The organism is Profundibacterium mesophilum KAUST100406-0324 (assembly GCF_009835145.1).
In the GTDB taxonomy this organism is placed as follows: domain Bacteria; phylum Pseudomonadota; class Alphaproteobacteria; order Rhodobacterales; family Rhodobacteraceae; genus Profundibacterium; species Profundibacterium mesophilum.
In genome coordinates, this window is the sequence record NZ_APKE01000019.1 from 1 (window position 1) to 57,220 (window position 57,220).

A 57,220-nucleotide genomic window follows, 5' to 3' on the forward strand; every position below is an offset into this window, starting at 1 on the left:
CGCCTCAGCGCCGCCGGTGAAGGGGTGTCTAAGACTACCCAACAAAACCCGCAAGCAGATTCTAACAGAAAACGAGAAGTTTTCTCCGGCGACATTTTAGGCGTCCCGCCGGCCCCATCTGGGCAATTCCATTGCCGTCCGGAAGGTGATCGGGACCGAAACTGACCTCTCACTCGAAAACCGGTTTGCGAGGCCGCTCTATCGCTCGATTCTCAATGAGAACGGCCCTGTTTTCACCGCCAGGGAGGCCAGTCCGCGACTCGCTCCGGCCGGCGCATAGGTGGCATGAAGCGTAAAGGACGAGATCCGCAGGGGTGAAAGATGCCCCGGCCCCGCCTCCACGCGGTAGGCGTAGCTGCATGTCACCGCCTCGCCTTCGGTCATGCGCTTCTCCGGTGTGATCCCGATCACCCTCCGGCCGTCGTAGAATCTCAGGGCCGCCGGACATTCGCTTGTGGAGGCGAAGGCGGCGAAAGCCTCCACCGGATCGAGAACCCCCTTCGGCACCGCCTCAGGATCGGACATGGCGGTGCGCTCGTCATGCGGGGCGATCCGCGTCTCGATGATCCGTCCGCCGCTGGCGATTGTCGTGATGTCCCGCGACTTGCGAGTCGATCGGCTGATCCCCGTGTAGACATGCGGCGCCTGCGCGTCCGAAGAGGTTGCGACGAAGCTGCCGTCGAACACGCCGAAGGGCGTGTTGTTCAGGTTCGCCTGCAACCGCTGCTGACTTCCCGCGTCGCGAAGCGCGATCTGACCGAGTGTGCGCCCCCCGAGGACGACATCATAAGATTGCGCGCCCGACGGCGTCGCCATGGCCGCGGCGCAAATAGACAGAAGGGCGAGGGGGTTGGGTCGGGGCATTGTGCTTGGTCTTTCCATTGTGACTCTGTTGAACTTCGTGGCGGCGCGTTCTCGTGGCCGCCTTTCTCATCACGCCGCACCGGCGGCTTCGGCGACCCGGCGCAACGGATGGCGCAGCTCGCCGCGGTATGACGGATCCGCCCGTAGCGCGTCGGAGTATCCCCACCGCGACACGGCGCGGGCCATCTCCGCCTCCATCGGCTTGGCCGCGGAGGCATAGTCGAGGTTTCCGTCCCGTATATCCTCCTCCATGACCGCGCCGGATGCGGGAAGATCGAGAAATGCGTGGAGCCGCGCCGCGCATCCCGCGGGATCGGCTGCGAGGTCCTCGTAGCGCATGACCATTACCGCATGCAGATGCGGCAAGTCCGACAGAAGGCGATCATGCGCCTCGATCCAATGTGCGACGAGTTCGTGCACGGGCCGGCCCGTCCACTTGGCCATGGCCGCCGCCACCGCCTGGGGATGGCGCAGGACGACGACGAATTGCGAGAGCGGGAAGAGCTGCTGGTAAAGACGCATCCGCGTCAGGTTCACCGGTGATTTCTCCACCCGCCAAGGGGCATCGGGTTCGAACCATGGCGCCCAGTCCGCCTCGAGACGGATGCGCGTCTCAAGCCGGTCATGCACGCATCCCTCGATCAGGTGCTGCGCCGGGTCGGTCGCGAAATGACAAGGTATCCCGTGGCGCGCCGTGTGGGGAATGGCGCCTTGCAGATAGACACCCTCGTTCTCGGGGACCGGAGCGCCCTCGATCCCGCTGATCGAAGGATGACGCGCCAGAAGCCGCGCGGTCAGCGACGTGCCGGAGCGGTGCAAGCCGCCGACGAAGACGTATCTGTGTCTCGGTTCCATGTCGCTCTCCCCGCATGGGCACCCCGCCCGATCGCAGCCCGGCAAGCCGGCAAACGCGCCGGTTCAAGGCAGCTGCTTCGATACGGTCATCTGTCAAGTCCGGACCTGCGGACGGGGCGGCCTCGGCCTGCCATACCGACGAGGGGGGAACTCGATTTACCAAGCGACGTTACACCCGCAATCCAGACGAGGTTGTCATGTATGCCATGCATATTGCTCTGGGGGGCTGTCTGAAAGCCCCCCCGGTGTCCTATGGGCTCACCGAAGATACGGGCGGTCATATCGCCTACGTCCTTGGCGCGGCCATGGCGCAGGTCGATCTCGATCCATCGAACCACGTCGATATCGTGACACGGGCCTTCGATGCGCCCGAGCTTGGCGCGGTCCATGCGCAGGCCGAGGAAGCCGTGGCCGACCGCTGCCGCATCCTGCGCCTGCGGACCGAACGGAGCGACTACCTGAGCAAATCCGCCCTCGAGGCGGAGCTTCCCGCCCTTCGACGGGCGTTCTGCGACATGCTCGCCGCGATGCCGCGCCGCCCGGACGTGCTTCATGCTCATTTCGCCGATGCCGCCGACCTCGCCCGCCATGCGGGGACGCGCTTCGGCATTCCCGTCGTCTACACGCCGCATTCCCTTGGCATCGACAAGGGCGCTTGCGGGCACCGCGATGACGCGCTCGAGGCCCGGATCGCCGCCGAGGCGCAAACCCTGCGCGCAAGCGACGCCATCATCGTCTCCTCGCGCGACGAGGCCGAGCGCCAGGTTGAATCCTACGGCATCCGTTGCGGCGGACGGGTCCATTGCATCGCGCCGGGCTCGATGCTGACCGAAACCGACGCTGCCGGCACCTCGGGCGCGGAGGCACGGATCGCCCCTTTCCTGCGCGATCTGCGAAAGCCCATGATCCTGGCCATCGCCCGCCCCGTGCACAAGAAGAACCTTGTCGCCCTGGTTCAGGCCTACGCATCGAACCCGGCCCTGCGCGATCGGGCAAACCTGGTGATCTGCGCCGGCTTGCGCGACGGGATCGAGAGCGGAAACGCCGAGCAGCGCGAGGTCATCACCGGCCTGCTTGCGGCCATGGACCGGCACGATCTTTACGGGCACATGGCCCTGCCCCGCCGTCACAGCCCCTCCGATGTGGTTCAGCTTTACCGGCTGGCTGCGCAGGGCGGCGGCGTCTTCGTCAATCCCGCCTTGCACGAGCCGTTCGGCCTCACCCTCATCGAGGCGGCACGCTTCGGCCTTCCGGTCGTGGCCACGGATCGCGGCGGGCCCGCCGACATCGTCGAGCGCATCGGCCATGGCGTCACCGTCGATCCGCAGGATCACGCGGCCATCGGCGCGGCGATCGAGAGGCTGATCGGCGACCGCGCCGCGTGGAGCAAGGCCGCACGCGCGGGCAAGGAGCGTGCCGGGCTTTACGACTGGACACGCTATGCGGCGCGCTCCGTCGCCCTTTATGCGCGGCTGTGTGGCAAGTCCGCGCCGCGTCCGCGCCTGGTGCCCCGATCGATCCTGGCCAGCGACATCGACGCGACCCTGACCGGCTCCGCTTCGGGTGCGGCACGGTTCAGCGCTTGGGCGCGGGAGCGGTCCTGCGGCTATGTGGTCGCGACCGGTCGCTCGATCGGGGAGGCGCAGCGGGTGCTCGCCGAATGGGACCTGCCCCGTCCCGACACGTTCATCACGTCGGTCGGCACCGAGATCTGGTCCGAGGATCCCAAGGGGCGCCTGACCCTCGACATGTCCTATGCAGAAAAGCTCGACGCAGCCTGGCCGCGCGCCGAACTGCTTCGTGCCATCGCCGATCTGAGCGAGGATTTCGCGATCACGCCGCAGGCTCCGCTCGAGCAGCGCGAATGGAAGCTGAGCTATTTCGGCAGTGCCGCGTCGGCGCTTCTGCTGGACAGGACGCTGGAGATGTTGCGGTTCGATGTTCGTGTGATCGCCTCGCACGGGCGCTTCATCGACGTGATGCCCCGCGCGGCCGGCAAGGCCAACGCGGTCGCCCATGTCGCCGCGCGGCTCGGCCTCGATCTGTCCCACTGCATCGCCGCCGGCGACAGTGGTAACGACCGTGACATGCTCATGGCCTGTGGCCATGCGATCGTGCCGGCCAATGCCCTCCCCGAGCTTGACGACCTGCCATCCGGACCCAGGCTGCTGCGCACGGCCGAACGGCATGCCGACGGCGTTCTTGAAGGTCTGGCACGGATCGGCAGGATGCCCAGACCCATGCCCCGCTTCGCGCATGGCGATTCCGGCACGCTGGCGGTCCCCTCGTGACGTCCCTGCCCGCAAACGGATCGCAGGCGCGGCCGATCGGCTATTTCGTCCACCACCAAGGGCGCGGCCATGCCGAGCGGTGCGCCGCCCTGGTCAACGCCCTCCCCGATGCGCGCCCGGTCACCATCTTCTGTGCCCGCGACGACATCTTTCCTCCCCTGCGCGAGGGGGTCGAGATCCGCCGCATTCCCTCGCTTTTCGAGCCGACGGGCGACGAGGAGACGGGCGGCGACTGGGTTCCGACGCCCGATACACTGCATTGCGCGCCCCTCGGCTGGCCGGGGATCCGCGAGGCGATGGCGGCGATTACCGGCTGGTTCGCCGAGGCGCGACCGTTGGTGATGGTCTGCGACGTTTCGGCCGAAATCGCACAGCTGTGCCGGATCTGCTCGGTGCCCCATGTGAAGGTGCTGCAGCACGGCGATCGGAGCGATCCGGGCCACCGGGCCGCCTATGATGGCGCCGCCGGTCTGCTCGCGCCCTTCGATGCCCGGCTGGCGCAGCACGACTGGTCCGCCTCGATGCTGGCGCGCTGCCATTTCGCACCCGGTCTGGGCGTGCCCGTGGCCCTGCCCGGCAAGACGCAGGCGCGCGCCGCGCTTGGCATCGCCGACGATGAGGAATTGATCCTCGCCGTCTCGGGGGGCGGCGGGAGCGGCATGGCGCAGGCCCCGCTCGGTGTGGGCGCGCGCGCCATGCCCGCCGCCCGCTGGGTCACGATCGGACAGGTGCAGCGCGACTGGCACGCAACCGAGCCGGCCAATCTCGACCATATGGGCTGGGTCGAGAATGCCGGGACCTGGATCGCGGCTGCCGATCTCGTCATCGCCTCGACTGGCAATACGACCTGCCAGCAGATCCTCGCCGCGTCAAAGCCGTGGATCGCCGTGCCGGAATGGCGCTACTTCGACGAGCAGGTCGCCAAGGCGGAGGCGCTCGCACGGGCCGGCGCCGCAATTCACCTGCCGCATCTGCCCGGATCGGCCCATGCCTGGCGGGCCGCCGTCTCGGCCGCCCGAGGCGCGCATGATCCGCGGCTGCAGGCCTCGATGATCGCGAAGGCGCCCGCGCAGGACGCGGCGCGCTGGCTCGAGGCACTCGGCGCGCGGCTCGTTTCCGGCGGCACCGCCAAGACCGATACCGTCGATGCGGCCGTGCCGTCACCATCCAACCCCAACCCCCCATTGATCGCCGTCGCAGGAGAGTAAAGATGCCATCACGACCCTCGAAAATGCTTCATGGCACGCCCCCACGCTCCGTTTCGGTGCTTACCATCGCATCCGGCAGGGCTGCGCATCTGGCCAATGTGATCCGCGGGCTCGACAAACAGATGCAACCGCCGCTCGAACTCGTGATCGGCGTCATGCAGGAGGAGCTTTACGAGGGGCTTCCCGAAACGGGCTTCCCGATCCGGCAGGTGCGCGTGCCCGGCGCATCGCGCGGCCGCGATCTGCCCCTCGCTGCCGCGCGCAATGCGGCCGCCGCCGCGGCGCGCGGCGAAGTGCTCGCCTTCCTCGATATCGATTGCATTCCCGCGCCCAGCCTCGTTGCCGATTACGCCCGCCATGCCGCGCCCGGCGCGGGCCTGATGATGGGCGAGGTCATGTATCTTCCGGGCGGTGCGCTCGATGACGGCATCGACTACGCCGCGTTCGACGCGATCTGCCAGCGTCATTCGGACCGGCGCGCGGCCCCCGCCGAGGGCACCGAGCCCTGCAACGACTATCGCTGCTTCTGGTCGCTGAACTTCGCGCTCCATGCCGAGGATTACGCGGCATCGGGCGGCTTCGACGAGCGGTTCCGCGGCTATGGCGGCGAGGATACCGATTTCGGCAAGACCTTGTCGATGCGTGGGATCGCGATCAACTGGATGGCCCGCGGGCGCGTCTACCACCAGTATCATCCCCATCACATGCCGCCGGTGCACCATCTCCATTCCGTCCTGCGCAACGCCGAGCTCTTTGCCGAGAAATGGGGATACCGGACCATGGAGCACTGGCTCCACGCCTTCCGCATGATGGGCCTGATCGAGAACGGCCCCGATGGCCTGCGTGTCCTGCGCGAGCCCGGGGAGGCCGAGTTCGAGCTGTCGGGCCAGCAGAGCCATCAGCCCTATGCCAACACGCGCAGGGTTCTCAAGCTGCTGGAGGCGCGCGCAGGCGGCACCCCCATCGACGAGCACGAAAGCTGGACGCGGATGCAGAAGGCGCAGAACGCGCTGCTGGCGCGGCCGGCGACCGCGGCCGAGTGATGGAGCGCGGGTTCTCGGCCGCCTCGACCCCGCAGGCCGGCGATCCGGCAGGCGGCCCCCTGCGCATCGCCGTTCTTGCCCATATCCGGCATCCGATCGCCCCGCCCTTCCAGGGCGGGATGGAGGCGCATTCCTGGCATCTGGTCCGGGCGCTGGAGGCGCGCGGGCACGCGGTGACGCTCTTTGCCTCCGGCGACAGCGATCCGTCGCTGCCGCTTCGCGGCGTGGTGCCGGTGCATTACGACCGGGCCTTTCCATGGCATGCCTTCCATGGAACGGACATCCTGAACCTGCATGTCGACACGGCCTTCGCGGCGGCCATGGATGCGCTGCCTCGCGGCGGGTTCGACGTGGTGCACAACAATACGCTGCACCGCTATCCCCCGCGCCTCGCGCGGCGCGACCGGATCGCCATGGTCACCTCGCTGCATGTTCCGCCCTTCACCATCCTGCACCGCGCCGTGCAGGAAAGCGCGGCGCCCTGGTCGCATTTCACCGTCACCTCCGAGCGGCAGCGCGGCGCCTGGTGGCCCGAGGGCGCGCCGAACGAGGCGCATGTCGTCCATAATGGCATCGATCCCGAGCTCTGGCCCTATCGCGGCAACGCGGCGCGCGGCGGCGCGATCTGGTCCGGGCGCATCACGCCAAACAAGGGCACGCATCTGGCGGTGCAGGCCGCCATGATCGCGAAGGTCCCGCTCGATATCTACGGCACGATCGAGCACCGGGACTATTACGACGCCGAGGTCGCGCCCCACCTAGGCGAAGACATCAGGTATATGGGCCATGCAGAAGCGCGGACCCTCGCCGACGCCCTTGGCCGCGCGGCGGTCATGCTCTTCACGCCGCGTTGGGACGAACCCTTCGGCCTTGCCGCGATCGAGGCGCTGGCCTGCGGCACGCCGGTCGCGGCGGTCGAGATGGGCGCCGTGCGCGAGGTGATCGGGCCGGCGGGATGCTATGCGGCGCCCGACGATCCCCATTCCCTCGCGGCCGCTTTGCGCGAGGCCATACGCATCCCCCGCGCGCAGGCCCGGGCGCGCGCGGTGTCGTGCTTCTCGATCGATCGGATGATCGACGGCTACGAGCGCCTCTACCGCGCGGCGATCGCCGGGGCCGCCCATGGACCCGCCATGCCGGACCCGCAATTCGCGCCGCGCCAGCTTGGCGTCGGATCGCCAGCGGAGCCCGCACCGCCGGAGGCCCCCGCGATCAGCGTGGCGCCATCCGAAGCGCACCGTCGAGGCGTATCGTCTCGCCATTGAGCATCTGGTTGCGCAGGATGGCACAGACGAGATCCGCGAATTCCGCCGGCCGGCCGAGCCGGGAGGGAAAGGGCACCGAGGCGCCAAGGCTGTCCTGCGCGGCTTCCGGCAATCCCTTGAGCATCGCCGTCTCGAAGATGCCGGGTGCAATGGCGCAGACGCGAATGCCGAGCGGCGCCAGCTCGCGCGCGGCGGGCAGGGTCATTCCCACCACCCCGCCCTTCGATGCGGCATAGGCCGTTTGCCCGATTTGTCCCTCATAGGCCGCGATCGATGCGGTGTTGATCGCGACGCCGCGCTCGCCGCCCGCTCCCGGCTCGGCATGCTGCACCCTGTCGCTGAACAGGCGCAGCATGTTGAAGCTGCCGACAAGGTTGACCGTGACGGCGCCGGCGAACTCCTCGAGCGCCATCACGCCCTGGCGCCCGAGGATCTTGCGCACCGGCGCGATACCCGCGCAGTTCACGAGAATGCGCGCGGTGCCATGCGCCTGCCGCGCCGCCTCGATCGCCTCCTGCGCCGAGGCCGCGTCGCTCACGTCGCAGGCGAAGGCCGCCCCGCCGATCTGCATCGCGACAGCCTGCGCCGCCTCTGCGTCGCGGTCGAGCACCGCAACCTGCGCGCCGGCCTGCGCCAACGCCCGCGCGGTCGCCTCTCCGAGGCCCGAACCGCCCCCCGTTACCAAAGCCGCCGTTCCCTCGATGTCCATATCGTTTTCCTTTTCCGCCCGGTTTTCCGGGTGCCATTCCCATGCTGCATAGCCGCCATGCAACCGGGCTCGATGATTGCCCTTTCAAGCCATTGATACTAGCCATGAGCGGAGCTGCCGGGGTCCGTGTTTCGCTGCCGCAAGACGGCCTGCGCCCGGGATTGCGAGGATTTCTTGATAGAGACCAAATTCAGGGCCGACAGGCTCGCCGGCCCTCTCCTGATCGCGCTGACGGGCCTTGCGATCGCCCGCGAATGGAATGCCGCGCCGCAGGCCGTGATACTGGCAGTTGCGGTTCTGCTGCCGGTGAGCGTCGCGCTTCTAGCGACCAGCATACGGCCGGGACGACGCATTTTCGTGCTTGTCGCGCTCCTGCTGAGCGCCGCCGCGCTAGTCTTGCTCGAGAATTGGCAGACGGTGCTGCTTTCGGCACTCGGCACATCCGTTTTCATCGCCGGCTTCTTCTCGGCACTCGCGACCTTGCGCAGCGCGGCCGACAGCTCGCCGTCGATCAGGGCCTGCGGCCGCTATCTCGCGCAACAGCCGCCGGGGCGCCGCTATGCCGCCCTCACGGTTGGCGGACAGCTCTTCGCCCTCCTGCTCAACTACGGCGCAATCGCCCTTCTGGGCAGCCTCGCCGTGGCCAATGCCGATGAGGACAAGAACCCCGAGATCCGGGCGGTGCGCACCCGGCGGATGCTTCTGGCGATCCAACGGGGATTCATCTCGGTCCTGGCCTGGTCACCGCTCAGTTTCGCAGTCGCGATCAGCACCTCGCTCATTCCCGGCACATCCTGGACCGGCGCGGTCCTACCCTCGCTCGTCACCGGCGGTCTCGTTGCCGGCTTGGGATGGCTCCTCGATACCGCCTTCAAGCCGCGCCTGTCGACGAAGGTGCCGGAGCGCCGCGCACCAGACGGCACATGGCGTCTCCTGCTGCCGCTCGTGGCGCTGCTCGCCCTTCTTGCGATCTGTGTCCTCATTCTCTTCCTGGCGACGCGGATCCGGGTGCCCGGCCTCGTGATGATGATCGTTCCGGCCATCGCCGCGGGCTGGATCGCCCTGCAGAACCGCGACGCCCCCTTGGCCGCACTCCGGCACAGAAGCGCGCGGTTCACCTTCACCGAACTGCCGGCCTATCGCGACGAGCTGGTCCTGCTGATGATGGCCGGCTTCATCGGCTCGGTCGGCGGCGCGCTGCTCGTGCCGGTGGTGGCACATGGCGACATCGACCTGACGGCGCTTCCCGGCTGGCTGATCCTGCTCTCGCTGGTCTGGGTGATCCCGGCCGCGGGACAGGTCGGCATGAACCCGATCCTCGCGGTCTCGTTGCTGGTGCCGCTTCTGCCCGACGCCCAGAGCCTCGGGGTCAGTCCCACGGCGCTGCTGATCGCCATTACCGCCGGCTGGACCATGAGCGGCGCCTGCTCGCCCTACACCGCGACGACGCTGCTGGTGGGCTCTTTCGGCGGGGTCAGCGCGGCGCATGTCGGGCTGCGCTGGAACGGGGTCTACACGCTCCTGGGTGGCAGCCTCCTGTCGATCTGGGTGCTGAGTTACGCCTACCTGCTCTGAGCGCGGCTCAGAAGACGCGCACGCCTTGGCGCTGCAACTCGGACTGGACCGCTCCAAGCTCGACCTCCGCCAGTTCCCGCCCCTGGCGCAACGACAGGGCCGCGGCGATCCCCGCCCCCTGCCCCGCCACGGCGCAGCAGGCCATGTTGCGCGTCGCGGCATGCGAGATCGCGTCGCCCCCGATGGCACGTCCCGCGACAAGCAGGCCCTCGACCCCGCGCGGCAGCATCGCGCGGTAGGGGATCTGCATGTAGCGCCCGGTGGTCGGCAGAATGAGAATGCCGTAGCCGTCGATGAACTCGGGATAGATGCCGATGCTGTCCTCGAAACGCCCCTCGTGCCGCACGTCGGCCACCGTCATGTTATAGGCCGCGTCGATCTTGCGGGTGTCGCGAATGCCGATGCTCATCCCGAAATTGCGCAGCCTTGCTCCGGCGCATCCCGGCACATAGGCGCGCAGGGCTTCGATGGCGAGCATCGCCTGCCGGCGTCCCTCGATCTCGAAACGGGTCATGCTGTCGGGGTCGGTGCCGTCGCATCCGGCAAGGTGGATGAGGTTCATATAGGTCAGCTCGCCGGTATCATGCGCCGCGCCCCAGGTGCCGGCGATGGTGTTGAGCACCGCCGGAATGAGCCCCTCACGGATCGCCCGCTCGAAGGGCTTGCCGAGATAGGGCGAGAACATCGCATCCTCCTTGCCCGAGGTCTCGATCTGCCACTCGCCGCTCGACCAGTCGCCATAGGTCTGCGGATCACGGCGGACGCCTTCCATGAAGGCGCGCTTGTCCACCCCGGCGAGGTGGAACATCACGCTCGCGGCCTGCATCTCCTCGCGCGGGGTCATGCGCGTGGGCGCGCCGGCGCGATGCGCGACATCGGCATCGCCGGTACAGTCGATCACCCGCCGCGCAAGGATCGCCTCGCGCCCCGCCTTGGATTCGGTGACGATCCCGGTGATGCGCGGCCCATCCATCAGCGGCGCCGCGAATTGCCGGTGCAGCATCGGGTGCACGCCGGCCTCCTCGATCAGCGCGTCGGCCACCAGCTTGAACCCTTCGCTGTCGAGCTCGTAGCTCAGCGACTGGCTTTCGGGCACGGCCGCTCCCATCGCCTTCGCGCGCTCCTCGTATTCGCGGCCGATGCCCCCCGCCTCGACCGTCGCCTCGTGGCGATACCACGCGAAGCCCTCGACCCCGACGACGGTGATGTTGCCGCCCATGCAGCCGAAACGCTCGACGAGGCTGACCTGCGCGCCCGCACGCGCGGCACCGAGTGCGGCGGCAAGCCCTGCGGGGCCGGCGCCCACGACGAGCACATCGGTTTCGTGGATCACGTCGACTTGGCGCGCGGGCTCGGTGATGGTCTGGCGCATGAGGCCGCTTCCTTGCAAGGTCAGTTTCGCCAATGCTTTTCGCGCGGCGGCGCCGGCCCTTCAATCGGAACGCGGCGGCGCGCGGTCACGGGCGCTCAGGCCAGCAGATGCACCGCGAAAAGGTCCTCGGGATCGCTCCAATGGCGCTCTGGATGCCAACCGGCCTCCTTCGCGAGCCGCTCGAAGCCTTCGACGCTGTACTTGTAGCTGTTCTCGGTATGGATGCTTTCACCCGCCTCGAATTCGATCCGCTGCCCGGCGATCGCCACGGACTGGCGCTTGCGGCTTACCAAATGCATTTCGACGCGGCTTTCGGCGGCATTCCAGCGGCTTTCATGGTCGAAGGAAGAAAGATCGAAATTTGCGCCGAGCTCGGCGTTGAAGCGCTTCAGCAGGTTGCGGTTGAAGGCGGCGGTGACGCCTTGCGCATCGTCATATGCCCTGACGAGGACATCGGCGTCCTTCACCAGGTCGATGCCGATGAGGAAGGCGCCCGCCCCCTTCAGGGCCCGCATCCGCGCAAGCAGATCACGCGCCGCGTCCGGGTCGAAATTGCCGATGGTCGAGCCGGGAAAGAAAAGGGCCTTCGGGCAATCCTCAAGATCGGCCGGCAGGTTCAGGGCGCCGGTGAAATCCCCCTCCACCGGGCGGACTTCCAGCCCGGGATGATCGGCTTCGAGCAGGGCGGCGCTGGCCGCGAGATGGTCGGCGGAGATGTCGAGCGGGATGTAGCAGCGCAGCTCCGGCATCGCCCCCAGAAGCCGCCGGACCTTGACGCTCGACCCCGCCCCAAGCTCGAGAAGTGCCATGTCGCGCGCCCCGTCCGGGCCGCCGCGGCGCTGCATCACCGTCTCGATCGCCCGCGCCATCTCGCTCGCGTGGCGCGTCAGGATCGCGGTTTCCGTGCGGGTGGGGTAATATTCGGGAAGTGTGCAGATCCGATCGAAGAGGCGCGAGCCCTCGGCATCGTAGAAATGTTTGGGGTCGGCTGTCTTCACCGCTCCGGTCAACCCTTCGAGGACGGAGGCACGAAACGCCTCGTCGAAGCCTGCCTGTGCCGCTGCGGGGTCTTGATTGGTCATGACGCTCTCCCTCATGCGCTGTCATCCCCTTCTCAACGCCGCCATCCGCCGGATCGTTCAGCCGTCGCCGCCCTCCGGGCGCAGCGCCTCGAGCATGGCGCGCGTCCGCGGCTCGATCGGCACGGGGCGCCGGGTTTCGCGGTCCACGTTCACATGCACGAAATGCCCCTCCGCCGCCGCCGTCTCCTCCATGCCGAACAAGCCGATCTCGTAGCGCACCGAGGACGTGCCGAGCGTGGCAACCCTGAGCCCGGCGGTCACGGGCCGTGGAAAGGCCAGTTCGGAGAAATAGCGGCACCCCGTCTCGACCACGAGAAAAACGCAGGCGCCCTCGTGCGGATCGAGCACGCCGCCCTCGATAAGATGGGCGTTCACCGCCGTGTCGAAGAGTGTGTAATGCACGGTGTTGTTCATGTGGCCATAGACGTCGTTGTCGCCCCAGCGCGTGCCGAGAAGGCGATGCGCGCGATAGTCGCCAAGCCGGCCCGGGTCCGCCCTCACAGCGCCGCCTCGTAGATCGCGGCCGCGTCCGCCTCGGCGAGCGGCCGGGGATTGTTGACCAGCAGCCGTGTCTGTTTCATCGCGTCGCCGGCGAGCAAGGGCAGGTCCTTCGCCGCGATCCCGACATCGCGCAACCCTTGGGGCAGGCCGCAGCGCATCGCCAGCGCCGCGAGGCCGTCGGCAAAGGCGTGCGCCCTGTCGCTCTCGCTTCCGCCCGTGATGGCCGGGAAGACGATCGGGGCAAGCGCGGCATAGGGCGCGGGCGCATGGGCCGCGTTGAAGCGCAACACATGCGGCAGCACGAGCGCATTCGACAGGCCGTGCGGCACCTTGAAATGGCCGCCGATCGGATAGGCCAGCGCATGGACCGCCGCGACGGGCGAATTGGCGAAGGCCTGCCCCGCCAGAAGCGAGCCGAGAAGCATGTCGCCCCTGGCCTGCATGTCGCCGGGGGCGGTGACGGCCCGTTCGAGCGAAGCGCCCATGAGGCGCAAGGCCTCGCAGGCCAGGGCGCGGCTCACGGGGTTGTTGTTGGGGCTCGCGCTGGCGAAGGCCTCGATCGCATGGACCATCGCGTCAATGCCCGTCGCGGCGGTGACATGCGCCGGCAATCCCAGGGTCAGCTCGGGATCGAGCAGGGCGACATCGGGCAACAGAAGCGGACTGACCACGCCCATCTTCTCGCTCGCGCCGGTCGTGACGATGGAGATCGGTGTCACCTCGGAGCCGGTGCCCGCGGTGGTCGGCACCAGGATGAGCGGAAGGCGCGGCCCCTTGGCATTGCCGATGCCATAGGCCGATTGCAGCGGCTGATCCGTCGCGCCGAGAAGCGCCGCCAGCTTGGCCACATCGAGAGAGGAGCCGCCACCGAACCCCACGACACCGCCACAGCCGCGCGCGAGACGGGCCGCGTCGAGCACCACGGCCTCCGGAGGATCGGCGCAGACATCGGCGAAAAGCACGACCTCGTGCCCGGCCGCGGCGATCGCCTCGCGGCACCGCGCGACCAGCCCGGTCGCCACCATTCCCGGATCGGTCACGAGAAGCACCGGACCTGCGACGAGTGCCGTGCACAGATCGCCCAGCTTGCCGAGACTTCCCGCGCCCATGTGCAGGCTTGGCGTTGTGTTGAAGACGAAACCGTTCTGCGTGCTCATCGGTGCTCCTGCCCTTCGCGCCGCCCGAGTGGCGCCGCTCCCCCGGTGATGAAGCTGACGCGCGCCGCGAATGTCAACGCGTCAGCCCGCCTGCGGTGGTCCGCCCTCGCCGATCCGCAGCTCCGCCGGGGCGAGCCCCTCGATCTGCGTGCGGCACAAATCGCCGGGAACCAGGGCCCCGACCCCGGCCGGCGTTCCCGTCATCACCAGATCGCCCGGCGCGAGAGCCACGAGCGCCGACAGGTGCGCGATGATCTCGGGTACGGACCAGATCTGATCGGCAAGATCGGCCTCCTGCCGCGGCGCGCCGTTGACGCTGAGCGTAATCCGGCCGCGTGCGGGATGACCGATCCGTTCGGCCGGGGAAATCTCGCCGATCAGGGCCGAGCCGTCGAAACCCTTGGCCATGTCCCAGGGCCGGCCGAGGGCCTTGGCGCGCGCCTGCAGGTCGCGCCGCGTCAGGTCGTTGCCGGCGGCGTAGCCAAAGACGTGACCGAGCGCGGAGCCGGTGTCGATGTTCCGGCCCGCTCCGCCGATCGCCACGACCAGCTCGCCTTCGTGATGCAGCTCCTGCGTCCCTTGCGGATAAGGCAGCGTCGCGCCGTCGTGAAGGACCGCATCGGCGGGCTTGCAGAAGAAGAAGGGAGGCTCGCGTTCGGGGTCATGGCCCATCTCGCGGGCATGATCGGCGTAGTTGCGCCCGACGCAGAAAATGCGCCTGACCGCGAAACGCCGCCCGCCGGCCACCGGCACGAAGGGCACCGGCGGAGGCGCGAACGCGAACTCCGTCACGGCTCAGCCCTTCAGGAAGGCGTCGATACCGGCCTGCGCGACTTCGCGGTCCTGCGCCGGGGTGCCGGAGCTCACACCGATGCCGCCGACGACGGCGCCCTCGACCTCGACGGGCAGGCCGCCGCCCACAACCATCAGCCGCCCGCCGATGGCGCTGTCGATGCCGTAGGTCGGACCGCCGGGGCCCGAAATCTCGCCATAGGCATGGGTGGCCTTCTTGGCGGCCGAGGCGGTGAAGCTCTTGTCGATGGCGATGGTGATCGAGGTTACCTTGCCGCCATCCATGCGCTCGAAGGCAACGAGGTTGCCGCCCTCGTCGGTGATCGCGATGCACATCGGCACGCCGATCTCGTCGGCCTTGGCGCGGGCGCCGGCGATGAGTTTGCGGGAATCCTCGATATCGAGCCGTCTGATGGTAAGCATGTTCTCTCCTCTTCACGCTTTGCCGGAAGGCGCGCCGGCGATCTCGCGCATCGCGTCGAGAAAGGCGGCCACCTCGGCCTCGGTGTTGTAATGGCACATCGAGACGCGAGTGCAATCCTCCAGGCCGAGCGGGCGCAGGATGTTGCCTGAGTAATGGTCCGCCTTGCGCGCGTGTGTCCTGATGCCGCGCGTGTTCAGTTCGGCCACCACCCAGGGCGCTTCGCGCCCTTCGAGCGTGAAGGAGACGAGCCCCTCGCGCGCCGGGTTGTCGAGCCCGCCGAGGATGTCCACCCCGGGCAGATCGGCCAGCCCCGCCTGGTTCCCGGTCCCGTGCAGCATCGCGTGAACGAGATCGCCCTCATGCGCGCGGATCGCCGCACCCGCCGCCTCGATCCGCTCCCTGCGTGCCGTCTCGGGCAGATCGCCGACGCGCCCGCCCAGCCATTCCAGATAGGACACCACTTCCCGGAAGGTGGCGTAGGCGCCGGCATCGCGCGTGCCCAGCTCCCAGTTTTCCCCGGGGCCGCCGATCAGCGTGTCATGCGGCACCGCGGCCAGCCGATCGGAGATCCAGGCAAGACCGTAGCCGTGACGCGAAAACATCTTGTAGGGCGAGATGACATAGCCATCGACGCCAGCGGCCTCGATGTCGATATGGCCGTGGGCCGCGTGCTGAATGCCGTCGACGATGATCAGGCAATCCGGCGCCGTGGCCCGGATCGCCGCCGCGATGCCCGGCAGGTCCACTCCCATGCCCGTCACCGGCGAGGTGTGCAGCACGGTGGCGACACGGGTGTCGGGCGTGATCGCGGCCGCATAAGCCTCCGGCGTCACGCGGCCCGTCGCATCGTCATGCGGCACGTCGATGGCGCGCAGCCCCGCGATCTCGGCCCAGCGGGTGCGCGCCGAGGCGCTTGCGGGGTGCTCGAAGGTGGAGCCGAGCACAGCACCGCCAGCCGCGCGATGCGACAGGGCCGCGTTTGAAATCAGGCGGAAAAGCAGCTCCGTGCCGCTCTCGCCGGCCAGGACCTGCCCGCCCTTGGCATTGAAGAGCAGGCGTATGTCGTCCTTGGCCGCCGCGATCATCCGCGTCAGGGCGTGGGAGCCGGGATTGTCGCGGCCCTGGTTGTCGGGAATGGCCGCGTGTTCGGCGGAGCGTGCCACGACCGATTTGAGCGTCAGCGCACCGCCGGCATTCTCGAAGAAGATACGGCTGCCATGCTCGGGGCAGTGGTCGACCTGTGCGAACAGGGCGCGCACCTCGTCGATAATCTCGGGATTTCCGCCAAGCATCGTGCTATCCTCCAGCGCATCACCGGCCCGGACCGGGCGGCCTTCATGCTGTTCTGCCCCGTCGCGGGAGTGGCGGCAAGCCGCCGAAATCCAGCGTGGTTGGCGCGGCGATTCGGCCCGCCTTGCGCTACGGGGTGGATAAGCCCGGAGCTTTTTGATACCGGAAGGCTCCGCGTCGCAAGCCCGGCTTGCGGCAACGCATCAAAACGACGGAACTTGGCATGAAGAGCGACTTGAACGATATCGTCAGCCAGCTCGAGGAAGACATCGTTCTCTGGCGGCTGCAACCCGAAGAGCGACTGGTCGAGGATGCGTTGATGGCGCGCTTCGGCGCGAAGCGGCATGTCGTGCGCAGCGCCCTCGATACCCTGACCCGCATGGGGCTTGTCGACAGGCCGCGCAATCGCGGGGCGCTGGTCCGTCTTTACGGCGATGGCGAGGTCGCCGCGCTGTTCGATTTCCGCCGCCTGATCGAGCCTGCCGCCGCGCAGATGATCGCCCTGCCGCCGGACCGCGACGCGCTTGCGCGCCTGCGCCAGTTGCAAGGCCGGCACGATGCCGCCGTGGCCAAGAACGATCTTGCTGCCGTCTTTCGCAGCAACGCGGCTTTCCACACGGCGCTTTTCGCACTCTGCCCCAACCCGTTCCTCGTGAACGCGGTCGAAGGGGCGGCGCTGCAGGCCCATGCCGTCCGGTTCTCGGGCGTTCAGGACCGCGCCGCCCTCGAGCGCTCGCGCGATGATCACCACGCGATGCTCGACGCGATGGAAGCCGGGGACGGCGCGGCCCTCGTCCGGATCGCCACCGCCCATCTCGACAATGCCGCGAAGGCCCGCGCCCGCATCCTGCGCAGCCGGGCCATGCCGGTCGCATCCGAAGGCTGATCCCAAGGCCAATTCCGGGGCCAGTCGCGGAGCCGGTCCACGGCTTGTCGCGAGTACCGGTTCAGCCGCCGCGCAGCCGCGACAGGGTCGTGCGGCTGCTGATCTGCTCGGCTTCGACCACCAGCTCGATCACCGCCGGCGCGCCGCAGGCGATGGCCCGGCGCAAGGCGGGACCGGCCTGCGCCGTGGTCTCCACCCGTTCGGCATGAGCCCCCATCGCGCGTGCCATGGCGACGAAGTCGGGATTGACGAGGTCGGTGCCGACGACGCGTCCGGGATGCGCCTTTTCCTGGTGCATCCTGATCGTGCCGTAGCTTGCGTTGTTGATCACGACGACGATCGGCCGGCCGCCATGCTGCGCCGCCGTGGCGATCTCCGCGCCGCTCATCATGAACCCGCCATCCCCCACGAAGGACAGCACGACGCGGCCCGGCTCGGCGATGGACGCGGCCACGCCGGCGGGCACCGAATATCCCATCGCCCCGCAGGTCGAGCCGAGCTGCCGTCCCGGCCGGCCGTAGCGCAGGAACCGCTGTGCCCAGCCACCATGATTGCCCGCATCGAGCGTGATGATCGCATCCTTCGGCAGGATCTGCCGGAACGCGTCCATCACCATGGACAAATCGAGCGCATGCGCCTCCCGGGCCGGCGCGGCGGTATCGGCCAGCCAGGCATCGCGCAGAGCCCGGCGCCAGACGCGCCACCGATCGCGCCAGCGTCCGGCGGGCCAGCTTTCCCCGGCCAACCGCGCCAACCGGGCGGCGGCCGGACCCGGCGCGGCGACGCAGCCGAGCGCGGGGGCGTAGACACGGCCGAGCTCGTCGGCATCGGGATGCAGATGGATGATCTTCTGGGCCGGTGTCGGGGCGCTGATCGCGCTGTAACCCTTCGTCGTCATCTCGCCCAGTCTCGCACCGACGACGAGCAGCAGGTCCGCCTCGGCGATCCGTGCCGTGAGCGCGGGATCCGAGGCCGTTCCCAGGTCCCCGGCATAACTGCCGCTCTCGGCGCCGATGATATCCTGCCGGCGGAACGAGCAGATCGCCGGCAGGCCGGCCAACTCTGCAAACCGCGTGATGTCGGCGCTGGCCGCATCGCTCCAGCCGCCCCCACCCACGATCAGGAGCGGTCGCTCCGCGCCGTGTAGAAGCGTTCCGATGCGCGCCGCGCCGTCCTCGCCCAGTTCTGGCAGCGCGGGCCGGTATGGCGGGCTGTCGGCGACCGTGCGTTCCTCGGCAAGCATGTCCTCGGGCAGCGCGAGAACCACCGGGCCGGGCCGGCCGGACGTGGCGACGCGGAAGGCGCGCGCCATGTATTCGGGGATGCGGGCCGCGTCGTCGATCTGCGCGGCCCATTTGGCGACGGATCCGAACATCGCGCGGTAGTCGATTTCCTGGAACGCCTCCCGGTCCATCATGTCGCGGCCGACCTGCCCCACCAGGAGGATCATCGGGGTGGAATCCTGCCGTGCGATATGCACGCCGATTGCCGCGTGGCAGGCGCCGGGGCCCCGCGTGACGAAGGCGATGCCGGGCGCACCCGTAAGCTTGCCATGGGCTTCGGCCATGTTCGCCGCGCCCGCCTCGTGCCGGGCATTGATCAGCGTGAAGCGGTCCGAGACGTCATGCAGCGCGTCGAGCACCTCGAGGTAGCTTTCCCCCGGAACGCAGTAGCCGCAGGTGGCCCCGTGGATCAGGAGTTGATCGACGAGGATGCGCCCTGCGCTGCGCGGCGAACTATCTTGGGTCGGGGTCATGACGTCTCCGGGAGGGGGGCTGTTCGCGTCCGAATTGAAAGCGCCGGGCCGGCAAGGTCAACCGCCGGGCCCCGGCGCCTTCCGTCAGCCCGCGCCGCCCTCGGCCTTGCCGAACCTGCCCTTCAGCCAGCCCTGCCGTCCTTCTTTCGTTGTTGGGGTCCCGCCCTCGGAGGGGGCATCCGTCCCGCCTTCGGTTTCGGACGGCTCCTCCACCTTCTCCTTGAAACAGGTGAAGAACTGCTCGGCCATCTTGCGGGCAAAGCCATCGATGATGCGGCTGCCCAACTGCGCCAGCTTGCCGCCGACCTTCGCCTCGACATCGTAATGCAGCCGCGTTCCCTCTGGCACCGGCTCGAGCCGGACCCGCGCGCCGCCCTTCGCGAAGCCCGCAGGCCCCCCCTTGCCTTCCCCGGTGATCACGCAGCCCTGACCCGGATCGAGCTCGCTCAGCGTGACGGCACCCTTGAACGTCGCCTTCACCGGGCCGACCTTCTGGACCACGGTGGCCTCGAACCCCTCTTCGGGAGAGCCGGTCATCTCGGTGCAGCCCGGCACGCAGGACTTGAGCACATCCGGATCGAGCAACGCCTCCCAGACCGCTTCCGGCGATGCCTCGATCAGCTTGCTGTCGCTAAGTTCCATTCACCCTCTCCCAAATCTGCCAGTCATGTTGCGTTCGGTGCCGGACGGGACATGCGCCCCGCCCCGGTCCGCGCGGATCACCGGCAGGGGAGCGGCCCATCCATCGGACAGGGCGAGAGTGGCACCGCCGGAGTGATATTCCAAGGCGCAATCATCGCGGCGGCGTGCCGGGAGCCGCGACGACGCCTGTCTAGCGGACCCCGTGGGCGGCGAGCGGCGCGGCCAGCTCGCTCTTGAAATCGATTGCATTCCTGCGCGGCGTGCTCAGGAGGCTTCCCCCCACGAACAGCAGGGTGGCTACCCCGATCACGCTGCCGGCGAGACGCGGATCGAAGACGCTGACCCCGGCGATCATCGACATCCAGATCGCGAGGGCCGCCCCCCCGATCAGGGATGCGATCGCCCCTGCCGCGGTGCCGCGCCGCCAGAAGAAGGCCCCGATGATCGCGGGCACGGTGACCACGAGCCCGGCCGCCGAGAGGGCCGCGAGCTGACTGACGATCTGCGCATCGCGCAACGCGAAGACAGAGGCGAAGAGCACGACGAGGATCACCGTGACCCGGCCGATGAGGATTTGCGCACCGTCCTGCCCCTCGCGCTTGCCCAGCAGATCGCGCGCCACCATTGCGCCCAGGGTCAGCGAAATACTGTCGAGGGTCGAGACCGCCGCCGACAGGATCCCGAGGATCAGCAGCAGCCCGATCGGCAAGGGCACCGCCCCGGAGCCCAGAAGCGCGGGCGTGGCACCCGCCGGATTGTCCAGATCGGGCGCGATCAGCAGGGCCGCAAAGCCCCAGATCACCGAGATGAAGGTGAAGATCACCCCGAAGCCGAGAACCCAGAAGATCATCCGCCGCATCGCGCCAAGATCGCTGACGACGAACATCCTCTGGCTGACCTGTGGGTTCGACAGGGCAAAGAAGAACCACGGAAGGGCCAGCGCGAGGAAGGTCGGCAGCGACCACAATCCCGGCCCCGGCATGTCGAGCCAGGCCGCATGCTCTGATCCGATCCGCTGTGCGAATGCCGACGGGCCGCCCAGATGGGCGATGACGAACCCCACCGCGAGCAGCGCCGAGACCAGCATCACCGCCGCCTGCGCGGCATCGGTCCATGCCACGGAACGCAGCCCGGCGAAGAGGGTCCACAAGAGCGCGAGCCCCGCGCCGGTGGCGACCGCGACGGGAAGCGTGATGGCCCCGCCCGTCACGCCCGAGAGCAGCAGGCCGATCCCCGCAAGCTGGGTCGTGCAGTAGGGCATGAGGAAGACGAGGGCGATGAGCGCCGCGAGCCGCCCGACGGTCTGACTGCCATAGCGGGCCGACAGCATCTCGGACGGGGTGATGAAACCCCAGCGTTTCGCGGCCAGCCAGAAGCGCGGCCCGAAGATCACCAGAAGCGTCAGCCCCGAGAAATAGATCAGCTCGAAGCCGAGCGCGCCGATGCCGCCGCGATAGGTCAGCCCTGTCAGCACGATCAGCATGAAGGCCGAATAGGTCGTCGCGGCATAGCTCAGCCCCGCGACCGCACCGCCCAGGGCCGAGCTGCCGAGATAGTAGTCATTTGCCGTGCCGGTATTCGCACGCATCGCCGCGATGGCGATCACGCCACCGAAGACGGCAAAGAGGGCAACGGCGGCCCAGATCATTCCGGCGGGGATCATCTCAGCGCCTCCATCCCGAAACGCCCGAGGCGATCAGAGCGATGACCGCCCCCGCGAAACCAAGCCAGAAAAGGACGAGCCCGAAGCCCGGCGCACCACCCCCCCCGATGACGAAATAAGGCAGGACGACACCCGCCGCGATGAGAAGTCCCGCGACCGCGAGATAGACCCCCAGACCGTTCATGCCGTGCCCAACCTCCATGCGCATCGCATTGCCACTCGCTAACCCTCTACGAGAGCCGGGGCAAGATGGCTGCCGGGACAGGGAGAGGTCGCATACGCTTGGCATCCTCCATTGAACTGGGTCCCCCGCGCCCTATTCCTTGACCTTATCAACGCGCAGGACCCTGGGGCCATCCGCACCGGGCATGAGGAGACGACATGCAGGACGAGCATCCCCGCGGCGCCGCCGCGACCGAGCCAGAGATCGAAGAGAAGAACGACATCGATTCGACGCCCGAACCGGAGGACGAGGAAGCGCCGAAGCTTTCGGAAGAGGAAGAGGCGAAGGTGCGCGAACACCGGGAACTCTCCCCGGTCGCGATCTATTCGGTGATCCGCGCGGAAGGGGTCGAGGAACTCGACCGGCCCTCCTCGTCCCTGTGGTGGTCCGGTATCGCCGCCGGCCTCGGGATCTCCACCTCGGTGCTTGCCGAAGGCATCCTCAGCGCGACATTCGAGGGGCACCTCTACGTCACCGCGATCGAGAACTTGGGCTACACGCTTGGTTTCGTGCTGGTGATCCTGGCGCGGCTACAGCTTTTTACCGAGAACACGATCACGCCGATCCTGCCGATCCTGCATCGCCCGAGCCGTGCCAAGTTCTCGGCCCTCGGCAGGCTCTGGGGGATCGTCTTCGTCGCGAACATGGCGGGGACATTCGTGACGGCTGTTATTACCATCTATCTCGACATCATACAGACCGAACATCTCGAGGCGATGCTCGAGATCTCGCGGCATTTCGCCGAGAAGACGCCTTGGCAGAGCTTTATCCAGGGCATTCCGGCGGGCTTCTTCGTCGCGGCGGTCGTCTGGATGCTGCCCTCCTCGGAAGGGTTCGAGATCCTGACAATCATGCTTTTCACCTACCTGATCGCCATGGGGGATTTCAGCCACGTGGTTGCCGGCTCGACCGAGGTCTGGATGCTGGTGCTCAACCACGAGCTGGGCCTGCTCGCGGGCGTGTTCGGCCTGCTGCTTCCTGCGCTGGCGGGCAACATCCTTGGCGGAACGGGTCTCTTTGCCCTTCTCGCCTATGGACAGGTGCGCGAGGAGCTCGGCGAGGGCGACCGCCGCCGGGAGACCGAGCAACGCAAGCGCCGCTACATCTCCCGGTGACCGCGCGTTTTTCAATCTAACGACAGCAAAAGGGCCGCGCTCGATGCGCGGCCCTTCTCGTTCCATACCGTCGGCGTAGAAACCTTTGCCTTATTGATCGGCCGGCTCGCCTTCGGCCTCCTTACCGCCGGCGGATTGCCCGTCTTCGGCAAGATGCGCCTTGAGGAACCCTGCCGCCTGTTCGATCGCGGCACGCGGCGCGGGGGTTTCGGTGATCGCGTTCAGCATGACGAAATCGTGGATCGTGTGCAGATAACGCGTGGTCTCCGTCTCGACGCCCGCCTCGACCAGCTTGCCGGCAAAGGCTTCGCCCTCGTCACGCAGCACGTCGTTCTCATCGGTGATCACGAGGGTGGGAGCAAATTTCGCCAGCTGTTCGGAGCTTGCGTTCAGCGGCGAGATCATCGGATCGGAGGCATCGGCGCCCTCGGGCAGATACGCGTCCCAGAACCATTCCATGGCCTTCTTGCTCAGCCAGGGGCCATCGGCGAAGGCGTCATAGGAGGGGCTGTCCAGCTCGGCGGTCGTCACCGGGTAGAACATCACCTGCGCGTCGATCTCGGGGCCGCCATTCTGCTGGGCCATCATGGCGACGGATGCGACCATCTGGCCGCCGACACTGTCACCGGCGGTCGCGAGACGCTCGGCATCGATGCCGAACTCGTCCGCGTTCTTGGCGACGTAATCGAGAACGGCGTAATCCTGTTCGATCTGAACGGGATGCTTCTGCTCGGGCGCGGGAGCGTATTCGACGAATACATAAGCCGCTTCGGTCTCGTTCGCGAGCTCGCGGATCAGGCGCTCATGGGTGGTGAAGTTCCCGAGGATCCAGCCGCCGCCGTGGAAGTAGACCACGCCCGGAAGGGCTTCACCCTCGGTTCCTTCGGGACGCACGATATAGACCTTCACCTCGCCGGTGGGACCAACTTCGAGCGTCTTTTCCTCGACGCTCGCGGCGGGAAGCTCCGCGCTGTCCGTCTGCGCGTCGATGAGGCGCTGACGCGCATCCTCGGGCGACAGCTTGTAGATCGGCTCCGTGCCCTCGAGGCTGTCGATGAATTCCTGCGTCTGCGGCGCCAAGGTGACATTGCTACCCGGCGTCATCGCGTCGCTGTGCTTTTCGGCGGCAGCCATGCCCGTCAGGGCGAGGACGCCGGCGGTGCCGGCCGCGATACTGCGGATACTGGTCTGCATTTTCATAACATATCTCCAATTAGTGCCTTTGGTAACAAGGCGTCTGCTTATCGAAATAGTCATGCCAAGAGCTTCGAAAAGGGAGAATGGTCCATGTATGCGTCACATTCTTTTCATGGAACCACGCACCCGCATATCCGGCCCGAGGCAGAAAAAGGGGCGACCCGGTTGCCCGGCCGCCCCTTTTCTTGCGCGGTCAATACTGCGCAGACCCTATTCCTCGTCCTCGGCGACGCGCTCGGCGGGATTGACCCGCTCAACGCCGGGATACTGGATATGCACCCCCTCGAGGTTCAGAGACGGGTTATAGGATTTCTCGATGACCGAAATCGTCGCGAATTCGAGGACGAAGAAGGTGCCGATGGCCAGGCCGATCGCGGTGCCGGCACCGATGATGAAGCTTCCCATGAGACTAGGCCTTTCCCTGCTTGCCGTCTTCGATCTCGGCCAGCCAGAGCTCGTGGTGCTCCTTGGCCCAGTTCCGGTCGACATTGCCGCCCCACATCGCCCAGAAGGCACCCTGCATTCCAACCGTTCCGATGTAGATATGGCCGATGAAGATCGCGATCAGCAGGACGCCGAGGATCGCGTGGATCAGCATCGCCCAGCTCATGCCTTCGAGATCGAGCCAGTAGTAGGGGAACATCAGCGTCAGCCCCGAAAGCACCATCGTGATGCCGCCCAGGATCGCCGACCAGAAGATCAGCTTCTGACCCGCATTGAACTTGCGCGCCGGCGGGTTGTGCCCGTCATCGCTGAAGAAGCCGCCACCCTTGGAGAGCCAATGCAGATCGAGCCGGCTGGGCAAGTTCCGCATGGTCCACATGACAGCCATGAAGACGATCCCGAGCGCGAAGGGCGGTGCGAAAATCGGATGGCCCCAGGTCGAAATCCAACCGGTCGCGCCCAGAAGTTCGTCACCGAAGGGACGAATGAGCGTGTCGCCATAGGCGATCGAGACACCGGTGATCGCAAGCATGATGAAGGAGAAGGACGTCATCCAATGCGTCGCGCGCTCGAAGAGGTTGAAGCGCTTGACGGTCCGGTGCGCCCGGCCCTCCAGGATCGGCACGCGCCCCCTGATCGCCAGGATGAGCGCCAGCAGGAGCGAGAAGCCGATGATGGCGATCGCGCCCAGATGCGTGGCGAAATCGGCGAGGCCAAGTCGCCAGTCACGGGCGAAGGGCCGCTCGAACAGCTCCGCATTGGCATAGGGAAGCGAAGAACGTCCAACCACCCTCTGCCGCTCTTGAAGCATCTGCCCGGTGTCCTCGTCGAGCATCGCCCATGAGCGCGTCAGGGTCGTGTCGCGCGGCAAGGGTTCATCGGTCAGGAAGATCTCGTTTCCGAGTGCATTGGCCGGCACCTCGCCATCGGGCGCGGGCCCGGTGCGGTAACGCTCGTCCTGCAGCCGGCTGCGCGCGGTGATCAGATCGTCGGCGAGCACGCCGGCAACGCCGCTATCATCGCCGGCCGCGCCCCATCGAACTTCGGGAACGGTGAGGTTGTCATCGTCGAAAAGCTCGAAGAGCTGCCATGCGAAAACCAGTGCGAGCAGAAGCGCGGCGATCGCGCCGACGATCCTGTAGCCGGTAAAGTCCTTTCCCCGGACCCTGACTTCGGTCTTCATGTCTCGTTCTCCGGATAATAGGCGGTCTTCCATCCCCAGGCGCCGGCGCCATAACCGCGGTGGATGACCCGCTCGCGGTAGATTTCACCGATCGTGTCGCCATCACCGGCGAGCAATGCACGGGTCGAGCAGACCTCGGCACAGATCGGCAGCTTGCCTTCCGCGATGCGGTTGCGTCCGTATTTGCGGAACTCCGCCTCCGAGCCGTTCTCCTCGGGGCCGCCAGCGCAGAAGGTGCACTTGTCCATCACGCCGCGGCTGCCGAAGAGCGAGGCGCGCGGGTATTGCGGCGCCCCGAAGGGACAGGCGTAGAAGCAATAGCCGCAACCGATGCAGGTGTCCTTGTCATGAAGGACGATGCCCAGATCGGTCTGGTAGAGCGTGGAGACCGGGCAGACCGCCACGCAGGGCGCGTCAGTGCAATGCATGCAGGAGATGGCGATCGACTTCTCGTCGGGCTCGCCATCGTTGATGGTCACGACACGGCGCCGGACCATACCCCACGGAACCTCATGCTCGTTCTTGCAAACCGTTGCGCAGGCATTGCACTCGATACAGCGATCCGTATCGCAAAGGAATTTTACTCGTGCCATCGTAACCTCTCAAGCAGCTTCGATCCGGCAGATCGTCGCCTTGGTTTCCTGCATCTGCGTGACGATGTCGTAGCCATACGTCTGGGCGGTATTGGTCGCCTCGCCGATCACGAATGGCCGCGCACCTTCGGGATAACGGTCGGAAATGTCCTCGCCCATCCACATGCCGGCGAAGTGGAACGGCAGGAACACGGTGCCGGGTCCCACTCTCGGCGTGACGAGAGCGGCCACCTTGATCCGGCCGACCGGGGTCTCGACCCAGCAATAATTCCCGTCCGTGATCCCCTTCACGCCGGCATCGGCGGGATTGATCTCGACGAACATCTGCTGCTGGAATTCAGCGAGCCAGATGTTCGATCTGGTCTCGTCGCCCCCGCCCTCGTACTCGACCAGCCGGCCCGAGGTCAGCACCATCGGGAATTCCTGGCTGTAATCCACGTCCTGGATGGATTTGTAGAGGATCGGCAGGCGCCACATCCGCCTGTCTTCGTAGGTTTCGTATTCGGGAAGCAGGTCGCGGCGCACGGTATAGAGCGGCTCGCGGTGCTGCGGCACCTTGTCGGGGAAATTCCAGACCACGGCGCGGGCCTTGCCGTTGCCGTAGGGAGCGAGACCGTGACTGATCATCACCCTCTGGATCCCGCCCGAAAGGTCGGTCTTCCAGTTCACCCGCCGGATCATGTCGGCCACGGAGAGTTGCTCGTTCTCGTCGCTCTTTTGCGGGTTGGCCTTCAGGTAGGACCGGATCGCGATCTGCGCGTTTCGCGGATAGTCGGGGAAGCGCTGAGCCACCCGCTCGCCCTGATCGGGATTCGCGGCGGTGCCGCCCGCACCCTTCGCTCCGCCATTGCCGTTGTCGGCGGTATTGGCGCTGTCATCGCCGCCCTCGTCATTGCTGCCATTCTGCCAGGCCTCGTCGACATCCTGCACCTCGGCTTCGGAGCGGATATCCTCGAGATCGGTACGCAGCTGCGTCTCTATCTCGGTGAACTGGCGTGAAGCCTCCACGTCATCGAGATCGAGAAGCCCCAGGTTGAAGGCGTCCGTTCCGATCGAGATGATGATCAGCTTTTCCTTGGGCGTCAGCTCGTCCGCCCAGCCAAGCGCCTCGATCATGCCCAGCGTACCCTCAGGGTAGCCGTCGCGGATCTCGGAGTCGTTGGTGTAGCTGTCTTCGGCCAGAAGGTTCTCGCCCTCGTATTCCACGCCCCAGCGTGCACGGAACGGCAAGCCGCCCTGCGCCACGCTCTTCGAAGTGTCATAGAGGATCGGGGTGCCGGGATGGCCTTGCTCGGGCTGGCCCCAGGCGGGCCAGGGAAGGCAGTAATACTCGCCCTTCACGGGCTCTTCCTTGCCCTCGAGGGTGATGGAATCGAACTTGTCCTGATGCTGCATGTGCAGCTTCAGCCGCTCGGGGCTCTGAGCAGTATAGCCAATGGTCCAGGTGCCCTTGTTGATCTCGCGCAGGATGCTCTCGGCAACAGGCTCGCCGTTCTCGACCTCGATATTCTTGAACATCTCGTCCGCGAAGCCGAAGGCCTTGGCTAGCTGGTAGGTAATCCAGTAGTCGGTCTTGCTCTCGAAGAGCGGCTCGACGACCTTGTCGCGCCACTGGACGCTGCGCGAGGAGTTGGTGACCGATCCGTGCAGCTCGGCCGTGGTGGCCGCCGGCAGCAAGTAGACATCGTTCTCCTTGGGCACCATCGCCGCAACCTGCGTCGGGTAGGGGTCGATGACACAGAGAAGCTCGACATCGGCCATCGCCTTGAGCTGTTCGGGGCCGCGGGTGATCGAGTTCGCCGCATGGCCCCAGAAGGTCATCGCCTTCACGGGGTTGGGCTGCTCGATATTCTCGGCATCCTCCAGCACGGCGTCCATCCAGCGGCTCAGCGGCATGCCGGATTTCTCCATCAGCTCCTTCGTCTGGAACCGGCTCTTCATATACTCGTAATCGGTGCCCCAGACGCGGCACCAATGCTTCCATGCGCCTTCCTCGAGCCCGTAATAGGCGGGAAGGGTTTCGCAGGAAACGCCCAGATCGGTGGCGCCCTGAACGTTGTCATGGCCGCGGAAGATGTTGGTGCCGCCGCCGGTCTTGCCCATGTTGCCAAGCACAAGCTGCAGGATCGAGGCGGCGCGCGTCTTGGACGAGCCGATCGTCGACTGCGTCAGGCCCATGCACCACACCAGCGTGCCGGGACGGTTCTCGGCGAGGGTTTGCGCGATGCGCAGGGTCTGCTCGGGCGCGATGCCGCAGACGCGCTCGACCTCCTCGGGGGTCCATTTCTGAACCTCGGCGCGCACCTGCTCGATGCCCCAGACACGCTGCTGGAGGAATTCGGCATCCTCCCAGCCGTTGTCGAGGATGATCTTCACCAGACCCCAGAGGAAGCCCACGTCGGAGCCCGGACGGATGCGCACGTATTCGTCGGCATGGGCCGCGGTGCGGGTGAAGCGCGGATCGACGACGATCATCTTCGCGCCGTTTTCCTTGCCGTTCAGAACGTGCAGCATGGAAACGGGATGCGCCTCGGCGGGGTTGCCGCCGATGATGATGATCGACTTGGAATTGCGGATGTCGTTGAAGGTGTTGGTCATCGCGCCGTAGCCGAAGCTGTTGGCAACGCCGGCCACGGTGGTCGAGTGACAGATCCGGGCCTGGTGATCGACGTTGTTCGTGCCCCAGTAGGCGGCGAACTTGCGGAAGATGTAGGATTGCTCGTTCGAGTATTTCGCCGAGCCCAGCCAGTAGGCACTATCGGGACCGTATTTCTCACGGATCGCCAGAAGCTTCTGGCTGACCTCGGTAAGGGCCTGGTCCCAGCTGATGCGCTGCCACTGGCCGTCGACTTTCTTCATCGGGTATTTCAGGCGACGCTCGCCCAGTGCGACCTCGCGCATAGCCGCGCCCTTGGCGCAATGCGTGCCCTGGTTGATCGGGCTCTCGAAGGCGGGCTCCTGCCCGGTCCAGACGCCGTTCTCGACCTCGGCCCACATCGAGCAACCGACAGAGCAATACTGGCAGATGGTCTTGCGGACCACGGGGGTCTGGACGAGCCCGACCTCTTCGGGGGTCTGGGCCCTGACGCGCGAGGCGCCCATTCCGAAGGCGCCGAGCGAAACACTCGCAAGCCCGCTGTTTCTCAGGAAATCCCGGCGGGTCTGCCCCTTCGCCGGGACCGCCCCCTCCACGGGAAAAAGGGAGTGACGACCGTTCGTCTTACGCTTCAACATGTCCCGGATACCTATTTAAACCGATCAGGAAACTGGCGCGTCACCCGCGCGCCAGTTCGTAGAATTTACGGATATGCGCAGTGTCATGAAGCTGGACATGCCGCGGGTCCGTGCTTGCCGCCCGGGGCTCATCGGCCTGCGCTTCATGAGGAAGGACGGCGGCGGCACCCACGAGCGGCGCGGCGGCCAGGACCTTGCGACGCGTGAGCGTGTGCTTCGGAGCGTCGGACATCGAATTTCCCCTTCGTTAACCCTGTGGCCGTCAACGATCCCCACGCGCGCGCGGTTCCATATGCGAGGCCGAGAATCTCGGGGGTCAGGGAGTGTCGAACATCGCGGGATTGGCTTCGAGCAGACGCGCGATTTGCTGGCCGATCTGCCGTGCAGCGTCCGCGCTGCGGCCCGGAAGGTGCAGCTGTATCGCGCACTCCTCCTTCGACGCGCTAAGCTCGGCCGTGATCCCGTGGCCGAGCCCCATTCGCTCGGCGGGCGCGATGCTGCGCGGACGCCCCCCCTTGGTGCTGCCCTGGCCCGTGCTCTCCGCCGCCTTCACGGCAGGCTCGATCAGGGCCCATTCCTGCTTCGCATCATCGCCCTGCGACCGTTCGAGCCGGGCCCTGATGTCCGGTCCCGCGCCGCTGCGCAGGGCCCCCGCCAGGCGCAGCCCGTTGCGTTCGGAAAGCATCGTGGGAAAGATCAGCAGATCGCCCAATTCCTCGTGGATGAGCGCAAAGCTCCTGATCTTGCTGCGCTTGGCCTTCGAAGCGACTGCGAATATGCCCTCGACGGCCGCATCGCTGCTTTCGAACGCCCCCTGGTCAGCGGCGACGACCGCGATCCTGCCACGCTCATAGGGGGTGAGCTGCGCCCTGATCTCGTTTTCCTCCACCATCGAGGAATAAAGATCGCCGGCCTCCTGCCCTGCCCTCACGATCGCCTTGACCGTTCCGGCCCCGCCCTCGCTGTGCAGACGCCGCAGCGCCTCCATGCGGCGCCAGCCCGACACGAGCCCGTATCGCCCCGTCCCGAGCGCGATCACCTCGATGGGAAGCCGCTGGCCATTCAGCCGGAGCGAGGCGACGAGTTCCTCCAGGGCATCGTGATCCGCAACGATCCGGTCCCTGACCACGTGATCCATCTCGACCGCGGCGAGGGGGATGTCCTCGACCACCCTGCCCTCCTCGATCGCACGCCGCCATGCGCCGGCATCCGCTTCTTCGCGCGCCGCACCGATACGCGCATCCGCGCCGCGTGGATCGCCCGCCTGCGCGGCTTCGCCCGCGACTTGCGCGATCGGCGCGGAGACCCCGAGCCGGTCCTGGACCGGGCGTATGGCGAAGCCCTCCTCGAACTTGGCCAGTTCCGCCGCATCGGGCGCCTCGAGCTTGCGACGCTTCGCCATCCTCAGGTCTCCTTCTCCGCCATGTCGCGCCACCAGCACCCGACAAGCAATTCCTTGAACTCGGCATAGGTCCGGTCGAAAGCCTCGCGTCCCCGAAGGTAGGTGTCGCGGTTGAACTCCCGGTAATCGGCCTCGTAGATGCCGTTGATCTGCTCGCCCGCCTGCCCGACGAGAGCTGTGTATTCCTGCCGATAGGCGTTCATGAAATCGCCGAAATAAGCCTGGATGACATTAGCAAGGTCGGTCTGCTGGGAGGCATCGAACCGGGTCACGATCGCCCTGACCACGTCCCATTCGAACTTGACCTCGTCGAGTCCCGCGGCCCTGCGCTGCGCGTTTTCGCCATCCTCGATGCTGGCAAAGGTCGAATAGAGCATATCGAAGAAACGGCCCGTGGAATCGAACTCGAGAAAGGAAGCGCCGAGGGGAACCAGAAGGATGTCAGCCGCTGCGAGGGAATTGATCGTAAGGTACCCAAGTGCAGGAGGCGTATCGAGGAAAACGATATCATATTCGTCCAGCAGGCCATCATCGGAAAGGAAGTTGCTCAGCGCGTCCCAAAGTGGCCAGGATCGCAACCCCATCCGCCAGACAGGTATCTGGAACTCTGCCCAGTAAAGGTTCAGCTGCGCCCCGATCACGTCGATATTGGGCCAATGCGTGGACTGGATGAGGTTTCGCGACGAAACCTCCAGCGCTTCGGTCAAGGTTTCGTCGAGGGGCAGCGTCGCGGCACCCTGGGCCGCACGGACCTCGTTCTCGGCGCGAACGGCACGGGCGTAATCCCGCGCGATCAGGGGGAAGATCGTCTGCCACTCGTCCTCGACGCGTGCGCCCAGGAGCGAGGTCATCGAAGCCTGGCTGTCGAGGTCGATTACCAAGACCTTGTAGCCGTCGAGCGCGGCCGACATGGCCAGGTGGGCACAGGTCGTCGTCTTGCCCGATCCGCCCTTGAAATTGGCCACCGCCACGATCTTGGCCGCGGCATTCTCGGGTCTGTAGGGGAGATATTCCTTCGCGGCGGAGCCTTCCTTGTGAAGGAACCGGCGCAGGGTCAGCACTTCTTCCAGGGTGAACCATTTCGAGCCCGCCTCCCCCTCGCCCTGCGGCAGATCGGGATTGGCCTTGAGCACCCGGCGCATATGGGCCGGCGCCACGGGGATCAGATACCGCGTGATCTCCCAGATGGAGAAACGGCGCAATCGCTTGCGTCCATCGGGGGCATATCCCCTCTTGGCAAGATCGTCCCGCCCGCGGGTACAGAAGGCCGCGGCCTTTGCGAATCGTGCCGTGTCGACCCGCTCGCCGAGCTTTCCCGCCGCCTTCGCAGGATCGATGTTGTGATAGGGTGGCGGAACCGTATCCGGCTTCTTGCTCATCGTCTGCCCCTGTGCCGGTCACTGCCGCGACATGCGCTCTACCGGCGCTTGTTCATCGATTGATGGCACATTGTCGCATGAGAAGGAACCGGTTTTGCGAGAGATGGGGTTTCGTGGCGAAACAGGCCTCAGTTCAACAAACTTATGAAGACAGCAATCAAAGATTAGAATCTTTCAGATATTACGAGTCTTTGCATCTATAAAAGCTATTTGTATCAGTGGTTTGTTCTGCTTTGGGAGCCCGTTAACGGGTTGAAGGGGACCCTCATGCGGGATGGAAAGGCTCCGTTTGCGGGACGAAAGGTGCCTCGCTGCGTGAAACGAGGTGCCCGTTTACGGGATCGGGTCCGGCCGGCTGGATCGCAGCGGAAATGACGATCTACAATGATCTGGGAGGCCTATCGGCACCCGTTTCGTCCGAAGCGCGGGGTCTCCGTGGCTGCAGCGAATCAAAAGGCACCAATTTACAGGATCGCACTGGCCGAATCGGCGGGCACCCGAACATGCGTTGATCCCGGGTTCCTTTTGAGCCATGATGCCCAGCCTGAGACACAGCGGATTCGCCAGTCCGCCCGAAACCTCTCGACGCGGAATGGAGCGCTGATGGCACAGGTCGCCGGCAAGCAGTTGACCGGAGCGCTCAAGCGCAATTCCGTCAAGAAGAACGTGGCCGCGATTCATGTATCGGGCAAGCTTACCCTGCTGCAGCGCAAGCTGTCCAATGTGCTGTTGCTCAACGCCTACGATACCTTGATCACTCAGCAGAAGCATACGATCGACGCGCGTACCCTGGCGATGATGATCGGTTACAACTCGAACGACATGAAGACATTGCAGGGTGCATTGCGCGGCCTTGCCGAGACCGTGGCGGAATGGGATATGCTCGATGATCGCGGGCGGCAGGAATGGGGCGTCAGCGCGCTTCTCTCCTATGCCAAGCTGCGTGGCGGCGTATGCGAATATGCCTACTCGCCCGCTCTTGCGGAAAAGCTTCATGACCCGAAGGTTTTCGCGCTTATCAACCTGAATATCCAGAAGCGCTTCACAAGCGGGCACGGTCTTGCCCTTTACGAAAATTGCTACCGGTTCGTTCGGACCGGCAGCACCGGCTGGTGGTCATTGGAGACATTCCGCCGCCTCATGGGGATAGATGGCAGCGCCTATTACGAGACGTTCAAGCATCTGAATGCGAAGATCATCAAACCGGCTGTCGAGGAGGTGAACCGCAACTCGAACATCGAGGTGACACCGGAGTTCAGCAAGAAGGGCCGCGCCGTCAGCGAGATCCGTTTCGCCATCCGCGAAAACCCCCAGCTTCCCATGTTCGAGATCGACGATGACGATGCCGCGCGGGGAAGCGCGGTCTATGGGGCGCTGATGGCTCAGGGGATTAGCGACCGCCTCGCGCGGCAATGGATCGCGGAGCATGGCGAGCGGGCAGTGACCGAAAAGCTCTCCCTTGTCGTGCGGCAAAAGAATGTTAAGAACCCCGCGGGCTACCTGCGTTCCGCGCTGGAAAACGGCTACGGAATTTCCGAGGCCAAGCCGAGCGAGCCGAGCCCCGAAGCCGTCGCGGCCCGCGCGGCGCGCGATGCCGCCAATGCGCGCGCCGCCGAACAGGAGGATGCCCGCGCCGCGGAGAAGGCCGAGCGCAAGCGCCGTTTCGCGCAGGTGCAAGATGCGGTTTCGCGGCGAAACCCGACGCAGCGCGATGCCGACCGGCAACTTTTCCTCTCGAGCCTGACCAGCGATCTGGAGCGGGAGGAATTCCAACGTCACGGATGGTCGAGCGCGCTGAACGCGGCCGAGATCTACAGGTTCTGGTGCGAGATCTCTCCCGACCTTTCCGATGACGACATCGCCTGAGCCGGCATCTCGGGGGCGAGAAGGCTTTCCCATTGATCGAGAACCCGGATCAGCCTGAACTCTTCGGGCAGGTTGATCCTGGGCGGATTGGCACGCCAGCGCGCGATCGTCCCATGCACCGCATCCATGTCCCCGGTATCGATGCACTGCCCGGCTGACCGTGCGATCTCGTCATTGGCGCCCAGACCGGTATGCAGAAGGGCAGGCGTTCCGACGGCGTTCGCCTCCGCGATGACGAGGCCGAAGGTCTCGGCAAAACGGCTCTGCGGATAGAAGAGGCAAAGCGATCTGCGCATCCGTGCCATCAGCATGTCATGGGGCAGCGTTCCGATGAACCGCACACCCTCCGGCGCGGGCCCGGTCCGCCAGGCCAGATAGCCCGGATCTGCCACGTCGAGGATGAGGTCCGGAATGCGTCCCCTGAGCCGCCGGAATGCGTCGAAGACCTGGTCGAGACCTTTGTGGGGCGCGCTTGCGAACAGCATCCGGTTGGGATCGCGCGGCACATTCGATGGACGAAGATCGTCGGCGATCGGATTGAACACATGGCGAATATCGACCCGGCAGGGGGCGAGGAATGCCCGCAGCGTGGCCGCGTGGCTCGCCGAGACACAGATGACAACGATCCCCGCCGCGTGGAGTGCCGCGCCCATCTTGCGGTTGTGCCGTCCGGGATGCACATGGAGCCACAGGTAGATCGGCAGGTCCGGATGGCTCTTGCGAAGCCGGCAGGCGAGCTTCCATGAATTGATCACCACCAGCCCGTCGAGGCCGCCCGCATCGCCGGCACGGTCCAACCTGTCATACCCGCCGATCCCGTCGCGCGCGGGTGCGGCGCGGTGCTGTTGGAACTGAACGAACCGCACCCGTCCGTGCAAACCGACAACGATGCGGGTGACCGTCGCCTCGGTTCCGCCAAGCCCGCCGTCATCGACGTCGCTGGGCATGTAGGGACGCGGACAGCAGGGATCGACGAGACCGATGGTGGGAGGAATCCGGAGAGGAGGGGCACCTGCGGGATAAGAGGGACGGGCGGAACGGAGATTCTGGGTCATGATACTCATCCGGAAACTGGAACGGAGGCCGTGGGCCCGCACCGCACCGTCCGAACCCGCCACGGGGCCAGAACCCTCGGGCGGGCATCCGCGTTCCGCCCGGCGCGCGAGGTTCTCCGCGCTTCGGGCCTTTCAGTCAGTCCGACCCGCTGCCGGCATGCGCGGCGATGCGGTCGATCGCAAGATCGAGCCGCGCGTCATCAACGCTCAGCGCCACCCGCACCCAGCGATCGAGAGTCCGCCCGAAGGCCGCGCCCGGCATCACCGCGACCAGTGCCGTTTCCAGCAGATCGGCGGCGTAATCCGCGCCGTTCATGCCGCTCGCGCCGATATCGACAAGGGCGAACATACCGGCCTGGGGCATCTGCACATGGTAGGGCGTCTCTGCATGCAGCCTGCGTACAAGATGCGCGGCGCGGGCCGCGAAGCGCTCGGCCATCGGCCGCGCGACGGGGGAGGGGGCCGAGATCGCCGCCCGGGTCGCATCGGCGATGAATGGCTGGTTGCCGAAGAGCATGGTCTCGGAGAGGGGAAGGAGGCGCGCACAGAATTCCGCCGGCCCGATGCACCAGCCACTGCGCAGCCCCGGCGCGGCATGGCTCTTCGAAATCGAGCTGACGACGACCGTCCGCTCCATGATCGGGACCAGTTCGAGCGGCGAGCAGAACCTGCCGGAGAAAATCAGCTCCTCATAGACCTCGTCGCAGATGATCCAGAGGTCATGCCGGATCGCGAGGGTGGCGATCTCCTCGAGGCTCCGGCGATCAAGAACCATGCCCGTCGGATTGTGTGGAGTGTTCAACAGGATCGCCCGACTGCGCGGCGTGATCCGTGCTCCAACCTCGCGCGCATCCAAAAGGAACCCGTTTACAGGACGGAGCGGAACCGGGATCATCCGCGCCCCGGTGGCGGCGATCACCCCTTCATAGGTCGTGTACATCGGATCGCCGACGAGCACCTCCGTACCGGTTTCCGCGACGGCGCACATCACGGCATGGAGCGCGGTCTGCGTGCCGGGAAAGCACAGCACCTGCTCCTCGCCGATACGGCGCCCGGCCCGCTGCGTGTAGCGCCGCGCAAGCGCCGCCCGCAATCCGGGCTCGCCGGCGCCCGTGGAATATCGGCTCCGGCCGTTCCTGAGGGCCTGGCACACATCCTCGACGAGTTCGGGGGGCGGCGCGCAATCGGGCTCCCCGATTGTCAGCTCGATGACGTCGAACCCCTCCGCCGACATCTCGCGCGCCCGCGCATGGAGATCCCATTTTGCACCGCCCAGCCCGGCGAGCCTCTTGGTGACGGACGCGTATCTCATCATGTGTCTCCTTGCGGCGAAGGCGCGCACGTTTCCCGGCGCGGGGACGGGAGCATCACCGCGGCCGGCCACGATGCGCTGCCCGGAGCCACGTGGCATCGGCCGCGGCGACGGGGCAGGGGCATCGGGATACCCCGTTTCATGTCCCTGTGACCTCCATCGCTATAGCCCTGCCGGCGAAGGGTGCAAGCCATGTCACGGGAACGCTTGCGGGGATGCGGGTGTTACGGATCGCGGGCCCCGCCCTTTCTCGAACAGGTTCCCACAGCAACGAGGACGATCATGACCCTACAGGATGAGGGACGCAACGAGGGGCGCAAGGCGCCGCGTTGGGGCGCCGAACTGAGAGAGGATGGAAGCGCGGATTTTGCTCTCTGGGCGCCCGGCCTTGAGCACCTGTCCCTGCGGATCGAGGGACAGGATCACGAGATGTCGCCGGCGCCGGAGGGCTGGTTCACGGCGACTGTGCCGGGATTGCGCGCGGGTCTGGCCTACTCCTTCGTTCTGCCCGGTGGTGACACCGTTCCCGATCCGGCCGCCCGCCGGCAGATCGACGACGTGAACGGTCCCTCGCGGCTGACCGCACCGCACCGTGCCAAGCTGGGCACCTGGACCGGCCGCCCATGGGAGGAGACGGTGCTCTACGAGCTGCATGTCGGCACCTTTACACCGCAAGGCACTTTCACCGCGGCGGCCGGGAAGCTCGAGGAACTGGCGGCGACCGGCATCACGGCGATCGAGTTGCTGCCGCTGGCGCAGTTCGGGGGCGATCGGGGCTGGGGTTATGACGGCGTGCTGCTCTATGCGCCGCATCCGTCCTACGGCACGCCGGACGAGCTGCGGGCCCTGATCCGCCGGGCCCATGATCTGAACATGTCCGTTCTTCTTGACGTGGTCTACAACCACTTCGGCCCCGAGGGAAATCACCTGGGCCGCTATGCGCCCGACTTCTTCGATCCCGCCCGCCAGACGCCCTGGGGCGCGGGCATCGACTATACCCGTCAGCCGGTTCGCCGTTTCTTCATCGACAACGCGCGCTACTGGATCGACACGTTTGGCTTCGACGGCCTGCGGTTCGACGCGATCGACCAGATCAAGGACCCCTCCGATCCCGAATTGCTGATCGAGATGGCACAGGAGTTGCGCGCGCATGCAAACCGGCCCATCCACCTGACGACCGAGGACAACCGCAACGTGACCTTCCTCCACGAACGCGGTCCCGACGGGGCCGTGCCGCTGCATAGCGCCGAGTGGAACGACGACATGCACAATGCCGCCCATGTCATCGCCACCGGCGAGACAGAAGGATATTACGGCAGCTTCGCCAAGGATCCCCTTGCCCTCTTCGCCCGCGCTCTGGCCCAGGGTTACGCGTTCCAGGGCGAAGTGGACCAAGGTGAGACGGGCCCGGGCCGGGGGGCACCTTCGGGTCATCTGCCGCCGGATGCCTTCATCGATTTCCTGCAGAACCACGACCAGACAGGCAACCGCGCCTGCGGCGACAGGCTGACGACCCTTGCCGATGCGCGCATGCTCGACGCGCTACAGGCCATCTTGCTGCTGTCGCCACATATTCCGATGCTGTTCATGGGCGAGGAATACGGCGAGACGGCGCCTTTCCTTTTCTTCGCCGGGTTCGAGGGCGATCTGGCTGAGGCGGTCACCAAAGGTCGACGTGCGGAATTCAGCAGTTTCGCCGGCTTCGGCGATCATGGCGCCCGGCCGGTGCCCGATCCCATCGCACGCAGTACGTTCGAGGCATCCAAGCTCGATTGGGATCGCGCGCAGACGGAGGCGGGGCGCCAGACACGCAGCCGGATCGCGCATCTTCTGACGCTGCGCGCCGAGCATGTCGTTCCCCTGATCAAGCAGGCGGGGCAGGGCGCGGCGTTTCGCGGCGAAGTCCTCGCCGCCTCGAAGGGATGTCTCGCGGTGGACTGGCATTTCGCCGGCGCCGTGCTGTCGCTCAGGGCCAATCTCGGCGAGGACGCGGTCTCGCTGCCCGGTGCGGATGGTCAGACCATCCTGGGATCGGCCGACCGACCCGGAGCGCCCTTCGGCGTCTTCTACACTCTCAACATGAACGGAGCCTCCTCGTGAGCCAGTTTCCAACGGCCTGCTACCGCCTGCAATTTCGCGAGGAGATGGATTTCGACCGTGCCGCAGCGCTCGTTCCCTACCTGCGCGAGCTCGGGATCAGCCATCTCTACGCCGCGCCGCTCTTCACCGCGACGCCGGGCTCCACCCATGGATATGACGTGACCGATCCGGGTGAGATCGAGCCCGCGATCGGCGGCCGCGCGGGCCTGTCCCGTCTGTCGCAAGCCTTGCGCGAGGCGGGGATGGGTTTGATCCTGGACATCGTTCCGAACCACATGGCCTTCTCGGTCGCAACGCCGTGGTTGCGCGACGTTCTGCGCCATGGCCAGAGGAGCCGGTATGGTGCGCATTTCGATATCGACTGGTCGGCGCCCAAACTGCTGTTGCCCTGGCTCGAGGCTCCCTTCGCGGAGCTTCTCGAAAAGGGTGCCTTTGGTGTGGACAAGGATGATGACGGCCCGGTCCTGACTTGCGGAGACCTGCGTGTGCCCGTCGCCGGCGGGGCGGCCTTCGAGGCCGCACGGGGCGGCGATGCCGACAAAGTCTCGGCGCTGCATGACGCGCAACCCTGGCGGCTGACGCATTGGAAGACCGAGACCGACGCGATCACGCATCGGCGGTTCTTCAACGTGACCGGGCTGATCGGTGTGAAGGTCGAAACCCCCGAGGTGTTCGACGATGTCCATGCGCTTCTTTTCGAACTGGTGGCCGACGGCACCGTGGACGGGGTGCGGATCGACCATATCGACGGGCTCGCCGATCCCTCGGCCTATCTGGAGAAGCTGACCCGAAAGCTGGGCGATGTTCCGGTCTGGGTCGAGAAGATCCTGACCGGTCCCGAGAGCCTGCCGGATTGGCCGGTCGCCGGCACGACGGGCTATGTCGCGGCGCGGGCCTTCGCACGGCTGCTGACGGATGCGCGCGGGTTGACGCATATCGACGCGCTCTACCGCAGCCGGACGGGCCGGCAGCGCCAGTTCCGCGAGGTGCTCGACACTGCCAAGAGGCAGATCATCACCCATGACCTGTCGGCCGAGCTGTGGCGTCTGCATTCGATGCTTTCGCGCATCGCGGTAGATGATCCAGTCGCCGCCGAGTTCGGACCGGAGATGCTCCGCCGGGCGATCGTGGATTTCATCGCCGGATTCCCGCGCTACCGGACCTACATGACCGACGAGACGGTGCATGACGAGGACAGGGCATTGATCGAGGAGACCGCCGCCGCGGCGATCGAGGCCGCGTCCGATCCCGGCGCGATCCCCTTCCTTGCGCAGGCACTGCTGGATGATGGTGAACTCAACGCGCAACTGCGCCTGCGTTTTCAGCAGGTTACTGGCGCCGCCATTGCCAAGAGCCAGGAAGACACCGCCTTCTATCGCGACACGCGGCTTTTGTCGGCCAACGAGGTGGGCGGCGAGCCCGATGCCGCAACGCTCGGCACCGAGGGGTTCCACGAGGCCATGGAGCGGCGCGCGCAGGACATGCCGCAGGGACTGACCCTGACCTCGTCGCATGACACCAAGCGCAGCGAGGATGCGCGCCTGCGGATCGCGGCGATCACCCATGCTCCGGCGATATTCGAGCGTTTTCATGAGGATTGCGCGGCATTGGCCGGGCCCGGCGTCGGCGACGATCTCAAGTGGTATCTGGCGCAGACCCTGCTGGCGATGCACCCCGCGAGCGCGGCGACGGAGGATCCGCGCGCCGATCTCGAGCGGCGTCTTTCTGGCCACGTGGAAAAGGCGCTGCGCGAAGCGAAAAGGGTGACGTTCTGGACCGCGCCCGATCCGGAGGTGGAGGACGCGGCGCGCGCCTATGGCGCGGCCCTGGCGGAGCATTTCACCGAGCTGCCGCAAAGCCTCGCCCCCCTGACGGAGATCGCCGAGCGCCTGTCGCTGGTGCAGACGGCGCTCAAGCTCACCGTGCCGGGCATTCCCGATATCTACCAGGGATGCGAGATCGGCAGTTTCCTTCTGACCGATCCCGACAACCGCGCGGCAATCGATTTCGACCGCCTCGCGGCCGCGCTCGACGATCCTTCCGCCCTGCCGGATTTCGATCGGACGAAGCTCTCCCTGACCCGCACGCTGCTGCGGCTGCGGCGCGAGCATCCCGCGCTGTTCGCGCAAGGGGCCTACACGCCCTTCCTGCCGGCACCCGGCCTGCTGGGCTTCACCCGGACCCATGAGGGCACGACCCTGAAAGTCTGCGTCTCCACCGGCAAGGCACTGCCGCAAGCGCCCGTCGAGGGCCGTGTCTGGCCGCGCCGGGAGGGCACCGAAAGCCCAGTCGTGATCAGCCTGACGATGCCGTGAGCTTGCACCGCGCGGCCGGATATGTCCGTCATGTCCGGCCGCGCAGGGATTCATCCGGGTGGAGGCGTACCCATATGCCGAACGCACCATTCGACCCGGACGCGCCCTGGAGACCGGTTCCGCGGGGCGATGCCGCCGTGGATGGTTTTCCGACAGTCGTCTTCAAACGCCCTCATTTGCGCTTGGAGCAAGCCTATATGACGCCCCATTTGAATGCCATTTCTAAGAACGTTCAGGAATCTTAAAAAAAAACGAGCAGATGTCCTATTTAGACAATGTCAGAACCTTCGTGCGTGTCTATGAGCTGGGCAACATGTCTGCCGCGGCGCGCGATCAGCATATATCGCCGGCGGTGGCCTCATCGCGCGTGGCGCAGCTCGAAGCCCATCTCGGTGTGCGCCTGTTCGAGCGGACTACCCGCAGTCTCAGCGCGACCGATCAGGGGCGCCTGTTCTACGAGGGGGCATGCCGGATCCTGGGCTCGGTGGAGGCCGCCGAGGCGGCGATCAGCGAGGTCACGACCAGCCCGCGCGGCATTCTGCACGTCGCCGCGTCCAGCGGCCTGGGTCGGCGGCTGATCGCGCCGCATGTGCCGCAGTTTTCCGAACTGTATCCCCTGATCGAGTTGCGGCTGCGATTGTCGGACAGGCGTCTGGATTTCGCGGCGGAAGGGCTCGATATCGCTTTCATGCTGGGCGATCCGGAGGAGGACGGCCAGCGCATCAAGCGCATCGCCGAATGTCCGCGCCTTCTATGCGCGAGCCCGTCCTACATCGCGCGTGCGGGCATGCCCGGAACGGGGGCCGATCTGGAAAAGGACGCGCATAGCTGCCTTACCTTGCGCTCCTCTGGCAGTCCCGAATGCCACTGGAACCTGCGCACATCGACGGGGCCGCGCCGGTTCGCCGTGAAGGGGCGGTTCGAATCCGATGACGGGGACGTGCTTACCGACTGGGCCCTCGCGGGGCACGGCATCACGCTGAAGCCCGCCTTCGAGGTCGCGCCCTATATAAGTTCGGGCGAGCTTGTGGTCGTGGCCGAGCAGACGCCCCCCGTGCCGACCGCGCTGTTCTTCCAGCAGTCCCACCGCCAGCATCCCGATCCCAAGCTGCGGCTTTTCCTCGACTTCATGACGCCGCGCCTCCTCGCCGCGATCGCGCCCTCCCCCTGATACGGCCGGGTATGGGGCTCGATCCGACGCAACGTCATTTCCCGGCCCGTTTTCCTTTCCGGATGCCCTGATGAGGGCGGTAACATGCGGTCCGGCACGAGTATGCGGTTGCATTCCCGCCGGAAAGGATTGCAGGTATCACATTGCAAGAGGGGTTCCGGGGGGAGACGGATCACCGCTGACGCAACGTTCCGAATTTCGCGGAACGCGTCGCGGCGGAGCGGTCCAGCCGGGAACTCCCTGACATAGGGAGAGAACACGTGAACAGATTTCTGACCACAGTCGCGGCCTTCGCGACCATCGCAGCCGGCACCAGCGCCGTCGCCGAGATCTCCGATGATGTCGTGAAGATCGGCATCCTGAACGACCAATCCGGCGTCTATGCCGATTTCGGCGGCAAGGGCAGCTACGAAGCTGCGAAGATGGCCGTCGAGGATTTCGGCGGAAACGTCTCCGGTGCCCCCGTCGAGGTCGTCACCGCGGATCACCAGAACAAGGCCGACATCGCCTCCAACATCGCGCGCCAGTGGTATGACACCGAGCAGGTCGACGCGATCATGGAGCTGACCACCTCGTCGGTCGCCCTCGCCGTTCAGGCCCTGTCGGATGACATGAACAAGATCACCGTCACCACGGGCGCGGCCACGACCGAGCTGACCGGCGCGCAATGTGTGCCCAACGGCTTCCACTGGGCTTACGACACCCATGCGCTGGCTGTCGGCACAGGCGGCGCGCTAGTCGAGCAGGGCGGCAAGAAGTGGTATTTCCTGACGGCCGACTACGCCTTCGGCTACTCGCTCGAAGAGCAGACCGGCAAGTTCGCCGAGAGCAAGGGCGGCGAGGTCGTCGGTTCCGTGCGTCACCCCCTGGCGACGAACGACTACTCCTCCTTCCTGCTGCAGGCGCAGGCTTCGGGCGCGGACGTGATCGGCCTGGCCAATGCCGGTCAGGACACCCAGAACGCGATCAAGCAGGCCGCCGAGTTCGGCATCGTGCAGTCGGGACAGCGTCTCGCCGCGCTGCTCTTCACCCTGTCCGAGGTGCACGGTCTCGGGCTCGAGGCCGCTCAGGGCCTGTCGCTGACCGAAAGCTTCTACTGGGATCGCACCGATGAGACCCGCGCCTTCGGCGAGCGGTTCATGGAGCGCACCGGTTCGATGCCGAACATGGTCCATGCGGCGACCTATTCGGCCGTGACGCAGTATCTCAAGGCGATCGAGGCCGCCGGCACCGATGCGACGGAAGAGGTTTCCGCCAAGATGCACGAGATGCCGGTTGACGATCTCTTCGCCAACGGCGCCAGCGTCGGCAAGAACGGCCGGCTCTATACCGATGTCTATCTGATGGAAGTGAAGTCGCCCGAGGAGAGCGAAGGCCCCTTCGACTACTACAACGTCCTTGCGACCATCCCGGGCGAGGAAGCCTTCATCTCCGAAGCCGATAGCGGCTGCTCGCTGGTCTCGAACTGAGTTCGATGGCTTCCGTGACCGCTGAAAGGGTCACCGAGACTCCTGAGCCGCGGGTGGTGTTGTCCGCCCGCGGCCTTGGCAAGGACTTCTCGGGGTTCACCGCCGTGAACGATGTCGATCTCGATGTCGAACATGCGCGCATTCATGCCTTGATCGGTCCGAACGGGGCCGGCAAGACGACCGTCTTCAACCTTCTGACGAAGTTCCTGATGCCCACGCGTGGCAAGATCACGCTGCTGGGGCAGGACATCACGCGATACAAGCCTGACCGCGTGGCGCGAATGGGGCTGGTCCGCTCCTTCCAGATCTCCGCCGTCTTCCCCCACCTTACGGTGCTGGAAAACGTGCGCGTGGCGCTGCAGCGTCCCAACAAGCTGGCGACGCAGTTCTGGCGTCCGCTCTCCGCGCTCGAGCGGCTGGACGCGCGGGCCGACGAGTTGATCTCGGAGCTGGGCCTGTCGGGCTACCGCAACAGCCGCGCCGCGGATCTCAGCTATGGCCGGAAGCGTGTGCTGGAGATCGCGACCACGCTGGCGCTCGATCCCGAAGTGCTCCTGCTCGACGAGCCGATGGCCGGAATGGGTCTCGAGGACGTGCAGATGGTTGCCGGGATCATCCGCGAGGTCGCCCGCAGCCGGGCCGTCCTCATGGTCGAGCATAACCTGTCGGTCGTGGCGGACCTGTGCCACAAGGTGACGGTGCTCCAGCGCGGCGAGATCCTCGCGAGCGGAGATTATGCCACGGTGTCGAACGACCCCGAAGTGCGCAGCGCCTACATGGGGAGCGAGGCATGAGCGAGCCGCTGTTGAACGTGGCCGGGCTCGAAGCCTGGTATGACGAGAGCCATGTGCTGCATGGTGTTGATCTGCATGTGAACGAGGGTGAGACGATCTGCCTTCTGGGGCGCAACGGGATGGGCAAGACGACCACCCTGCGCACCATCATGGGCATCTTGCGCAAGCGCAGCGGCACCGCGACCTTCGCGGGGCAGGACCTGATGAAGATGCCTCTGCATCACGTCGCGCGCTCCGGCCTGGGTTTCGTGCCCGAGGAGCGCGGCATCTTCGCGACCCTGACGGTCGAGGAGAACCTGATGCTGCCGCCCGTCACCGCCAAGGGCGGGATGAGCGTCGAGGAGATCTACACGCTGTTCCCCAACCTCAAGGAACGGCGCTCGAGCGCGGGCACCAAGCTGTCAGGCGGCGAGCAGCAGATGCTGGCCATGGCGCGCATCCTTCGGACAGGCGCGCGTTGCCTTCTGCTCGACGAGCCGACCGAGGGGCTTGCGCCGGTCATCATCGAGGCGATCGGGGACATCCTGCGCGAGCTGAAGAAACGCGGCATGACCGTGGTTCTCGTCGAGCAGAACTTCCGCTTCGCCAGCCGTGTTGCCGACAGGTTCTACCTGATGGATCACGGCCGCATCACCGCCGGTTTCCCGGTGGCAGACTTGCAGGCCAACATGGCCATGCTGAACAAAGAACTGGGGGTCTGATGTCCTTCGCCATCTTCGGCATCCCGATCCAGGCCTTCCTCGGACAATTGCTGATCGGCCTGATCAACGGATCCTTCTACGCGCTGCTGAGCCTCGGTCTCGCGGTGATCTTCGGCCTGCTCAGGGTGATCAACTTCGCCCATGGTGCGCTCTACATGCTGGGTGCCTTCGCGGCGCTTCTGCTCTCCGTCTATCTCGGCCTCGGCTACTGGCCCGCCCTGCTTCTGGCACCGCTGGTCGTCGGCCTGACCGGAGCCCTGGTCGAACGCTCGATGCTTTCGCGGCTCTACGGTCTCGATCCGCTCTACGGTCTGCTCTTCACCTTCGGGCTCGCGCTCGTGATCGAGGGGACGTTCCGCTACTTCTTCGGTGCGTCGGGGCAACCCTATCCGCAGCCCTCTCTCCTCTCCGGGGGGGTCAACCTCGGGTTCATGTACCTGCCGATCTATCGCGGCTGGGTCATCGTCGCGTCCTTCATCGTCTGCATGGCCGTCTGGCTGCTGATCGAGAAGACGAAGCTCGGCTCCTACTTGAGGGCCGCCACCGAGGATCCGATCCTGGTGCAGAGTTTCGGCGTCAACGTGCCGCTTCTGCTGACGCTGACCTACGCGCTCGGGGCCGGGCTTGCCGGGTTCGCGGGGGTGCTCGCGGCACCGATCTACCAGGTCTCGCCGCTCATGGGCAGCAACCTGATCATCATCGTCTTCGCGGTGGTCGTCGTGGGCGGCATGGGATCGATCCTCGGGGCGATCGTCACGGGCTACCTGCTCGGCATCGCCGAGGGGCTGACCAAGGTCTTCTATCCCGAAGCCTCCAACATCGTGATCTTCGTCATCATGGCGATCGTCCTGGTGCTGCGGCCCGCGGGACTGTTCGGAAAGGACGTCTGATGAGTGACGCTTCGCAAACCATGGATAACGCGCCCGGACGCCGCGGACGGGGCGTGCGCATCGTCATGCTGCTGGCCCTCCTCGTCGCCCTCCTGATCGCGCCGTTCATGCTCTACCCGATCTTCGTGATGAACGTGCTGTGCTTCGCGCTCTTCGCGGCGGCGTTCAACCTGCTGCTCGGGTACACCGGCTTCCTGTCCTTCGGGCATGCGGCCTTCTTCGGGGGCGGCGCCTATTTCACCGCCAATGCCGTGAAGGAATGGGGCTGGTCGCCCGAGATGGGCATCGCGCTCGGGGTGCTGGGCGCCGCGGCGCTTGGTCTCGTGATGGGTCTCATCGCGATCCGGCGGCAGGGGATCTATTTCGCGATGATCACGCTGGCCCTGAGCCAGATGTTCTTCTTCTATGCCGTGCAGTCGAGCTGGACCCATGGCGAGGACGGCATCCAGTCGGTGCCGCGCGGCAAGCTCTTCGGGTTCATCGACCTGAACAATACGGAGACCATGTATTTCTTCGTTCTGGCGATCTTCCTGATCGGGATGGGAATTATCTGGCGTTTCGTCAATTCGCCCTTCGGCATGATCCTCAAGTCGATCCGTGAAAACGAGCAGCGCACCATCTCCCTCGGCTACGCGGTGAACCGCTACAAGCTGGGGGCCTTCGTGATGTCCGCCGCTCTCGCGGGTCTGGCGGGGGCGACGAAATCGCTCGTCTTCCAGTTCGCGACCTTGACGGACGTTGCCTGGCAGATGTCAGGCGAGGTCATCCTGATGACGCTTCTGGGCGGTATCGGAACCCTGATCGGACCGATCGTGGGCGCCGCGCTTGTCGTGACCTTGCAGAACTACCTCGCGACATCGGATGTTCCGGTGACCATCGTGATCGGTGCCGTGTTCATGATCTGCGTGCTGGTCTTCCGCCGGGGCCTCGTGGGTGAGTTCTACCGGTCGCGCCTCGGACGCCGGCTCGGCTTCGATCCGGAACCCTGATCGGTAGAGACGGACGAATACGGAATATTTCGCGGTCGGCGCAAGCAGCGCCGGCTGCGTCATGCTGTCAGGCGGCCGGTCACAGCAGGCCGCGCCAAGCAAGCGCGAGCCGGGAAGGGCCCCGTCCATACATGCCGGATGGACGGCACAGCGGATCGAATACTCGTAAAGCAGCTTCGTTTCCGCAGGTTGAACAGCCCGCGGATTGTCGATGCATCGATCATGACGTCGCTCGCGTAAGGCAACCCGAACGCGCACCCCTCGATGGTCGTGAAGGAGGCGGTGAGGGGGATCCGCGCGGCCCGATGGATCAGATGCCCGATTCGAGAGGCAGCCTCATCCGACAACGGAAACCTTCGGGCTGGAAGTCGAAATCGACCTTTGCATCGCAATCGCGCGCAAGCACGGTCTCCAGCATGCGGGCGCCAAAACCGGCACGCGTGGGCGCAACGACCACCGGCCCGCCCCTTTCGGACCAGCGGATGCACAGGTGCTCGCCGGTCGCGAGGTCATACTCGATATCCACTCGACCCGACGGCCGGCTGAGCGCGCCGTGCTGCAAGGCGTTCGAGACGAGTTCGTTCAGCGCGACCGAAAGGCAGGTCGCCTGCTGGGGCGAGACGCTGACCGCCGGACCGCTGAAACGGAACCGCTCCGGGCCACCCGCCTCGGAGAGCGCAAAGTTCAGGATCGAATGAAGGTCGACCCGCGTCCAGCGATTGCTGGACAACATGTCATGTGTCCGTGCCAGAACGCTGATCCGGCTGATGAATTCGCCGGCAATTTCCGGAGGCAGAGATTGGCGCGCGATGCCGGTGACCATGTCGAGCATGGTGCTGACCCGGCTGTTCATCTCCCGTGCGAGGTCGATCAGATGGCGCTCGACGTTCTTGCGCTCGGATATGTCACGCAAGGTGACGACGGTGTCGCGCGCGGTACCGCTTCCCGGTTCGCTCATCGCCAGCGTTAGAGAGATCTCCAGGTCGGTCTCGTGCTGATCGCGCGCTTCGAAGAGCAGTTCCTCCTGAGGCCCCTTGGAAAGTTGCAGGCGCCCTTCCGCATGCCAGCTTGAGCGGTCCTGAAGGGCCACGAGGTCCTCGATCCGCTTTCCGATACCGCTCTTCTCATCCTCTTCGAAAAGGGTGCAGGCCCCCCTGTTCCAGCTGAGCACATGGCCATCCTCGCCGACACGCAAGATTGCGTTGGAGGCATTCCGCACGATAGCGGCGAGATCCTCTGCTTCCCGCTGCGCATGACGCAGGGCGCTTTCATAGCCGTGACGCTCGCGCGCATCGAACAGCGTGTAGTCGCACCGAACGATCGCCCCTGCTTCGTCATGGCGCGCGACCGCGCTCACGACGACGGGGCAGGGGCCATTCGGACCGCGCAGGTGACAGGAAATCTCGCGCACGTATCCCTGCAGCAGCAGCATCGGCTCCATATGAGTGTCGTAGAAGATCTGCCCGGCCTTGGTGAACAATCCGCCAATGGTCTCGATCTCGGCGGCATGGCGTCCCGTCCAAGCCGACAGTGTTGCGTTGACATAAGTCAGGCGGCCGGCGGGGTCACTGACAGCGATGCCGCAGGGGGCATCTTCCAGGAGTTCCGCCGCGAATGCGCCGGAGAGCGGGCCGCACCCCCCGTGCCGCTCAGCGCCGGTCAAGGAAGCCTCGGATCGCGTTGATGGTCTTGTCCGGCGCCGTCATGTGCGGGCAATGCCCCGAGACGTCGAGAAAGGCGACCTCGCTTTGAGGCACGTTCCGCTGCATCCAGTCGGCCACGCTCTGTGGCACGAGCGTGTCGTGGAGACAATGCAGGATCAGGGAGGGGCAGGTGGAGCGCGAAAGCGCCTCCCGTTGATCCGAATGGAAGGTGAGGCGGCCGAAATGGCGCGCAATCCGCGGATCGGTCTGACAGAAGCTCTGTGTCAGTTTGACCGCCTCCGGAGCTTCGGGAGATTGACCGGCGATCGTCGGGGCCATCTGCATGGACCAGCCCAGGTGGTTTTCCTCCATGAAGACGAGGAGGCCGTCGATGTCTTCCATGCTGAACCCACCCTCATATCCCGTGGCGGGATCGTCGATGAAGCGTGGCGAAGGAGAAACCATGACCACGCCGCTCGCTCGGGGTCCGAGCCGTTCGGCGGCGAGCATCACCATGCTGGCACTGATCGAATGCCCGACGAGCGTTGCCTGATCGATATGGAGCGTGTCCATGATCTCGATCAGGTCCCTGACATGACCATCGAGGCTGCCATGACGCTCGAAGTCGTAAGCGTCCAGATCGGAGGCTCCGAAACCGGTCAGGTCGTAGCTGACCACTCGGTGATCGCGGGCAAGATCCGGCAGGATATGCTGCCACATGGTCTTGTCGCAGCCGAATCCATGGGCGAGCATGATCGCGGGCCCATGCCCGAACTCGCTGACATTGTTTCTCGTGATAACAGACATCGTCCTCCTGCGGACGCGCAAGGATGGCGCCCTTGCCGGAAGCATAACGGCAAGGGTGTTACCATAATCCTGACATCAGAGGTCAGCTCAGAGCCCGGCAAGCAGCCCGAGCGACGGGTTTCCGGTCGGAGGCAGGCCCCGGCTGCGTTGGTAGGCGGCGATCGCCGCACGCGATTGCGGACCGATCACGCCATCGGTGCCGCCGGTGTCGAAGCCCCGCGCGCTCAACCTTTCCTGAAGGCTCTGCCGGTCCGACAGGCGCAGCCCGTTGGCATCCGGGGGAAAGGCAATCCGCAGTGGCCCCGCGCCGCGCAGCCGGTCCGACAGGTGACCCACGCCGATGACATAGCTTTCGGAATTGTTGTAGCGGGTGATCGCGGTGAAGTTCCGGCTGGCAAGGAAGGCCGGTGCGTTCGGGCCGGCGGGCGCGATCAGGCTGGCCTGTCCCAGATCGGGCAACGTGCCGCCCGCCGCCGGACGCAGGCCCGCAGCGGCCCATTGGGCACTGCTGCGCGGCGCGCCGCGTCCCGTGCGCGCCATGTCGAACCCCGCGGGAATGGACACTTCGATGGCCCATGGCAGGCCGGTCCGCCAACCCGATTTCGCCAGGTAGGCGGCGGTCGAGGCAAGGGCATCCGCCGGATCCTCGGACCAGATGTCGCGCCGGCCGTCATTGGTGAAATCGACCGCGAAAGCCTCGTAGGATGTCGGGATGAATTGCGTATGGCCCATCGCGCCCGCCCAGCTTCCGGTCATGCGCTCGAGCGCGATGTCACCGTTCTGGACGATACGCAGGGCGGCGATGAACTGCTTTTCGAAGAAGGCGCGCCGCCGCCCGTCATAGGCCAGCGTCGCGGTCGCCGAGACGACGGGGATCGTCCCGCGCCGGGCGCCGAACCGGCTTTCCACGCCCCAGATGGCCGCCACGATCTCGGCCGGAACGCCGTATTTCGCTTCGATAGCCGCGAGAGTGCGCGCATTGCGGGCCATCGCCGCGCGCCCGGCCTCGACCCGTTTTTCGGATGCGGCGAGGGCGATGTAATCCTCGAGCGAGCGCGAGAACTCGGACTGGTTCCCGTCCTTCTCGATGACGCCGGGCAGATACCCGGCCATCGCGACCGCGCGGCTCGCCACATCGGCCGAGATGCCTTGCGCGCGCGCCTTGGCGCCAAGCTCGCGCATGTAGATGTCGAACCCGGCATTCGGAACCGCGCGCTCCACCGGATCGGGCGCGGCATCGACCACGCCGCGCGCAACCGGTGCAGCGCATCCCGCCAGAAGGAGGCTGCCGCCCCCCAGCAAGACGGCGCGCCGGCCGGGTTCGCGGCGGCGAGCCGCGATGCGTGCGCGGATCACGGATTCGGAATCGTCTGGCATGTCTGGCGGCCTTCTGCTTGCTCTCGGGATCAAGGCTTATCGCGCTTCGAGAAGGGCTGACAACACATCATGAAGGGCCATGCATACCGCGAAGGCTCGGGTTCCGGAGCATGTACCAGCTCGAACGCGAAGGCGACGCGGGGTCCGGTCATTTGCCTCGGGCCGCACAACTTACTATTGTGTAAATCCGTTATCATAAGTATACCTGTGTAGTGCGGGCCAGTTGGCCGCGCGCGTGTAAAACGGTTCTTTGGAGTTTCGAGCATGACGGGCAATGAGAGCGGGTATCACGAGATAGCGGACACCATTCGCGAACGTATATGCCTTGCCCCTATCGATGATCCCTTCGTCCTGCGCGAGCCGGTCCTCGCCGAGGAGTTCGGCATTTCCCGCACCCCGATCCGGCAGATCCTGCAACGTCTCGCCTTCGACAAGATGGTCGAGACGCGGCCGGGTATCGGGACGATTGCCAAGCGTCTCGATCCCAAGCGCCGCGCCCACGCCTTCGCCGTGTACAACCAGCTGGCCTCCGCCGCCGCCGCTTGTTCGGAGGGAGATCCGCTTCCCGACTGGATCAAGGTCGAACTGATCGGACTGGCCAATCTCGTGATCGAACAGTCCGAGCATACACCCGAAAGCTATATCCGCTACTCCAAGCAGATCGTCTCCGCCATGGCGCTCTCGGCTGATGACGACATCCTGAGCAGTGCCCTGACCGCCGCGCATTGGCGCGTGCTGCGCTGGCGTGTGCAGGACATGCGCGCGACGCCGGAATTCTCCTGGCAGGGCTTCAAGGACAACATGGAGCGGATCGCCAAGGCGGTGTCGACCTCGGACCGGGCGGTTTTCCTGCGCACGGTCGCGGGTGTCGTCGAGCGGCAGATGCTGTCGACCGCGGCGGAGTAGGCCCGTTCAGGCCTCACGCGCCGGCGCGTGGAGCTGCTCCAGATCGTAGCCCTCGCGCCTTTCTACATCCGAATGCCAACGGGGCAGGGCATCCCGCATGAGAGCGGCCGCCTGCGCCCCGCCGAGCGCCTCGCCGGTCGGGCCTTGCCAGTTGACGAGAACGACGCGCGCGGCGGGGGCCGCGTTCCGCATGATCCAGGCACCGAGTTCACCGATCTCCTCCGGCGTCATGAAATACAGCACCTCCGACAGGAGGACGACCTGCGGTTGGGGGATTTCGCGTCCGTAGCCCGGCGGAATGGCGGAAGGCGCGGGTCCGCAGATGAACTGCACATGCTCCTGCTCCCCGAGCCGTGCCTTGGCCTTTTCGAGGGCTGCGGGAACACAATCGAGGGAGACGAGCCTGCCGGTCAGGGGCGCGAGCCGTGCGCTGAGAACCCCGATGCCGCAGCCGATCTCGAGGATCGAGGTAAAGGAGCCGGGCCCGATCGCGGCGAGCGTCGCGGCGTATTTCTCCGCTTCGTAGGGCCGCGTCAGATGGCCCCAGGGGTCGGCCTCGGCCGCATAGAGGTGTTCCAGGTGGGCGAGCGTTTCAGGCAGGGGCAATGACGATCTCCGGGTGATCGAGGAAATGGGCCTGATGATCGCGATGCATCACGAACCCGCCCGGATCATCCGGGATCAGACCGCTCATCTGGCTGGCGTGGCAGGCAAGCGCCCGCCGCTTGGCCGCGCGCGCGGCATCGTCCGCCACGAGAAGATGCATCCGCGTATCCTCGGCCGGCGCGGGGCCGAAGCGGCCCCAGACCGGGTAATGCCACAAAGCGATGTCGGGCCGTCCGCACGCCGCCGCCGCCGCGATGGTCGCGCTTCGGTCATGATCGACATGCGGATCCTTGCCCCAGCTGCACAGGACGAAAGCATTTTGCGGCACCTGCCCGGACAGCCAGGCGGTGCCCGCCTCGAAGGCCGGCTCCCCTCTTTGCGGCATGCCGCAGTCAGGCCAGGGCGGCGCGATCAGTTCGATCGGCGCCGCGCCCGGCGGCGTCAGGCAGGCGAGAGCGGCGCGAAGCTCGCGTTGCCGCAGGGCCGCGAGGCTGTCGCGATCGTGACTTCGTGAGTTGGGGTGGGATGCCGATCCATCCGTCATGCAGATCACACGGCATGGGATGCCCATTTCCAGGGCGCCATGCAGAAGCGCACCGCAGCCGAGCGTTTCGTCGTCGGGATGCGGCGCGATCACGGCAAGCGACTTCCATCCTTTCAGCAGATCGACGACCGCTAGCTGCGGCGCGGTTGCTGCCCGTTCGAGAAAGGGGCTCATGCCAAGGCCCAATCCCCGGCGGCCTGCGGATCATCGAGAAGCATCCGCATCGCGCGCCGGCCCATGGCATCCGGGCCGGCCTGTCGCAGGTAGACCTGCAGATCGCGGCGCCGGCGCTCGACGGGGTGACTTATGGCGAAGGAGGCCGCGCCGAGCGCATCGTCCATCATCGCGATCAGGCCGGTCGCCTCCCGGGCGGTCTGCAACCTGGCCATGATCGAGGTCGCGGCGGCGACCGGCGCCGTATCGGGGGCCTCGACCGCGCGCGCGGCACGCAAGGTCCACATCAGGCAGGTCTCGCAGGCCACCGTCATCTGCCGCAGGCGTTCGATCTGCACCGGATCCTCAAGCTGCCCGCGCGCGTCCAGCTGCGCCGCGCAGCTGCGTGTCATGGCCCGCATCGCGCCGGCTTGCACCGCGGCATATCTCCAGACCCCTCCCTGGAAATGCGGCTCGCACAGGTATTGACCCGGCGCCCCGAGAAAATCCTCGCCGCGAAGCGCGATCCCGTTCAGATCGCAGCGCCCCGAGGCCGTCGCCTGCATCCCCGACATGTGCCATTCCTCGGGAAAGAGACGGCCCTCGAGCCGGTCCTTCGGCAGGATCACGAGCTGTATCTGCCCGTCCGGACCCTTCGCGGTGATCACCGCGTGATCGATGACATTCGCGCCCGAGGCGAAAAGCTTCTCGCCGGCAAGCCTGCCATCCTTGATCCGGACCGGCGCCGGTCCCTCGGCCCCCCAGACACCGAAGAGGGCGCCGTGCCGCGCGGCCTCCAGCAAATCGGCACGGGTTTCTCCGCGGCCCATCATGTCGACCAGCTTGACGGCGTTGACATGGCCCTCGAAGATCCGCCCCGCCGAAAGGTCGGCCTCGCCGATGCAAACGAGCGCCTCGTGCAACTGCGCGGGATCGGCAGGATAATGGGCAAGTCCGCTTGCGCCATCGGCACCCGGAGCGCAGGCGCCGAGCAGGCCGCCGCGCCGCATGGCCTCGACCATTGCGACCATGTCGAGATCGGCGCGTTCGGGTCCGGCAAGGGCGGCAACTGCGTCGCAGCTTTCCTTGATCATGCGACCGCGCGGCGGCCCACACGCCCGGTCAAGGGGCGTATCGCCGTCTCGACGAGCGTGCGCAGGGCCGGGAGGTCGCGTTCGAGATCGCTTGCCCGCAAGGGAGGATCGGCGTTCAGGAGCGGCGGACGCAGGCTCGGCCCGAGCGTCTGCGCGGCGCTCCAGTCGGCGGCGAGATCGGCGGCGCTGCGCAGCAGGGGATCGGCCTGGGGGTCGGGATCGGAGAGCCGGCCACGCAGGGCCTCGGCCATGCCGCCCGGCGCGCGCCCGGCGATGCGCGGCGAGACACGGGCGAGGGCCTGTGTCGAGTAGCGCACCGTGGCACCGATCCGTTCGGCCTCGCGCACCAGCTGGCGATCCTCGCCGGCGCGGATGTCCGGAAGCCCTCCCAGCCGCTCGTGCAGATCGCGTGTCAGGCCCATGCAGGCGCCCGACTCGATGTAATGGGGGCAGGGGCCGGAGAGCTGCAACGCGCCGCGGATGTCCAGCGCGTGCCGCATCTCATGCACCAAGGGTCTGTATTGGCCCTCGATCTCGTTGATCCTGCGGATCGACGGGGTGGCCAGCATCGCGGCAGGCAGGGACGTCTCGATCCGCCCGCAGATCACCGCGGCCCCGTGGCGCGCGGCGCGTTCGATGGCCGCGAGCGTCATCGGCGAAAGCTCCGAATCCGCGTCGGTCGTGAAGAGCAGGCCGGCATCGGGCCAGGCTTGGCAGGCCGCCTGCATCGCCATGCGCCGCGCGCGGCCCGCATCCCGGCGCTCCGGCGGGAGCGTGGTCTCGACAACCTTGAGCGTGAAGGCGCCTTCGCCGCCATGCCGCGCCGTGAGACGCGCCGTTCCATCCGTACAGTTATTGGCGAGCACGAGAACCCCGACGTGGCCGGAGCATTGCCGAGCCGCGACCGCGATGGAGCGAAGGGCCGCACCGATCAGGTCTTCCTCGTTGGTCGCCGGAATGGCGATCGCGATATCGGTCATGGCGCATCCCCCCCCCTGTCTCCTTGCTCATAACCGCGCCGGAGGGCTTTCGTTCCGCGTGCGGGGGAACCTCAGCTCGGCGCGTTCCGTTGCAGACTGGTAGGAGACGGCCGCAGGGCGCGGTCTATAGGGGAGATCTACGTGATGGATGACACTGCCAAACGGCCAAGTGCCGCGAAATTCTGGATTGCGGTCGTGGTTGCCGCCCTCGGGTGGCTGATACTTGGCTGGATGGTCACGTCCGGGGCATCGACCCGCGACGAGTTGGAAGCAACCAACCAGAAGCTTGTTCTGGTCGAGACGCAGCTTGCGGAGCAGACCGAGGCCGTCGGAGCGATCGATACGCTGCAGGCGCAGATCGTGGAGCTCGACGCCGAGCGCGCCACGCTCGAGACCGAGCGCACGGCGCTGTCGCAGCAGATTGAGCCCGAGGCGAGCCGTCTTGCCGAGCTCGAGGAGCGCAACCAGCTTCTCGATGCCGAGTTGAGCGCGCGAGAAGCCGAGCGCGAGGCCCTCATGGCCGAGATCGAGCCCCTGCGTGCCGAGCTTTCGGATTTCGAGACCCGCCGCGCCACTGCCACCGAGGCGGCCGATGCGGCCGAGCAGGAGCTGGCCGAGGTCGGCGCGCGGGTGAATGATGCACGTGACCAGGAAGCAGAGCTGCGTACCCTCATCGCGACGTTGAGCGCGGAGGCCGCCACGCTCAGCGAGCAGGTTTCGCAATCGGAGAACCGGCTTGGCACGTTGCGCGACGAGAGCGCCGGACTCGAGCAGCAGATGGCGCAGATCCGCAGCGATGTGAACATGCTGGACGAGCGCAAGACCCGTCTCGCCGAAGATGTCGCAGCCCTTTCGGAAGAGCGCGAGCAGCTCGTGACCGATGTCACGGCGGCCCGTGAGCAGCGCGAGGTCCTGCAACAGGAAGTGACCAAGCTGGCCGAGAACCTCGCCGCGCGCGCCGATGACCTGGCCGCGATCGAGACGCGCATCGCCGAGGCCCAGGAACAGCTGCGCGGGCTTCAGGCCGCCGCAGGCGAGCAGCGCGGCAACGGCGCGGCCAACCTCTCCCAGCCTGCGAACGATGAAGCGAAGCCCGCAGCCTCGGCACCCGCGCAAGGCGGCACCTCCGGTGACGCCGAGACCGGCCAGAACGCGGCGCCCGCGCAGGAAGACGCGTCCGGTGACACCGCAACCCGTCAGGATGCGGCACCCGTGCGACCGGCCGATGCCGGCGCCGACAAGGAAGGCGCCGAGCAAGGCGCCGGGGCCACGAATGCGCAGGGCGAGGCTCCGGCCACTGCCACAGAGCCCGGCTCCGAGCCGCAGAACGCGGACCAGAACGCGGCGGGCGATGATGCGTCCAATCGCGCCACTGCACCGGCCGCAGGCACGCAGGGCGACGACGCTACGCAACCGGCCCCCGCGCAGCAGGCCCCCACCCAGCAGACCCCTGCGCAGCCGGCACCCGCGCAAGAGGGCGGCATGCAGGACGATGCCGCCGCGAGCCCCGAGGCCACCGGCATCGCGCCGGGTGTCTACCGCGTGGGTCCAGTCACCGCCGCCTTCGGTGCCGATGGCAACTTCCGCATGGATGGCAGCAAGAGGCTGCAGAACATCGAGGGGCGCTACACGGTCGAGGGCGACACGCTGACCTTCGAGGAAGCCACCGGCGACGTGCGCCGCGTCAAGTTCCCGATGACCTGCACGCTTGTGGCGAGCCCGGAGGGCTTTGCCATCTCCGAGCAGAGCGATCGCTCGTGCCGGATCTTTGCAGGGCGCAACTTCGAGCGTTCCGAGTGACCTTTTACGGGACCGGGGTTCTCCCGGTCCCGCATCGGCGCGCAAGGGCCCGTGCCCCGCTGCGCTGCCGGCGGGGCATTGCATGCCGGCGTGATCTGCGCGACATCCCATGACACGGAGTGTCAATTGGTTTTCCGCGTGAGGAGCTTTCACCGATGCAGCAAATCCAGGGCCTTTTCGGTCTTCTGAGCGATGCGACCTGGGGGTGGGCGTTGATCCCGTTCCTCGTGGTGCTCGGCGTCACGTTCACACTGGTCTCCGGCTTCGTTCAAATTCGTTATTTCGGCCGGATGTGGGGTGTCCTCTTTCCCGGTCAGTCGCCCAGGGATGGCGGTGTCAGCTCCCGCGAGGCGCTGCTCGTCTCGATCGGGGGCCGTGTCGGCGGCGGCAATATCGCCGGCGTGGCCGTGGCAATCACCCTCGGCGGGCCCGGTGCGGTCTTCTGGATGTGGGTCATCGCCCTTATCGGCATGGCCACGAGCCTGTTCGAATGCGCGCTCGCA

At 66.3% G+C, this 57,220-nt stretch carries 50 protein-coding genes (1 of these 50 cut by a window edge); 19 read left to right on the forward strand and 31 right to left on the reverse strand.

From position 1 onward, the window contains the following. Positions 1-198 precede the first annotated feature (198 nt). Together PMES_RS07785 and PMES_RS07790 are read right to left on the reverse strand one after the other, a co-directional pair. Positions 199-864 carry a hypothetical protein gene (locus tag PMES_RS07785; RefSeq protein WP_159965111.1) on the reverse strand — a complete coding sequence of 222 codons (666 nt, stop codon included), beginning with the start codon at positions 862-864 and terminating at the stop codon, positions 199-201. Positions 865-933: 69 nt separating this feature from the next. Beyond that, positions 934-1,719, reverse strand: coding sequence for a sulfotransferase family protein (locus PMES_RS07790; protein WP_159965113.1), 786 nt, complete (start codon positions 1,717-1,719; stop codon positions 934-936). 245 nt (positions 1,720-1,964) lie between these two features. On the opposite strand from PMES_RS07790, the gene PMES_RS07795 reads away from it, so the two are divergent. Genes PMES_RS07795 through PMES_RS07810 form a run of 4 tightly spaced genes read left to right on the forward strand, consistent with a single transcriptional unit; the run spans position 1,965 to position 7,526 of the window. Next, positions 1,965-4,010: an HAD-IIB family hydrolase gene (locus PMES_RS07795; protein ID WP_236549737.1), complete on the forward strand. Its 2,046-nt coding sequence runs from the start codon at positions 1,965-1,967 to the stop codon at positions 4,008-4,010. Then, a complete protein-coding gene (locus PMES_RS07800) occupies positions 4,007-5,218 on the forward strand; it encodes a glycosyltransferase (protein WP_236549738.1) in 1,212 nt (403 codons plus the stop codon). The genes PMES_RS07795 and PMES_RS07800 overlap by 4 nt, the downstream gene beginning before the upstream one ends. Positions 5,219-5,220: 2 nt before the next feature. Beyond that, the gene (locus PMES_RS07805) at positions 5,221-6,261 is read left to right on the forward strand and encodes a glycosyltransferase family 2 protein (protein WP_236549739.1); all 1,041 of its coding nucleotides are present in this window, start codon (positions 5,221-5,223) and stop codon (positions 6,259-6,261) included. Next, positions 6,261-7,526, forward strand: coding sequence for a glycosyltransferase (locus PMES_RS07810; protein WP_236549740.1), 1,266 nt, complete (start codon positions 6,261-6,263; stop codon positions 7,524-7,526). Before PMES_RS07805 ends, PMES_RS07810 begins: the two co-directional genes overlap by 1 nt. Here PMES_RS07810 and PMES_RS07815 read toward each other — a convergent pair. Next, a complete protein-coding gene (locus PMES_RS07815) occupies positions 7,474-8,235 on the reverse strand; it encodes an SDR family NAD(P)-dependent oxidoreductase (protein ID WP_159965117.1) in 762 nt (253 codons plus the stop codon). The two genes, PMES_RS07810 and PMES_RS07815, sit on opposite strands and share 53 nt — an antisense overlap. A 174-nt stretch (positions 8,236-8,409) precedes the next feature. Between PMES_RS07815 and PMES_RS07820 the strand changes: the two genes are divergently transcribed. Next, a complete protein-coding gene (locus PMES_RS07820) occupies positions 8,410-9,810 on the forward strand; it encodes a hypothetical protein (protein ID WP_328809153.1) in 1,401 nt (466 codons plus the stop codon). A 7-nt stretch (positions 9,811-9,817) separates the two neighbouring features. Here the strand turns inward: PMES_RS07820 and PMES_RS07825 are convergent, their stop codons facing one another. From PMES_RS07825 to PMES_RS07855, 7 genes are all read right to left on the reverse strand, one after another. Next, complete coding sequence (locus tag PMES_RS07825; protein WP_159965119.1) at positions 9,818-11,182, reverse strand: FAD-dependent oxidoreductase; 1,365 nt, start codon at positions 11,180-11,182, stop codon at positions 9,818-9,820. Positions 11,183-11,277: 95 nt separating this feature from the next. Further along, complete coding sequence (gene egtD, locus PMES_RS07830; RefSeq protein WP_159965120.1) at positions 11,278-12,264, reverse strand: L-histidine N(alpha)-methyltransferase; 987 nt, start codon at positions 12,262-12,264, stop codon at positions 11,278-11,280. 57 nt (positions 12,265-12,321) lie between these two features. Beyond that, a complete protein-coding gene (locus tag PMES_RS07835) occupies positions 12,322-12,765 on the reverse strand; it encodes an acyl-CoA thioesterase (RefSeq protein ID WP_236549741.1) in 444 nt (147 codons plus the stop codon). Further along, positions 12,762-13,922 carry an iron-containing alcohol dehydrogenase gene (locus PMES_RS07840; protein ID WP_159965122.1) on the reverse strand — a complete coding sequence of 387 codons (1,161 nt, stop codon included), beginning with the start codon at positions 13,920-13,922 and terminating at the stop codon, positions 12,762-12,764. The genes PMES_RS07835 and PMES_RS07840 overlap by 4 nt, the downstream gene beginning before the upstream one ends. Positions 13,923-14,003: 81 nt before the next feature. After that, positions 14,004-14,714, reverse strand: coding sequence for a fumarylacetoacetate hydrolase family protein (locus PMES_RS07845; protein WP_159965123.1), 711 nt, complete (start codon positions 14,712-14,714; stop codon positions 14,004-14,006). A gap of 3 nt (positions 14,715-14,717) precedes the next feature. Continuing rightward, positions 14,718-15,137: a GlcG/HbpS family heme-binding protein gene (locus PMES_RS07850; RefSeq protein ID WP_159965125.1), complete on the reverse strand. Its 420-nt coding sequence runs from the start codon at positions 15,135-15,137 to the stop codon at positions 14,718-14,720. Positions 15,138-15,149: 12 nt separating this feature from the next. Further along, positions 15,150-16,430: an aminotransferase class V-fold PLP-dependent enzyme gene (locus PMES_RS07855; protein ID WP_159965127.1), complete on the reverse strand. Its 1,281-nt coding sequence runs from the start codon at positions 16,428-16,430 to the stop codon at positions 15,150-15,152. A gap of 221 nt (positions 16,431-16,651) precedes the next feature. Here PMES_RS07855 and PMES_RS07860 point away from each other — a divergent pair, with 221 nt between their 5' ends. Beyond that, positions 16,652-17,314 carry a GntR family transcriptional regulator gene (locus tag PMES_RS07860; protein ID WP_159965129.1) on the forward strand — a complete coding sequence of 221 codons (663 nt, stop codon included), beginning with the start codon at positions 16,652-16,654 and terminating at the stop codon, positions 17,312-17,314. 61 nt (positions 17,315-17,375) lie between these two features. On the opposite strand, the gene PMES_RS07865 is transcribed toward PMES_RS07860, so the two are convergent. From PMES_RS07865 to PMES_RS07880, 4 genes are all read right to left on the reverse strand, one after another. Beyond that, a complete protein-coding gene (locus PMES_RS07865; RefSeq protein ID WP_159965131.1) occupies positions 17,376-19,070 on the reverse strand; it encodes a thiamine pyrophosphate-dependent enzyme in 1,695 nt (564 codons plus the stop codon). An 84-nt stretch (positions 19,071-19,154) separates the two neighbouring features. Then, positions 19,155-19,712, reverse strand: a complete 558-nt coding sequence (locus PMES_RS07870) for an SRPBCC family protein (RefSeq protein WP_159965133.1) — start codon at positions 19,710-19,712, stop codon at positions 19,155-19,157. A 190-nt stretch (positions 19,713-19,902) separates the two neighbouring features. Then, on the reverse strand, positions 19,903-21,375 hold the full coding sequence (locus tag PMES_RS07875) for a sodium:solute symporter family protein (protein WP_201288973.1): 1,473 nt from the start codon (positions 21,373-21,375) through the stop codon (positions 19,903-19,905). A 1-nt stretch (position 21,376) separates the two neighbouring features. Further along, the gene (locus PMES_RS07880) at positions 21,377-21,577 is read right to left on the reverse strand and encodes a hypothetical protein (RefSeq protein ID WP_159965134.1); all 201 of its coding nucleotides are present in this window, start codon (positions 21,575-21,577) and stop codon (positions 21,377-21,379) included. 179 nt (positions 21,578-21,756) lie between these two features. Between PMES_RS07880 and PMES_RS07885 the strand changes: the two genes are divergently transcribed. After that, entirely contained in the window at positions 21,757-22,713 is a 957-nt protein-coding gene (locus tag PMES_RS07885; RefSeq protein WP_159965136.1) for a formate/nitrite transporter family protein, read from the forward strand. 90 nt (positions 22,714-22,803) lie between these two features. Here the strand turns inward: PMES_RS07885 and PMES_RS07890 are convergent, their stop codons facing one another. From PMES_RS07890 to PMES_RS07925, 8 genes are all read right to left on the reverse strand, one after another. Then, a complete protein-coding gene (locus PMES_RS07890) occupies positions 22,804-23,913 on the reverse strand; it encodes an alpha/beta hydrolase (protein ID WP_201288974.1) in 1,110 nt (369 codons plus the stop codon). Between the two features lie 207 nt (positions 23,914-24,120). Next, positions 24,121-24,315 carry a hypothetical protein gene (locus tag PMES_RS07895; protein ID WP_159965138.1) on the reverse strand — a complete coding sequence of 65 codons (195 nt, stop codon included), beginning with the start codon at positions 24,313-24,315 and terminating at the stop codon, positions 24,121-24,123. Positions 24,316-24,319: 4 nt separating this feature from the next. Further along, positions 24,320-25,537 (reverse strand): formate dehydrogenase subunit gamma, encoded by a 1,218-nt coding sequence (locus tag PMES_RS07900; RefSeq protein ID WP_159965139.1) that lies wholly within the window; start codon positions 25,535-25,537, stop codon positions 24,320-24,322. Next, entirely contained in the window at positions 25,534-26,130 is a 597-nt protein-coding gene (fdh3B, locus tag PMES_RS07905; protein WP_159965141.1) for a formate dehydrogenase FDH3 subunit beta, read from the reverse strand. Before fdh3B ends, PMES_RS07900 begins: the two co-directional genes overlap by 4 nt. A gap of 9 nt (positions 26,131-26,139) precedes the next feature. Continuing rightward, positions 26,140-29,364, reverse strand: a complete 3,225-nt coding sequence (locus tag PMES_RS07910) for a formate dehydrogenase subunit alpha (RefSeq protein WP_236549742.1) — start codon at positions 29,362-29,364, stop codon at positions 26,140-26,142. A gap of 40 nt (positions 29,365-29,404) precedes the next feature. After that, complete coding sequence (locus tag PMES_RS07915) at positions 29,405-29,596, reverse strand: hypothetical protein (protein ID WP_159965143.1); 192 nt, start codon at positions 29,594-29,596, stop codon at positions 29,405-29,407. Positions 29,597-29,680: 84 nt separating this feature from the next. Further along, entirely contained in the window at positions 29,681-30,766 is a 1,086-nt protein-coding gene (locus PMES_RS07920; protein WP_159965145.1) for a ParB/RepB/Spo0J family partition protein, read from the reverse strand. A gap of 2 nt (positions 30,767-30,768) precedes the next feature. Then, complete coding sequence (locus PMES_RS07925) at positions 30,769-32,145, reverse strand: AAA family ATPase (protein ID WP_159965146.1); 1,377 nt, start codon at positions 32,143-32,145, stop codon at positions 30,769-30,771. A 603-nt stretch (positions 32,146-32,748) separates the two neighbouring features. Between PMES_RS07925 and PMES_RS07930 the strand changes: the two genes are divergently transcribed. Next, entirely contained in the window at positions 32,749-34,011 is a 1,263-nt protein-coding gene (locus tag PMES_RS07930) for a replication initiation protein (protein WP_159965148.1), read from the forward strand. Here PMES_RS07930 and PMES_RS07935 read toward each other — a convergent pair. Beyond that, complete coding sequence (locus PMES_RS07935; RefSeq protein ID WP_159965150.1) at positions 33,957-35,066, reverse strand: glycosyltransferase family 4 protein; 1,110 nt, start codon at positions 35,064-35,066, stop codon at positions 33,957-33,959. The two genes, PMES_RS07930 and PMES_RS07935, sit on opposite strands and share 55 nt — an antisense overlap. Positions 35,067-35,202: 136 nt before the next feature. Further along, a complete protein-coding gene (locus PMES_RS07940) occupies positions 35,203-36,378 on the reverse strand; it encodes a pyridoxal phosphate-dependent aminotransferase (RefSeq protein ID WP_159965227.1) in 1,176 nt (391 codons plus the stop codon). Positions 36,379-36,660: 282 nt separating this feature from the next. On the opposite strand from PMES_RS07940, the gene treZ reads away from it, so the two are divergent. From treZ to PMES_RS07980, 8 genes are all read left to right on the forward strand, one after another. Then, complete coding sequence (gene treZ, locus PMES_RS07945) at positions 36,661-38,478, forward strand: malto-oligosyltrehalose trehalohydrolase (RefSeq protein WP_159965152.1); 1,818 nt, start codon at positions 36,661-36,663, stop codon at positions 38,476-38,478. Then, complete coding sequence (gene treY / locus PMES_RS07950; RefSeq protein WP_236549743.1) at positions 38,475-40,793, forward strand: malto-oligosyltrehalose synthase; 2,319 nt, start codon at positions 38,475-38,477, stop codon at positions 40,791-40,793. The genes treZ and treY overlap by 4 nt, the downstream gene beginning before the upstream one ends. Before the next feature lie 259 nt (positions 40,794-41,052). Then, positions 41,053-41,964 (forward strand): LysR family transcriptional regulator, encoded by a 912-nt coding sequence (locus PMES_RS07955; protein ID WP_159965154.1) that lies wholly within the window; start codon positions 41,053-41,055, stop codon positions 41,962-41,964. Between the two features lie 272 nt (positions 41,965-42,236). Next, on the forward strand, positions 42,237-43,433 hold the full coding sequence (locus PMES_RS07960) for an ABC transporter substrate-binding protein (protein ID WP_438943230.1): 1,197 nt from the start codon (positions 42,237-42,239) through the stop codon (positions 43,431-43,433). 14 nt (positions 43,434-43,447) lie between these two features. Then, positions 43,448-44,227: an ABC transporter ATP-binding protein gene (locus tag PMES_RS07965; RefSeq protein ID WP_438943229.1), complete on the forward strand. Its 780-nt coding sequence runs from the start codon at positions 43,448-43,450 to the stop codon at positions 44,225-44,227. Continuing rightward, complete coding sequence (locus tag PMES_RS07970) at positions 44,224-44,928, forward strand: ABC transporter ATP-binding protein (protein ID WP_159965159.1); 705 nt, start codon at positions 44,224-44,226, stop codon at positions 44,926-44,928. Before PMES_RS07965 ends, PMES_RS07970 begins: the two co-directional genes overlap by 4 nt. Then, the gene (locus PMES_RS07975) at positions 44,928-45,818 is read left to right on the forward strand and encodes a branched-chain amino acid ABC transporter permease (protein WP_159965161.1); all 891 of its coding nucleotides are present in this window, start codon (positions 44,928-44,930) and stop codon (positions 45,816-45,818) included. The genes PMES_RS07970 and PMES_RS07975 overlap by 1 nt, the downstream gene beginning before the upstream one ends. A gap of 65 nt (positions 45,819-45,883) precedes the next feature. Further along, positions 45,884-46,807 carry a branched-chain amino acid ABC transporter permease gene (locus PMES_RS07980; RefSeq protein ID WP_438943231.1) on the forward strand — a complete coding sequence of 308 codons (924 nt, stop codon included), beginning with the start codon at positions 45,884-45,886 and terminating at the stop codon, positions 46,805-46,807. A gap of 310 nt (positions 46,808-47,117) precedes the next feature. Here PMES_RS07980 and PMES_RS07985 read toward each other — a convergent pair whose 3' ends face one another. The 3 genes from PMES_RS07985 to PMES_RS07995 form a co-directional block, all read right to left on the reverse strand. After that, positions 47,118-48,470, reverse strand: a complete 1,353-nt coding sequence (locus tag PMES_RS07985) for a sensor histidine kinase (protein WP_159965164.1) — start codon at positions 48,468-48,470, stop codon at positions 47,118-47,120. After that, positions 48,457-49,257: an alpha/beta fold hydrolase gene (locus PMES_RS07990; protein WP_159965166.1), complete on the reverse strand. Its 801-nt coding sequence runs from the start codon at positions 49,255-49,257 to the stop codon at positions 48,457-48,459. The genes PMES_RS07985 and PMES_RS07990 overlap by 14 nt, the downstream gene beginning before the upstream one ends. A gap of 87 nt (positions 49,258-49,344) precedes the next feature. Further along, positions 49,345-50,634: a lytic murein transglycosylase gene (locus PMES_RS07995; protein WP_159965167.1), complete on the reverse strand. Its 1,290-nt coding sequence runs from the start codon at positions 50,632-50,634 to the stop codon at positions 49,345-49,347. A gap of 264 nt (positions 50,635-50,898) precedes the next feature. Here PMES_RS07995 and PMES_RS08000 point away from each other — a divergent pair, with 264 nt between their 5' ends. Further along, positions 50,899-51,540 (forward strand): GntR family transcriptional regulator, encoded by a 642-nt coding sequence (locus PMES_RS08000; protein WP_159965169.1) that lies wholly within the window; start codon positions 50,899-50,901, stop codon positions 51,538-51,540. A 6-nt stretch (positions 51,541-51,546) separates the two neighbouring features. On the opposite strand, the gene PMES_RS08005 is transcribed toward PMES_RS08000, so the two are convergent. Genes PMES_RS08005 through PMES_RS08020 form a run of 4 tightly spaced genes read right to left on the reverse strand, consistent with a single transcriptional unit; the run spans position 51,547 to position 54,917 of the window. Then, the gene (locus tag PMES_RS08005; protein WP_159965171.1) at positions 51,547-52,146 is read right to left on the reverse strand and encodes an SAM-dependent methyltransferase; all 600 of its coding nucleotides are present in this window, start codon (positions 52,144-52,146) and stop codon (positions 51,547-51,549) included. Then, entirely contained in the window at positions 52,133-52,864 is a 732-nt protein-coding gene (locus PMES_RS08010) for a PIG-L deacetylase family protein (RefSeq protein WP_159965173.1), read from the reverse strand. Before PMES_RS08010 ends, PMES_RS08005 begins: the two co-directional genes overlap by 14 nt. After that, complete coding sequence (locus PMES_RS08015; protein WP_159965174.1) at positions 52,861-53,937, reverse strand: acyl-CoA dehydrogenase family protein; 1,077 nt, start codon at positions 53,935-53,937, stop codon at positions 52,861-52,863. The genes PMES_RS08010 and PMES_RS08015 overlap by 4 nt, the downstream gene beginning before the upstream one ends. Next, positions 53,934-54,917, reverse strand: coding sequence for a glycosyltransferase family 2 protein (locus tag PMES_RS08020; RefSeq protein ID WP_159965176.1), 984 nt, complete (start codon positions 54,915-54,917; stop codon positions 53,934-53,936). The genes PMES_RS08015 and PMES_RS08020 overlap by 4 nt, the downstream gene beginning before the upstream one ends. A gap of 144 nt (positions 54,918-55,061) precedes the next feature. Between PMES_RS08020 and PMES_RS08025 the strand changes: the two genes are divergently transcribed. Together PMES_RS08025 and PMES_RS08030 are read left to right on the forward strand one after the other, a co-directional pair. Continuing rightward, positions 55,062-56,717: a coiled-coil domain-containing protein gene (locus tag PMES_RS08025; protein WP_159965178.1), complete on the forward strand. Its 1,656-nt coding sequence runs from the start codon at positions 55,062-55,064 to the stop codon at positions 56,715-56,717. 155 nt (positions 56,718-56,872) lie between these two features. Then, a protein-coding gene (locus PMES_RS08030; RefSeq protein ID WP_159965180.1) for an alanine/glycine:cation symporter family protein crosses the window boundary here: on the forward strand, positions 56,873-57,220 show its 5' end (the start). Its footprint extends 1,125 nt past the window's final position; only the first 348 of its 1,473 coding nucleotides appear in the window; its start codon is at positions 56,873-56,875; the stop codon falls past the right edge of the window.

What these genes read in the sequence shown, in the direction of transcription:
- PMES_RS07955 (WP_159965154.1), top strand. Translation starts at nt 41,053, where the DNA reads ATGTCCTATTTAGACAATGTCAGAACCTTCGTGCGTGTCTATGAGCTG.
- PMES_RS07935 (WP_159965150.1), bottom strand. Translation starts at nt 35,066, where the DNA reads ATGACCCAGAATCTCCGTTCCGCCCGTCCCTCTTATCCCGCAGGTGCC.
- PMES_RS07860 (WP_159965129.1), top strand. Translation starts at nt 16,652, where the DNA reads ATGAAGAGCGACTTGAACGATATCGTCAGCCAGCTCGAGGAAGACATC.
- PMES_RS07870 (WP_159965133.1), bottom strand. Translation starts at nt 19,712, where the DNA reads ATGGAACTTAGCGACAGCAAGCTGATCGAGGCATCGCCGGAAGCGGTC.
- PMES_RS07875 (WP_201288973.1), bottom strand. Translation starts at nt 21,375, where the DNA reads ATGATCCCCGCCGGAATGATCTGGGCCGCCGTTGCCCTCTTTGCCGTC.
- egtD (WP_159965120.1), bottom strand. Translation starts at nt 12,264, where the DNA reads ATGACCAATCAAGACCCCGCAGCGGCACAGGCAGGCTTCGACGAGGCG.
- PMES_RS07930 (WP_159965148.1), top strand. Translation starts at nt 32,749, where the DNA reads ATGGCACAGGTCGCCGGCAAGCAGTTGACCGGAGCGCTCAAGCGCAAT.
- PMES_RS07865 (WP_159965131.1), bottom strand. Translation starts at nt 19,070, where the DNA reads ATGACCCCGACCCAAGATAGTTCGCCGCGCAGCGCAGGGCGCATCCTC.
- PMES_RS07920 (WP_159965145.1), bottom strand. Translation starts at nt 30,766, where the DNA reads ATGGCGAAGCGTCGCAAGCTCGAGGCGCCCGATGCGGCGGAACTGGCC.
- PMES_RS07975 (WP_159965161.1), top strand. Translation starts at nt 44,928, where the DNA reads ATGTCCTTCGCCATCTTCGGCATCCCGATCCAGGCCTTCCTCGGACAA.
- treZ (WP_159965152.1), top strand. Translation starts at nt 36,661, where the DNA reads ATGACCCTACAGGATGAGGGACGCAACGAGGGGCGCAAGGCGCCGCGT.
- PMES_RS07810 (WP_236549740.1), top strand. Translation starts at nt 6,261, where the DNA reads ATGGAGCGCGGGTTCTCGGCCGCCTCGACCCCGCAGGCCGGCGATCCG.
- PMES_RS08015 (WP_159965174.1), bottom strand. Translation starts at nt 53,937, where the DNA reads ATGATCAAGGAAAGCTGCGACGCAGTTGCCGCCCTTGCCGGACCCGAA.
- PMES_RS08020 (WP_159965176.1), bottom strand. Translation starts at nt 54,917, where the DNA reads ATGACCGATATCGCGATCGCCATTCCGGCGACCAACGAGGAAGACCTG.
- PMES_RS07990 (WP_159965166.1), bottom strand. Translation starts at nt 49,257, where the DNA reads ATGTCTGTTATCACGAGAAACAATGTCAGCGAGTTCGGGCATGGGCCC.
- PMES_RS07850 (WP_159965125.1), bottom strand. Translation starts at nt 15,137, where the DNA reads ATGCTTACCATCAGACGGCTCGATATCGAGGATTCCCGCAAACTCATC.
- PMES_RS07825 (WP_159965119.1), bottom strand. Translation starts at nt 11,182, where the DNA reads ATGCGCCAGACCATCACCGAGCCCGCGCGCCAAGTCGACGTGATCCAC.
- PMES_RS07855 (WP_159965127.1), bottom strand. Translation starts at nt 16,430, where the DNA reads ATGCTTGGCGGAAATCCCGAGATTATCGACGAGGTGCGCGCCCTGTTC.
- PMES_RS07840 (WP_159965122.1), bottom strand. Translation starts at nt 13,922, where the DNA reads ATGAGCACGCAGAACGGTTTCGTCTTCAACACAACGCCAAGCCTGCAC.
- PMES_RS07785 (WP_159965111.1), bottom strand. Translation starts at nt 864, where the DNA reads ATGCCCCGACCCAACCCCCTCGCCCTTCTGTCTATTTGCGCCGCGGCC.
- fdh3B (WP_159965141.1), bottom strand. Translation starts at nt 26,130, where the DNA reads ATGGCACGAGTAAAATTCCTTTGCGATACGGATCGCTGTATCGAGTGC.
- PMES_RS07995 (WP_159965167.1), bottom strand. Translation starts at nt 50,634, where the DNA reads ATGCCAGACGATTCCGAATCCGTGATCCGCGCACGCATCGCGGCTCGC.
- PMES_RS07805 (WP_236549739.1), top strand. Translation starts at nt 5,221, where the DNA reads ATGCCATCACGACCCTCGAAAATGCTTCATGGCACGCCCCCACGCTCC.
- PMES_RS07895 (WP_159965138.1), bottom strand. Translation starts at nt 24,315, where the DNA reads ATGGGAAGCTTCATCATCGGTGCCGGCACCGCGATCGGCCTGGCCATC.
- PMES_RS07980 (WP_438943231.1), top strand. Translation starts at nt 45,884, where the DNA reads ATGCTGCTGGCCCTCCTCGTCGCCCTCCTGATCGCGCCGTTCATGCTC.
- PMES_RS07970 (WP_159965159.1), top strand. Translation starts at nt 44,224, where the DNA reads ATGAGCGAGCCGCTGTTGAACGTGGCCGGGCTCGAAGCCTGGTATGAC.
- PMES_RS07890 (WP_201288974.1), bottom strand. Translation starts at nt 23,913, where the DNA reads ATGAAAATGCAGACCAGTATCCGCAGTATCGCGGCCGGCACCGCCGGC.
- PMES_RS07940 (WP_159965227.1), bottom strand. Translation starts at nt 36,378, where the DNA reads ATGAGATACGCGTCCGTCACCAAGAGGCTCGCCGGGCTGGGCGGTGCA.
- PMES_RS07880 (WP_159965134.1), bottom strand. Translation starts at nt 21,577, where the DNA reads ATGGAGGTTGGGCACGGCATGAACGGTCTGGGGGTCTATCTCGCGGTC.
- PMES_RS07915 (WP_159965143.1), bottom strand. Translation starts at nt 29,596, where the DNA reads ATGTCCGACGCTCCGAAGCACACGCTCACGCGTCGCAAGGTCCTGGCC.
- PMES_RS08000 (WP_159965169.1), top strand. Translation starts at nt 50,899, where the DNA reads ATGACGGGCAATGAGAGCGGGTATCACGAGATAGCGGACACCATTCGC.
- PMES_RS07790 (WP_159965113.1), bottom strand. Translation starts at nt 1,719, where the DNA reads ATGGAACCGAGACACAGATACGTCTTCGTCGGCGGCTTGCACCGCTCC.
- PMES_RS07925 (WP_159965146.1), bottom strand. Translation starts at nt 32,145, where the DNA reads ATGAGCAAGAAGCCGGATACGGTTCCGCCACCCTATCACAACATCGAT.
- PMES_RS07910 (WP_236549742.1), bottom strand. Translation starts at nt 29,364, where the DNA reads ATGTTGAAGCGTAAGACGAACGGTCGTCACTCCCTTTTTCCCGTGGAG.
- PMES_RS08025 (WP_159965178.1), top strand. Translation starts at nt 55,062, where the DNA reads ATGGATGACACTGCCAAACGGCCAAGTGCCGCGAAATTCTGGATTGCG.
- PMES_RS07900 (WP_159965139.1), bottom strand. Translation starts at nt 25,537, where the DNA reads ATGAAGACCGAAGTCAGGGTCCGGGGAAAGGACTTTACCGGCTACAGG.
- PMES_RS07885 (WP_159965136.1), top strand. Translation starts at nt 21,757, where the DNA reads ATGCAGGACGAGCATCCCCGCGGCGCCGCCGCGACCGAGCCAGAGATC.
- PMES_RS08010 (WP_159965173.1), bottom strand. Translation starts at nt 52,864, where the DNA reads ATGAGCCCCTTTCTCGAACGGGCAGCAACCGCGCCGCAGCTAGCGGTC.
- PMES_RS07815 (WP_159965117.1), bottom strand. Translation starts at nt 8,235, where the DNA reads ATGGACATCGAGGGAACGGCGGCTTTGGTAACGGGGGGCGGTTCGGGC.